At 68.1% G+C, this 55,995-nt stretch carries 50 protein-coding genes, 1 other RNA gene, 2 pseudogenes and 1 riboswitch (2 of these 54 running past the window's edge); of the genes and pseudogenes, 10 read left to right on the forward strand and 43 right to left on the reverse strand.

Features of this window, described 5'->3' with window-relative positions; genetic code table 11:
* On the reverse strand, positions 1 to 1,955 hold the 5' portion of the coding sequence (clpB, locus tag ACW7G2_RS05715; RefSeq protein ID WP_456973617.1) for an ATP-dependent chaperone ClpB. The gene continues 631 nt to the left of window position 1, outside the view; the window shows 1,955 of its 2,586 coding nt (coding positions 1-1,955); it begins with the start codon at positions 1,953 to 1,955; its stop codon lies off the left edge, out of view.
* A 537-nt stretch (positions 1,956 to 2,492) separates the two neighbouring features.
* The gene (gene gloA, locus ACW7G2_RS05720) at positions 2,493 to 3,026 is read right to left on the reverse strand and encodes a lactoylglutathione lyase (RefSeq protein ID WP_456973619.1); all 534 of its coding nucleotides are present in this window, start codon (positions 3,024 to 3,026) and stop codon (positions 2,493 to 2,495) included.
* Positions 3,027 to 3,131: 105 nt separating this feature from the next.
* On the opposite strand from gloA, the gene otsB reads away from it, so the two are divergent.
* From otsB to otsA, 3 genes and pseudogenes are all read left to right on the forward strand, one after another.
* On the forward strand, positions 3,132 to 3,878 hold the full coding sequence (gene otsB / locus ACW7G2_RS05725) for a trehalose-phosphatase (protein WP_456973621.1): 747 nt from the start codon (positions 3,132 to 3,134) through the stop codon (positions 3,876 to 3,878).
* Positions 3,875 to 5,657 (forward strand): annotated as a pseudogene (locus tag ACW7G2_RS05730) (glycoside hydrolase family 15 protein). Before otsB ends, ACW7G2_RS05730 begins: the two are co-directional and overlap by 4 nt.
* Positions 5,654 to 7,024 (forward strand): alpha,alpha-trehalose-phosphate synthase (UDP-forming), encoded by a 1,371-nt coding sequence (otsA, locus tag ACW7G2_RS05735; protein WP_456973623.1) that lies wholly within the window; start codon positions 5,654 to 5,656, stop codon positions 7,022 to 7,024. Before ACW7G2_RS05730 ends, otsA begins: the two are co-directional and overlap by 4 nt.
* 12 nt (positions 7,025 to 7,036) lie before the next feature.
* On the opposite strand, the gene pgeF is transcribed toward otsA, so the two are convergent.
* Positions 7,037 to 7,876, reverse strand: coding sequence for a peptidoglycan editing factor PgeF (gene pgeF, locus ACW7G2_RS05740; protein WP_456973625.1), 840 nt, complete (start codon positions 7,874 to 7,876; stop codon positions 7,037 to 7,039).
* Positions 7,860 to 8,810: a 23S rRNA pseudouridine(1911/1915/1917) synthase RluD gene (gene rluD, locus ACW7G2_RS05745; protein WP_456973749.1), complete on the reverse strand. Its 951-nt coding sequence runs from the start codon at positions 8,808 to 8,810 to the stop codon at positions 7,860 to 7,862. The genes pgeF and rluD overlap by 17 nt, the downstream gene beginning before the upstream one ends.
* A 153-nt stretch (positions 8,811 to 8,963) precedes the next feature.
* On the opposite strand from rluD, the gene ACW7G2_RS05750 reads away from it, so the two are divergent.
* Positions 8,964 to 9,812 (forward strand): outer membrane protein assembly factor BamD, encoded by an 849-nt coding sequence (locus ACW7G2_RS05750; RefSeq protein WP_456973627.1) that lies wholly within the window; start codon positions 8,964 to 8,966, stop codon positions 9,810 to 9,812.
* A 59-nt stretch (positions 9,813 to 9,871) separates the two neighbouring features.
* Here ACW7G2_RS05750 and ACW7G2_RS05755 read toward each other — a convergent pair whose 3' ends face one another.
* The 18 genes and pseudogenes from ACW7G2_RS05755 to rsmI all read right to left on the reverse strand — a co-directional run bounded on the left by ACW7G2_RS05755 (position 9,872) and on the right by rsmI (position 30,094).
* Positions 9,872 to 10,759, reverse strand: coding sequence for a vitamin K epoxide reductase family protein (locus ACW7G2_RS05755; RefSeq protein WP_456973630.1), 888 nt, complete (start codon positions 10,757 to 10,759; stop codon positions 9,872 to 9,874).
* Positions 10,760 to 10,842: 83 nt separating this feature from the next.
* Positions 10,843 to 12,477 (reverse strand): NAD+ synthase, encoded by a 1,635-nt coding sequence (locus tag ACW7G2_RS05760; protein ID WP_456973632.1) that lies wholly within the window; start codon positions 12,475 to 12,477, stop codon positions 10,843 to 10,845.
* A 279-nt stretch (positions 12,478 to 12,756) separates the two neighbouring features.
* Positions 12,757 to 13,665, reverse strand: a complete 909-nt coding sequence (lpxC, locus tag ACW7G2_RS05765; RefSeq protein ID WP_456973634.1) for a UDP-3-O-acyl-N-acetylglucosamine deacetylase — start codon at positions 13,663 to 13,665, stop codon at positions 12,757 to 12,759.
* Between the two features lie 258 nt (positions 13,666 to 13,923).
* Positions 13,924 to 15,168 (reverse strand): cell division protein FtsZ, encoded by a 1,245-nt coding sequence (gene ftsZ, locus ACW7G2_RS05770; protein WP_456973636.1) that lies wholly within the window; start codon positions 15,166 to 15,168, stop codon positions 13,924 to 13,926.
* A gap of 92 nt (positions 15,169 to 15,260) precedes the next feature.
* On the reverse strand, positions 15,261 to 16,496 hold the full coding sequence (gene ftsA / locus ACW7G2_RS05775) for a cell division protein FtsA (protein WP_456973638.1): 1,236 nt from the start codon (positions 16,494 to 16,496) through the stop codon (positions 15,261 to 15,263).
* Positions 16,493 to 17,299, reverse strand: a complete 807-nt coding sequence (locus tag ACW7G2_RS05780) for a cell division protein FtsQ/DivIB (RefSeq protein ID WP_456973640.1) — start codon at positions 17,297 to 17,299, stop codon at positions 16,493 to 16,495. The genes ftsA and ACW7G2_RS05780 overlap by 4 nt, the downstream gene beginning before the upstream one ends.
* The gene (locus ACW7G2_RS05785) at positions 17,296 to 18,234 is read right to left on the reverse strand and encodes a D-alanine--D-alanine ligase (RefSeq protein WP_456973642.1); all 939 of its coding nucleotides are present in this window, start codon (positions 18,232 to 18,234) and stop codon (positions 17,296 to 17,298) included. The genes ACW7G2_RS05780 and ACW7G2_RS05785 overlap by 4 nt, the downstream gene beginning before the upstream one ends.
* Positions 18,231 to 19,679 carry a UDP-N-acetylmuramate--L-alanine ligase gene (gene murC, locus ACW7G2_RS05790; RefSeq protein WP_456973644.1) on the reverse strand — a complete coding sequence of 483 codons (1,449 nt, stop codon included), beginning with the start codon at positions 19,677 to 19,679 and terminating at the stop codon, positions 18,231 to 18,233. Before murC ends, ACW7G2_RS05785 begins: the two co-directional genes overlap by 4 nt.
* A complete protein-coding gene (ftsW, locus tag ACW7G2_RS05795; protein WP_456973646.1) occupies positions 19,676 to 21,001 on the reverse strand; it encodes a putative lipid II flippase FtsW in 1,326 nt (441 codons plus the stop codon). Before ftsW ends, murC begins: the two co-directional genes overlap by 4 nt.
* Positions 21,001 to 22,086 carry a phospho-N-acetylmuramoyl-pentapeptide-transferase gene (mraY, locus tag ACW7G2_RS05800; protein WP_456973648.1) on the reverse strand — a complete coding sequence of 362 codons (1,086 nt, stop codon included), beginning with the start codon at positions 22,084 to 22,086 and terminating at the stop codon, positions 21,001 to 21,003. The genes ftsW and mraY overlap by 1 nt, the downstream gene beginning before the upstream one ends.
* A complete protein-coding gene (locus ACW7G2_RS05805) occupies positions 22,076 to 23,491 on the reverse strand; it encodes a UDP-N-acetylmuramoyl-tripeptide--D-alanyl-D-alanine ligase (RefSeq protein WP_456973650.1) in 1,416 nt (471 codons plus the stop codon). Before ACW7G2_RS05805 ends, mraY begins: the two co-directional genes overlap by 11 nt.
* Positions 23,488 to 24,972 (reverse strand): UDP-N-acetylmuramoyl-L-alanyl-D-glutamate--2,6-diaminopimelate ligase, encoded by a 1,485-nt coding sequence (locus ACW7G2_RS05810; RefSeq protein ID WP_456973653.1) that lies wholly within the window; start codon positions 24,970 to 24,972, stop codon positions 23,488 to 23,490. Before ACW7G2_RS05810 ends, ACW7G2_RS05805 begins: the two co-directional genes overlap by 4 nt.
* An 11-nt stretch (positions 24,973 to 24,983) precedes the next feature.
* Positions 24,984 to 26,714, reverse strand: a pseudogene (locus tag ACW7G2_RS05815) (peptidoglycan D,D-transpeptidase FtsI family protein); the annotation flags it as partial.
* Complete coding sequence (gene ftsL / locus ACW7G2_RS05820; protein ID WP_456973751.1) at positions 26,711 to 26,971, reverse strand: cell division protein FtsL; 261 nt, start codon at positions 26,969 to 26,971, stop codon at positions 26,711 to 26,713. The pseudogene ACW7G2_RS05815 and the gene ftsL, both read right to left, overlap by 4 nt.
* 8 nt (positions 26,972 to 26,979) lie before the next feature.
* Positions 26,980 to 27,942, reverse strand: coding sequence for a 16S rRNA (cytosine(1402)-N(4))-methyltransferase RsmH (rsmH, locus tag ACW7G2_RS05825; protein ID WP_456973655.1), 963 nt, complete (start codon positions 27,940 to 27,942; stop codon positions 26,980 to 26,982).
* Entirely contained in the window at positions 27,939 to 28,385 is a 447-nt protein-coding gene (gene mraZ / locus ACW7G2_RS05830; protein WP_456973753.1) for a division/cell wall cluster transcriptional repressor MraZ, read from the reverse strand. Before mraZ ends, rsmH begins: the two co-directional genes overlap by 4 nt.
* Positions 28,386 to 28,819: 434 nt before the next feature.
* An RNA gene (gene rnpB / locus ACW7G2_RS05835) (RNase P RNA component class A) lies at positions 28,820 to 29,172 on the reverse strand.
* Positions 29,173 to 29,233: 61 nt separating this feature from the next.
* Complete coding sequence (rsmI, locus tag ACW7G2_RS05840) at positions 29,234 to 30,094, reverse strand: 16S rRNA (cytidine(1402)-2'-O)-methyltransferase (protein WP_456973657.1); 861 nt, start codon at positions 30,092 to 30,094, stop codon at positions 29,234 to 29,236.
* A gap of 122 nt (positions 30,095 to 30,216) precedes the next feature.
* Between rsmI and ACW7G2_RS05845 the strand changes: the two genes are divergently transcribed.
* From ACW7G2_RS05845 to ACW7G2_RS05860, 4 genes are all read left to right on the forward strand, one after another.
* Entirely contained in the window at positions 30,217 to 31,581 is a 1,365-nt protein-coding gene (locus ACW7G2_RS05845) for a penicillin-binding protein activator (protein WP_456973659.1), read from the forward strand.
* On the forward strand, positions 31,578 to 31,961 hold the full coding sequence (locus tag ACW7G2_RS05850; protein ID WP_456973661.1) for a YraN family protein: 384 nt from the start codon (positions 31,578 to 31,580) through the stop codon (positions 31,959 to 31,961). The genes ACW7G2_RS05845 and ACW7G2_RS05850 overlap by 4 nt, the downstream gene beginning before the upstream one ends.
* 102 nt (positions 31,962 to 32,063) lie before the next feature.
* Positions 32,064 to 33,368, forward strand: coding sequence for an APC family permease (locus ACW7G2_RS05855; RefSeq protein WP_456973663.1), 1,305 nt, complete (start codon positions 32,064 to 32,066; stop codon positions 33,366 to 33,368).
* A 7-nt stretch (positions 33,369 to 33,375) separates the two neighbouring features.
* A complete protein-coding gene (locus tag ACW7G2_RS05860) occupies positions 33,376 to 34,530 on the forward strand; it encodes a MalY/PatB family protein (protein ID WP_456973665.1) in 1,155 nt (384 codons plus the stop codon).
* A gap of 27 nt (positions 34,531 to 34,557) precedes the next feature.
* Here ACW7G2_RS05860 and ACW7G2_RS05865 read toward each other — a convergent pair whose 3' ends face one another.
* The 13 genes from ACW7G2_RS05865 to glyA all read right to left on the reverse strand — a co-directional run bounded on the left by ACW7G2_RS05865 (position 34,558) and on the right by glyA (position 44,956).
* The gene (locus tag ACW7G2_RS05865; RefSeq protein WP_456973667.1) at positions 34,558 to 35,190 is read right to left on the reverse strand and encodes a hypothetical protein; all 633 of its coding nucleotides are present in this window, start codon (positions 35,188 to 35,190) and stop codon (positions 34,558 to 34,560) included.
* Complete coding sequence (locus tag ACW7G2_RS05870) at positions 35,187 to 35,849, reverse strand: hypothetical protein (protein ID WP_456973669.1); 663 nt, start codon at positions 35,847 to 35,849, stop codon at positions 35,187 to 35,189. The genes ACW7G2_RS05865 and ACW7G2_RS05870 overlap by 4 nt, the downstream gene beginning before the upstream one ends.
* A gap of 3 nt (positions 35,850 to 35,852) precedes the next feature.
* Entirely contained in the window at positions 35,853 to 36,608 is a 756-nt protein-coding gene (locus ACW7G2_RS05875; protein ID WP_456973671.1) for a phosphate/phosphite/phosphonate ABC transporter substrate-binding protein, read from the reverse strand.
* A complete protein-coding gene (locus tag ACW7G2_RS05880) occupies positions 36,605 to 37,114 on the reverse strand; it encodes a PAS domain-containing protein (RefSeq protein WP_456973673.1) in 510 nt (169 codons plus the stop codon). The genes ACW7G2_RS05875 and ACW7G2_RS05880 overlap by 4 nt, the downstream gene beginning before the upstream one ends.
* A gap of 3 nt (positions 37,115 to 37,117) precedes the next feature.
* Positions 37,118 to 37,480: a roadblock/LC7 domain-containing protein gene (locus tag ACW7G2_RS05885; protein WP_456973675.1), complete on the reverse strand. Its 363-nt coding sequence runs from the start codon at positions 37,478 to 37,480 to the stop codon at positions 37,118 to 37,120.
* A 124-nt stretch (positions 37,481 to 37,604) separates the two neighbouring features.
* On the reverse strand, positions 37,605 to 38,573 hold the full coding sequence (gene thiL / locus ACW7G2_RS05890; protein WP_456973677.1) for a thiamine-phosphate kinase: 969 nt from the start codon (positions 38,571 to 38,573) through the stop codon (positions 37,605 to 37,607).
* A 46-nt stretch (positions 38,574 to 38,619) separates the two neighbouring features.
* A complete protein-coding gene (nusB, locus tag ACW7G2_RS05895) occupies positions 38,620 to 39,081 on the reverse strand; it encodes a transcription antitermination factor NusB (protein ID WP_456973679.1) in 462 nt (153 codons plus the stop codon).
* Positions 39,078 to 39,545 (reverse strand): 6,7-dimethyl-8-ribityllumazine synthase, encoded by a 468-nt coding sequence (gene ribH / locus ACW7G2_RS05900; protein WP_456973681.1) that lies wholly within the window; start codon positions 39,543 to 39,545, stop codon positions 39,078 to 39,080. The genes nusB and ribH overlap by 4 nt, the downstream gene beginning before the upstream one ends.
* 75 nt (positions 39,546 to 39,620) lie before the next feature.
* The gene (gene ribB, locus ACW7G2_RS05905) at positions 39,621 to 40,724 is read right to left on the reverse strand and encodes a 3,4-dihydroxy-2-butanone-4-phosphate synthase (protein ID WP_456973683.1); all 1,104 of its coding nucleotides are present in this window, start codon (positions 40,722 to 40,724) and stop codon (positions 39,621 to 39,623) included.
* Between the two features lie 198 nt (positions 40,725 to 40,922).
* A complete protein-coding gene (locus ACW7G2_RS05910; protein ID WP_456973685.1) occupies positions 40,923 to 41,528 on the reverse strand; it encodes a riboflavin synthase in 606 nt (201 codons plus the stop codon).
* A gap of 133 nt (positions 41,529 to 41,661) precedes the next feature.
* Positions 41,662 to 41,861, reverse strand: a riboswitch (FMN riboswitch).
* Between the two features lie 107 nt (positions 41,862 to 41,968).
* Positions 41,969 to 43,075: a bifunctional diaminohydroxyphosphoribosylaminopyrimidine deaminase/5-amino-6-(5-phosphoribosylamino)uracil reductase RibD gene (ribD, locus tag ACW7G2_RS05915; protein WP_456973687.1), complete on the reverse strand. Its 1,107-nt coding sequence runs from the start codon at positions 43,073 to 43,075 to the stop codon at positions 41,969 to 41,971.
* Positions 43,076 to 43,129: 54 nt separating this feature from the next.
* The gene (nrdR, locus tag ACW7G2_RS05920) at positions 43,130 to 43,669 is read right to left on the reverse strand and encodes a transcriptional regulator NrdR (protein WP_456973689.1); all 540 of its coding nucleotides are present in this window, start codon (positions 43,667 to 43,669) and stop codon (positions 43,130 to 43,132) included.
* Positions 43,670 to 43,687: 18 nt separating this feature from the next.
* Positions 43,688 to 44,956 carry a serine hydroxymethyltransferase gene (gene glyA / locus ACW7G2_RS05925; protein WP_456973691.1) on the reverse strand — a complete coding sequence of 423 codons (1,269 nt, stop codon included), beginning with the start codon at positions 44,954 to 44,956 and terminating at the stop codon, positions 43,688 to 43,690.
* A gap of 191 nt (positions 44,957 to 45,147) precedes the next feature.
* Between glyA and ettA the strand changes: the two genes are divergently transcribed.
* Both ettA and pyrF read left to right on the forward strand, forming a co-directional pair.
* On the forward strand, positions 45,148 to 46,809 hold the full coding sequence (gene ettA / locus ACW7G2_RS05930) for an energy-dependent translational throttle protein EttA (protein ID WP_456973693.1): 1,662 nt from the start codon (positions 45,148 to 45,150) through the stop codon (positions 46,807 to 46,809).
* A gap of 121 nt (positions 46,810 to 46,930) precedes the next feature.
* Entirely contained in the window at positions 46,931 to 47,767 is an 837-nt protein-coding gene (gene pyrF / locus ACW7G2_RS05935) for an orotidine-5'-phosphate decarboxylase (RefSeq protein ID WP_456973695.1), read from the forward strand.
* Positions 47,768 to 47,892: 125 nt separating this feature from the next.
* Here the strand turns inward: pyrF and pncB are convergent, their stop codons facing one another.
* From pncB to ACW7G2_RS05975, 8 genes are all read right to left on the reverse strand, one after another.
* A complete protein-coding gene (gene pncB, locus ACW7G2_RS05940; RefSeq protein ID WP_456973697.1) occupies positions 47,893 to 49,068 on the reverse strand; it encodes a nicotinate phosphoribosyltransferase in 1,176 nt (391 codons plus the stop codon).
* A 64-nt stretch (positions 49,069 to 49,132) separates the two neighbouring features.
* Positions 49,133 to 50,056 carry a glycosyltransferase family 2 protein gene (locus ACW7G2_RS05945; RefSeq protein WP_456973699.1) on the reverse strand — a complete coding sequence of 308 codons (924 nt, stop codon included), beginning with the start codon at positions 50,054 to 50,056 and terminating at the stop codon, positions 49,133 to 49,135.
* Complete coding sequence (locus tag ACW7G2_RS05950; protein ID WP_456973755.1) at positions 50,053 to 50,928, reverse strand: glycosyltransferase family 2 protein; 876 nt, start codon at positions 50,926 to 50,928, stop codon at positions 50,053 to 50,055. Before ACW7G2_RS05950 ends, ACW7G2_RS05945 begins: the two co-directional genes overlap by 4 nt.
* A 6-nt stretch (positions 50,929 to 50,934) precedes the next feature.
* The gene (gene gspD, locus ACW7G2_RS05955) at positions 50,935 to 53,196 is read right to left on the reverse strand and encodes a type II secretion system secretin GspD (RefSeq protein WP_456973701.1); all 2,262 of its coding nucleotides are present in this window, start codon (positions 53,194 to 53,196) and stop codon (positions 50,935 to 50,937) included.
* 10 nt (positions 53,197 to 53,206) lie between these two features.
* Positions 53,207 to 53,971: a hypothetical protein gene (locus ACW7G2_RS05960; protein ID WP_456973703.1), complete on the reverse strand. Its 765-nt coding sequence runs from the start codon at positions 53,969 to 53,971 to the stop codon at positions 53,207 to 53,209.
* Positions 53,961 to 54,572, reverse strand: a complete 612-nt coding sequence (gene gspM / locus ACW7G2_RS05965; RefSeq protein WP_456973705.1) for a type II secretion system protein GspM — start codon at positions 54,570 to 54,572, stop codon at positions 53,961 to 53,963. Before gspM ends, ACW7G2_RS05960 begins: the two co-directional genes overlap by 11 nt.
* A complete protein-coding gene (locus ACW7G2_RS05970; RefSeq protein WP_456973707.1) occupies positions 54,553 to 55,764 on the reverse strand; it encodes a PilN domain-containing protein in 1,212 nt (403 codons plus the stop codon). The genes gspM and ACW7G2_RS05970 overlap by 20 nt, the downstream gene beginning before the upstream one ends.
* A protein-coding gene (locus ACW7G2_RS05975) for a general secretion pathway protein GspK (RefSeq protein WP_456973757.1) crosses the window boundary here: on the reverse strand, positions 55,757 to 55,995 show its end. It continues 586 nt past the right edge of the window; 239 of the gene's 825 nt are visible here — the last part of the coding sequence; the start codon falls outside the window, past its right edge; the stop codon is at positions 55,757 to 55,759. Before ACW7G2_RS05975 ends, ACW7G2_RS05970 begins: the two co-directional genes overlap by 8 nt.

Raw genomic sequence — 55,995 nt, forward strand, 5'->3', positions numbered from 1 at the left:
CCCGGGGGCGCGCCAACCAGGCGGCTGACGGCGTGCTTCTCCATGAACTCGCTCATGTCGATGCGCACCATGGCCTCCTCGCTGTCGAACAGGAAGCCGGCCAGGGCCTTGCACAGCTCGGTTTTGCCCACGCCGGTCGGACCCAGGAACAGGAACGAGCCCGAGGGACGATCTGGATCCGACAGTCCGGCCCGCGCGCGGCGCACGGAATCGGACACCGCGGTGATGGCCTCGTCCTGGCCCACCACGCGCTCGTGCAACACCTCTTCCATGCGCAGCAGCTTGTCGCGCTCGCCCTCAAGCATCTTGCTGACCGGAATCCCGGTCCAGCGCGCGACCACCTCGGCAATCTCTTCAGCGGTCACCTTCTCCTGCAGCAGGGTGAAGCCGGTGGTCTCGGCCTCCTGCGCGGCCTTGAGCTGCTTCTCCAGCTCCGGCAGGCGGCCGTACTGGATCTCGCTCATCCTGGCGTAGTCCTGGGCGCGCTGGGCGGTCTCCAGCTCCAGCCGAGCCTGCTCGATCTTCTCCTTGATCTTCGTCGCGCCCTGCACGGTGGCCTTCTCGGCCTTCCACACTTCTTCCAGGTCGTTGTATTCGCGCTCCAGCACTTCGATCTCGGCTTCAAGATCGGAAAGCCGCTGTTTGGACTCGGCGTCCTTTTCCTTCTTCAGCGCCTCGCGCTCGATCTTGAACTGGATCAGGCGGCGCTCGCGGCGGTCCAGCTCCTCGGGCTTGGAATCGATCTCCATGCGGATCCGGCTGGCCGCCTCGTCCATCAGGTCGATGGCCTTGTCGGGCAGCTTGCGGTCGGCGATGTAGCGGTGGCTGAGGGTGGCCGCGGCTACCACCGCCGGGTCGGTGATCTCCACCCCGTGGTGCACGGCGTAGCGTTCCTTCAGCCCGCGCAGGATGGCGATGGTGTCCTCCACCGTCGGCTCCCCGACGAACACCTTCTGGAAGCGGCGCTCGAGCGCGGCGTCCTTCTCGATGTACTTGCGGTATTCATCCAGCGTGGTCGCGCCGATGCAGTGCAGCTCGCCGCGCGCCAGCGCCGGCTTGAGCATGTTGCCGGCATCCATCGAACCTTCGGCCTTGCCGGCGCCGACCACGGTATGCAGCTCGTCGATGAACAGGATGATCCGGCCCTCGTTCTTGGCCAGGTCGTTGAGCACGCCCTTCAGGCGCTCCTCGAACTCGCCGCGGAACTTGGCCCCGGCAATCAGCGCGCCCATGTCGAGCGAGAGCACGCGCTTGCCGCGCAGGCCTTCGGGCACCTCGTTGTTGACGATGCGCTGGGCCAGTCCCTCCGCGATCGCGGTCTTGCCAACGCCCGGTTCGCCGATCAGCACCGGGTTGTTCTTGGTCCGGCGCTGCAGCACCTGGATGGTGCGGCGGATTTCCTCGTCACGGCCGATTACCGGATCCAGCTTGCCACTCTCGGCGCGGGCGGTGAGGTCGATCGTGTACTTCTCCAGCGCCTGGCGCGACTCCTCGGCGTTCTCGTCCTGCACGCTTTCGCCGCCGCGGACCTTGTCGATCGCGGCCTCCAGCGCCTGGCGGTTGCCGCCGGCATCCTTCAGCGCGCGGCCGCTGTCTCCACCGTCTTCCAGCGCGGCCAGCAGGAACAGCTCCGAGGCGATGTAGGCATCGCCGCGCTGCTGGGCCAGCTTGTCGGTGACGTTGAGCAGGCGGCCAAGGTCGTTGCCGACGGCCACGCTGCCGGCCTGGCCGGAAACGGTGGGCAGGCGGTCGAGGATTTCGCCCAGCCGCTCACGCAGCAGGGGCACGTTGACGCCGGCCTGCGACAGCAGCGGCCGGGTGCCGCCGCCCTGCTGGTCGATCAGGGCGGCCAGCAGGTGGGCGGGTTCGATCAGGTTGTGGTCGCGGCCCACGGCCAGCGACTGGGCGTCGGCCAGGGCCTGCTGGAAACGCGTGGTGAGCTTGTCCATCCGCATCGGACTGTCCTCTGAAAGTCAGGCCGGTATGTCCCGGCAATGATGTCCAGATGCGGGCTTCAGCGTTGTGAATCAAGGGTTCTACGGAGCCCTCGTCAGAAAATAAGCGGTTCTGATACCACGCCGGGGGTCGGGTGGGGGTGCCCTTCAGTCTCCATGTCCCCCGGCGTCGGCCTGCGGCCGCGACCTCCTCCTTTACTTACGACTGAAGGGCACCCCCACCCGCCGCTCCGGGATTCAGGCGGCTTCGCGCGCATGGCGCGCTCCTACAAAAACCCCGGTCCCGAGCGGCAAGCCGGGGCCCGGAAGACAACCTTCCCGGAGCCAAGCCCCGCCGTGGCCGGGAGGCCTTTGCGCGTAAGTAAAGGAGGAGGCCTTCGCCGCAGGCGGAGGCCGGGGGACATGGAGCGCAAAGGCCTCCCGGTCGCGGCGGGGCCCCTCAGGTCGGACCGTAGGTCCATGGAGCGCAAAAGACCCGGCACGGCGGGACCTCTCAGGTCAGGGCGATGCCCATCGAAGCAGCCCCGACCGCACCCATCACCCCAGCGGCGTCGGCTGGATGATCTCCACCCAGTAGCCGTCCGGATCCCTGAGGAAGGCCAGCTCGCGCATGCGGCCGTCGGTCAGGCGCTTCTGGAAATCCACGCCCAGCTGCTCGAACCGCTCACAGGCCGCCACTACGTCCGGCACCGTGATGCAGATGTGGCCGAAGCCACGCGGGTCGCTGTTGCCGTCGTGGTACACCGGGCCGTCCTGCTCCTCGGTGCCGTGGTTGTGGGTCAGCTCCAGCACGCCGCGCTGGCGCGCCACCCATTCCTTGCGGGCGGCATCGTCTTCAGGGATCACAGACGGGTCATCGACCAGCGCCAGGAAGTAGAGGCTGAACTTGGCTTCGGGAAAGTCGTTCTTGCGCACCAGGGTGAAGCCCAGCACGCGGGTATAGAAGTCCAGCGATGCGCGCGAATCCTTGATCCGCAGCATGGTGTGGTTGAAAAGGAAATCGCGGGTGGCGGGGTCGCGTTCGGCCACGCCGGGCACCTGGGCCAGTGCGGCAAGGGAGTCTGAGGACATCTGTCATCTCCGTTGGTGGGGGAACCTCCATTATCGGCCATCCGGATGAATCGGCCTGGCGGATGTGAACGTGGCCTTCCCAGGAGCTCCGGCACAATCGCCTGCATGGTTGCTGACCTTCCGCGGACACCGCCGCCATCGCTCGATTCACGCTGCGCGCTGTTTCTTGACGTCGATGGCACCCTGCTCGATTTCGCTCCCTGGCCCGACGCGGTCAGGGTTCCCGATGCCTTGCCCGAAGTGCTGCGCCAGCTGCACCGCCAGCTTGACGGCGCGCTGGCACTGATCAGCGGCCGGCCGCTGCGCTCGCTGGATACGCTGTTCCACCCGCTGCGGCTGCCTGCGGCCGGCATGCACGGGCTGGAACTGCGCAACGGCGCCTGTCTCCGGTCGCCGCCACCGGCTCCGGACGCGTTGGCTGATGTGCTGGATGACGCACATGCATTCGCCACCGACCATCCCGGCACGGTGGTGGAAGACAAGGGCACCAGCATCGGCCTGCACTGGCGCAACGCTCCCGGACACGCGGACGCAATGCGTGGTTTTGCCGAAGGCGCGCTGCGGCGCCTCTCCGGGTACTGCCTGCAGGCAGGCAACCACGTGGTCGAGCTGCGTCCCAAGGGAGCCGACAAGGGCGATGCCATCGACCTGCTGATGGAGCAGGATCCGTTCCGCGGACGCAGGCCGGTCTTCGTCGGCGACGACCTCACCGACGAGCATGGCTTTGCCGTGGTCAACGCCCGCGGCGGTTCCAGCGTGCTGGTGGGCAGGCGCTCGCCCAGCGCCGCCCGGCACTGCCTGGCCAACACCGCCGCAGTCCTGCAATGGCTGCAGGAAGGAGCCGCCACATGAGCCAGTCAAACCTCGACCTGGGCGTCATCGGCAACGGCAGTTTTGCCGCGCTCATCGACCGCAAGGCGCGGGTGGTGTGGAGCTGCCTGCCGGCGTTCGATGGCGACCCTGCCTTCTGCGCCCTGCTTGAGCCGCGTGATCATGACGCCGGCGACTTCAGCATTGAACTGGAAGACTTCCAGCACAGCGAGCAGGCCTATGTGACCAATACCGCCATCCTGCGCACGGTGCTGCATGACGACAGCGGCGGGGCGGTTGAAGTGCTCGATTTCACGCCCCGCTGGCGCAACCAGGGCAGGTTCTACCGCCCAGTATCGATCATGCGCCGGATCACGCCGCTGGCCGGCAACCCGCGAGTCCGGGTGCGGTTGCGTCCGCTCAAGCACTGGGGCGCCGAACGGGTGGACACCACCTGGGGCAGCAACCATGTCCGCTACCTGCTGCCGGAGGTCACGCTGCGCCTGACCACCGATGTGCCGGTGCGCTTCGTGCGCGATGAAATCCCTTTCGTGCTCGGCCGGCCCATGCACCTGCTGCTGGGCCCGGACGAATCACTGGCCCGATCGCTGAGCGGCTTCATGCAGGAAGCGCTCGAACGCACCACCAACTACTGGCGCGAATGGGTGCGCTACCTGTCGATCCCGCTGGACTGGCAGGACGCCGTAATCCGCTCGGCCATCACCCTCAAGCTGTGCCAGTACTGAGGACAGCGGCGCGATCATTGCCGCCATGACCACGTCCATCCCGGAGGCCGCGCACACGGCGCGCAACTGGGATTACCGCTACTGCTGGCTGCGCGATGCGGCCTTCGTGGTGCGCGCGCTCAACCGCTTGGGCGCGACTCGCACCATGGAAGAGTTCCTGCGCTACATCTTCAACATCGCCACCCATGACGGCAGCCTGCAGCCGCTGTACGGCATCGACTTCGCCGAGGAGCTGGAAGAGCACGAAGTGCCGACCCTGCGCGGATATCGCGGCATGGGTCCGGTGCGGCGCGGCAACCTCGCCTGGCTGCAGAAGCAGCACGATGTCTACGGCAGCGTGGTGCTGGCCTCCACCCAGCTGTTCTTCGACCAGCGCCTGGTTGAACCCGGCGATGCAGATACCTTCCGCCGCCTGGAGCCCCTGGGCGAGCGCGCGGTGGAGCTGTGCAACGTGCCCGACGCCGGCCTGTGGGAATTCCGCGGGCGGACGGCAGTGCACACCTATACGGCGGCCATGTGCTGGGCCGCATGCGACCGGCTGGCCCGCATCGCGGCGCACCTTGGCCTGGCGGACCGCGAGCGGCACTGGCGTGTGGAAGCCGGGAAGATCCGCGAGCAGGTGCTTAGTGAAGCCTGGAACGACGAGCTCGGCCATTTCACCGACACCTTTGGCGGTGAGCACCTGGACGCCTCGCTGCTGCTGCTGGAGGAAATCGGATTCATCCGCGCCGACGATCCCCGGTACATCGCTACGGTTGAGGCCATCGGCCGCGACCTGCGCCGCGGCGATGGACTGTTCCGCTACATCGCGCCGGACGACTTCGGCTCGCCCGAAACCAGCTTCACCATCTGCACGTTCTGGTACATCGACGCGCTGGCAGCCATTGGACGGATGGATGAGGCGCGCGAATTCTTCGAACGCATCCTGGCCCGGCGCAACCACCTGGGACTGCTGTCGGAAGACCTTGCGTTTGAGGATGGCGAAGCCTGGGGCAACTTCCCCCAGACCTATTCCCATGTCGGCCTGATCACCGCAGCCATGCGCCTGTCCAGGCCGTGGACGGAGGCCTCATGAGCAGGCTGGTGGTGGTCTCCAACCGGGTCGCCGTTCCCGGGAAGAACCAGGCCGGCGGCCTGGCGGTGGCCCTGCACGATGCGCTGAGCGAGCGCGGCGGGCTGTGGTTCGGCTGGAGCGGCCGGACCGTGCGCCGCGAAAGTGGCGAATTGCACGACCAGACCGAAGGCGGCATCCGCTACCTGACGATGGACCTCAGTCGCGCCGACAACGACAGCTACTACAACGGCTTTGCCAACCGCACCCTGTGGCCGCTGCTGCATTTCCGCCTGGACCTGGTGGACTACACCCGCGAGACTCGCGAGGGCTACCGCCGCGTCAATGCGCTGTTTGCCGAGCGGCTGGCGCCGCACCTGCGCGACAGCGATACGCTATGGATCCACGATTACCACCTGATCCCGCTGGCCGCTCTGCTGCGCGAGCGCGGCGTCGGCTGCCGGATGGGCTTTTTCCTGCACGTGCCCATGCCCTCCTCCGACCTGGTCGCCGCCATGCCGGACCATACGCGGCTGTTTTCCACGCTGTACGCCTACGACCTGGTGGGCTTCCAGACGTTGCGCGACGTGGAGCGGTTCCAGGACTACGTGCGCCTGTTCGGCGGCGGCAAGGTGCTCAGTGACGGGGTCATCGAGTCGCCCGGGGGCAGGCGGCTGCGGGCGGCGGCGTTCCCGATCAGCATCGATACCACGCGCATCGCCGAGCAGGCGACGGCAGCCACTTCCAAAGCCATGGTGCGCCGCCTGCAGGGCAGCCTTGGGCAGCGCCGGTTGATGATCGGCGTCGATCGGCTGGACTACTCCAAGGGATTGCCGGAGCGGTTTCGCGGTTTTGAACGCTATCTGGAGCGCAAGGGCCCGGACGATGACGGCCTGACCTATCTGCAGATCGCCCCGGTCTCACGCGGCAATGTGGAGGAATACCAGGAGCTGCGCGCCGAGCTGGAACAGATTGCCGGACACATCAACGGCACCCGCTCCAGCGCCGACTGGACCCCGCTGCGCTACGTCAACCGCAACTTCGCCCACGCTACCCTGACCGGCTTCTACCGGATGGCTTCCGTCGGCCTGGTCACTCCGCTGCGCGACGGCATGAACCTGGTGGCCAAGGAGTATGTCGGCTCGCAGGATCCGGACAATCCGGGCGTGCTGGTGCTCTCGCACTTCGCCGGTGCCGCGCACGAGCTGCGCGAGGCATTGCTGGTCAACCCGCATGACCTGGACGGGGTGGCCAACGCGATCGCCTACGCCGCGTCGATGCCGCTGGCCGAGCGCCGCGAACGCTGGAACGCGATGATCGAACACCTGCGCACGCACGACATCAATGCGTGGCGCCGCCGCTACCTCGAAGCGCTTGTCGCCGGCACCTGAGCTGGCCGTGCTTCAGGACCTCGCCAGGCCCGAATGCCAGATCACCGTCGCCAAGCGGCCGGTGCGCGCATCACGACGGTGCGAGTAGAAGCGCCCTGGATCTGAAATGGTGCACAGGCTCCCACCACTGATGCTGTCTGCGGCCATGCCAGTCGCCTGCAACCGCTGGCGGGCCAACGCGTAGAGATCCACATGCCAGTGACCGGGTCGGGTGCCGGTGAACGCCCGGGCCGCGTTGGCATCCGCCTCGCCAAACGCCTCATAAACCTCAGCGCCCACCTCATAGGCCTGCGGGCCAGCTGCCGGCCCGAGCCAGGCCAGCAGATCCGCAGGCCGGGTGTGCATGGCGGCGACGGTGCGCTCCAGCACGCCGGCTGCCAGTCCCCGCCAGCCGGCGTGGGCTGCGCCAACCTCACTGCCGTCGCGAGCCGCGAACACCACTGGCAGGCAATCGGCGGTCAGGATCGCCAGCACCACACCGGGCATCCCGGTGACGGCGGCATCCGCCTCGGGCTCCGAGCCCATACGCAGGCGCTCCCCAGCTGCGTCCGCCACCGGTAGCGACTGATCGAACCGGACCACGCCGGTGCCGTGCACCTGGCGCAGCCAATGCGGCGCGGAAGGCAAGCCGGCCAACTCGACCAGCGCGGCACGATTGGCAGCCACCGCTGCCGGATCATCACCCTCGGCGGCCCGGCTGTTGCCGAGATTGAATGCATCGAAAGGCGGCCGTGACACTCCCGCGCCTTCACGCAGCGTCGCGAAAGCCGTTACACCGGGCGGGGCCGCCCAGTCCGCCGGCAGGACCGGCAGCGCCGGGCCCACCCCGCTCACCTCAGCGCCACTCCGCATCGGGGTTGGCGGCCGTGTCCTCGCGCAGCAGCTTGATCAGCGCCAGCAGGTCGTCGGGCACCGGCGCAGTGGCGCGTACCGGCTCACCGCTGACTGGATGGGTGAACTCCAGGGTCTCGGCATGCAGCGCCTGGCGACGGAAGCTGCGCAGGCCGGTGATCACCTCGTCGGAAGCGCCCTTGGGCAGCTTCACCGGACCACCGTAAAGCTGGTCACCGACGATCGGATGCCGCTGATGCTGCATGTGCACGCGGATCTGGTGGGTGCGGCCGGTTTCAAGCCGGCATTCCAGCACGGTGTGAGCGCGGAAACGCTCGCGCAGACGGTAATGGGTGATGGCTTCGCGCCCATCCTCGCGCACCGCCATGCGCAGGCGGTCGCGCGGGTGGCGATCGATCGGCGCGTCGGCGGTGCCACCGCTGATCAGGGACCCCACCACGACTGCCAGGTACTGCCGGTGCACCGAGCGCGAGGACAGCTGTTCAACCAGGCCGGCGTGCGCCTGCACCGTGCGCGCAACCACCATGACCCCGGAGGTGTCCTTGTCCAGGCGATGCACGATCCCGGCACGCGGCAATGTTGCCAGCGTCGGATCCCGGAACAGCAGGCCGTTGACCAGGGTCCCAGTGCGATTTCCCGCGCCCGGATGCACCACCATGCCGGCCGGCTTGTCGATCACCAGCACGTGTTCGTCTTCGTAAAGCACCTGCAGCGGGATGTCTTCCGGCTCATCGTGGGTCTGTTCTTCCAGCACCACATCCAGGGTGACCAGCTCTCCCCCTGCTACAGGATCGCGCGGGCGCATGGTCCTGCCATCCAGCAGCGCGTCTCCGGAACGGATCCAGCCCGCCAGCCGGGAACGGGAGAATTCGGGGAACAGTTCGGCCAGCACCACGTCAAGGCGGCGGCCGGCCTGGGATTCCGGAATCCGCATCTGGCGGCCTCCGGCGTCGTCGGCGTTTTCATCCTGGAGGGGAAGGTCGTCAGGCGAGGCAGTCATGGGCAGGGGTCGGTTCAGGCGCTTGCGCCGGTGCGGCGATGCGGGCTGCTATTATCCGCCTTTCGTGCCGCTTACGCCCAAGACCTCATGACCCGACCCGGCTTTCTGTTGCGCAACGCGCTCCTCCTGGCGCTGCTGGCCATTTTCCTTGCCTCCGGCTGCAGCCGCTCCCGCGGCGACCGCGACACCGTTGAGGGGGTCCCCGTCGAGGAACTCTACGAGACGGCCCACCAGTCAATGCGCACTGGCAACTGGAACCGCGCCGCCACCGTCTTCCGCCGCCTGGTGGCCCAGTACCCGTACGGACCGTACACCGAGCAGGCACTGATCGAGACCGCCTACGCGCAGTACAAGATGGGCAGCCACGAGGAGGCGATTTCCAGCATCGACCGCTTCCTGCGCACCTACCCCACCCACCGCCACTCGGCCTACATGTACTACCTGCGCGGGCTGGTGAATGCCTCGCGCGACACGGTGTTCATGCAGCGGGTGTGGTCACTGGACGCGAGCAGCCGCGACCTGGCCACGCCGCAGCAGGCGTACGCGGACTTCGCCGTGGTCGCCGAGCGCTTCGCCAACACCCCTTACGCCGAGGATGCCCGCGAGCGGATGCTCGTGCTGCGTGACATGTTCGCCCGCCACGACCTGGACGCGGCGCTCTACTACCTGCGCCGCGACGCCAATGTGGCTGCCACCAGCCGCGCCACCTACCTGCTGGAAACCTATCCGCAGTCGAGCCACCAGAACGACGCGGTAGCGGTGCTTGCCGAGGCCTACACCCGGCTGGGCAACGAAACCCTCGCCGCCGATGCGCGCCGGGTGCTGGAACTGAACGACCCGGACCACCAGTGGCTGGACGGCAACTGGCCCCGCTACCCCTGGTCCATCCGCAAGATCAACCCGTTCGCCGGGGAGCGCTCGCCGATCGACATGTAACGGCTTGCGCGCTGGTACACGCGCGCTCCCGCGTGTGCCGCTCCGGGCGGCACGCAGGCTCAGTCCCGCTCCTGCTCCCATGGGAAGCCGGACAGCTGGGCCAGTTGTTCCGGCGTCTGGATGCCGGAGTGCATCAGCCCGTTGATTTGCCAGCTCGGATACGAGGACACGCCCGCGGTAGTGCACTCGCGAGCCACCGGGCCGCCGCGTCCCTGGGGACTGCATTCCACGTACGGAAGGCGCCCTGCCGAGGCCCCGAACATCCGGGTCTGGCGCGCGCAGCTGCCGCACCACGATGCGCCGTAATAGCGCGCCCCGGTGGACTCCAGATGGTCCACCAGCGCCGCGACCCGGGGATTCTCCGGGCGCCGGTCCAACACGCCGCCCAGCGCCAGCTGCAGGGCCACCACAACGCCCAGGGCGAGGAAAGCGTTGCCCAGCCACCAGCTGCCCCAGCTCTGCGTACCGGATGGCGCGCCGGGACGCCGCAGGTGCACCAGGGCGAACAGCGCCACCATGATCGCCAGCGACGCCAGGCACCAGCCACAGGTGGCCTCAAGGGCGAAGATGCCGGCCAGGGTCAGATAGATGCTGATCGCCAGCCCCAGCGCGGTCAGGCGCGAAAGCCGCCGCCAACGCGCCGCGGGCGTTGTGCCGGTCGCCGCCGCCAATGCAATCAGCGCATACAGGCCGAAGCCCCACAGCGCCAATGGCACCCCGAACAGACGGGACCATCTGCTGCCCTGGATCACATCGCAGCCGCCGCCCTCGGCGCAGAACGCCGGCGCCCCGCCGGTAAGGGTCAGATATGCAGTCAACAACAGGCCGAGAACGGCCAACGACAGGATCCACGGATCGGGCTTCAGCCGCGGCTGCGGACGCTGCTGGCCGGACACGCCGGCTGCTGGGGGTTTCCGGTCGGAAGGCCGACGCTTCTTTCTTGCCATTGCCAAATCCTCCGAACGGTTTCCCGCATTCTACCGGCGCCGCGGGGAGAAGACGGGCGGGCCTCTATCCCCAGCTCGCGTGGTCAGGCGCGGTAGGCGTTACTGATCGGATAGCGACGCTCGCGGCCGAAGGCACACCGGGTCACCTTCGGGCCGATGGCAGCCTGATGCCGCTTCCATTCACCAATCCGCACCAGCCGCAGCACGCGCTCGACCACGACCGCCTCATGGCCCGCCGCGATGATTTCAGCCTGCGACTGGGCGCCTTCGATATGCCGCTCCAGGATGTCGTCGAGCACTTCGTAAGGCGGCAGTGAATCGTCATCACGCTGATCTTCGCGCAGCTCCGCGGAGGGCGGGCGCGAGATCACCTCCGGCGGAATCACCGGCTCGGCGGCGATCGAATTGCGCCAGCGTGCCAGCGCGAACACCCGGGTCTTGTACAGGTCCTTCAGCGGCGCGTAGCCGCCGTTCATGTCGCCATAGATGGTGGCGTAGCCCACCGCGTACTCGCTCTTGTTGCCAGTGGTCAGCAGCAGGCCGCCAAACTTGTTGCCCAGCGCCATCATCAGCGCCCCGCGGGTACGCGACTGCAGGTTTTCCTCGGTCACATCCGGGTCGCGCCCGTCGAAGGTTTCCGCCAGCGCATCCATGAAACCCCGAAACGGCGCCTCGATCGGCACCGTCAGCATGCGCACGCCCAACTCCCGGCACTGTTCTGCAGCCAGGTCATTGCTCAGCCCCGCCGTATAGCGTGACGGCAGCCGCACGGCGGTCACCGCATCCGCGCCCAGCGCATCTACCGCCACGGCCAGCACCACCGCCGAATCGAGCCCGCCAGACAGCCCCAACCAGACCTTGGAAAAGCCGTTCCTGCCGCAGTAGTCGCGCAGCCCGCGTACCACCGCACGCCAAACCATGGAGTGTTCGCTGGAGTCCTGCTCCAGCGGCCATTCCACCGGTAAAAAGCCGCCCGTCCCCGGATCAAAATCCGCCACCAGCCAGTGCTCTTCAAACGCGGCTGCGGCGCCGTGCACCCGGCCATCCGCATCGGCCAGTACCGATCCACCATCAAATACCAGCGAATCCTGTCCGCCCACCGCATTGAGATAGGCCAACGCCACCCCGCTCCCTCCCGCCCGCTCGGCCAGCAGCGAATCGCGGAACGCCTGCTTGCCCAGTTCGAACGGAGACGCGTTGGACACCAGCACCAGGCGCGCACCCGCCGCCTTGGCTTCAGCCAGCGGCGCAGGCAGCCAGAGATCCTCACAGATCAGCATGCACAGCGGCACGCCCTTCACCCCGAACACCAGCGGCCCATCGCCGCCGGACCGGAAGTAGCGACGCTCATCGAAGACACCGTAGTTCGGCAGCTCGCGCTTCCTGTAAGTGACTTCGATGCGCCCGTCACGCAGCACGCTCGCCGCGTTGTACAGCCCATCGTCCGCCTGCTCGGGCCAACCCACCACCGCCACAATCCCGCGCACATGCCCCGCGATGTCCTGCAGCGCCTGCTCGCAGTCGCGCAGAAACTCCCCCCGCAGCAACAGGTCTTCCGGCGGATACCCACACACCGCCAGCTCCGGGAACAGCACCAGGTCCGCACGGTGCGCGTCCCGGGCCTCCTCGATCATTGCCGTGATCCGCCGGGCATTCTCCGCCACGGCTCCGACCGGGAAGTCAAACTGGGCCAGGGCGATTCGCAGCTTCTCGGACATGAGGCAGACCTTTCGGGAACCAGGCCACATTGTAGGGCGGGTCTGGACCCGCCACTCTGTCAATACATCAGCCGATATATCGGCACCGGATAAGCGGCGTGGCGTGAAGGTCATCCCGTTCTTGGCGTCACGCGGCTTCGCGCGCATGGCGCGCTCCTACAGCTGGTGATGGCCCTTGGCAGGGAGCAAGCCGAGCCCCGTCGTGGCCGGCAGGCCCATCAGGTCACCGGAAATTCAAACGAAGCAGCACCCGGTCGTTCACGACCCCGGACAGTAGCCTCAGGCCGGAACCGGCTCGCCGTAAACCAGGGGCGCAGGAACATTTTCGGGGAAAGTGACAATTTCCCACGCCGACTCCTCGGCCATCAGCGCCCGCACCAGCTTGTTGTTCAGCGCGTGCCCCGACTTGAACCCCTCGAACGCCCCAAGGATCGGATTCCCGGCCAGGTACAGATCGCCGATCGCATCCAGGATCTTGTGGCGCACGAACTCGTTCGCGTAGCGCAGGCCGTCGTCGTTCAGCACCCGGAACTCGTCCAGCACGATCGCATTGTCCATCGACCCGCCCAGCCCCAGATTGCGATCGCGCATGAACTCCAGATCGCGCATGAACCCGAACGTACGTGCCCGGCTCACCTCACGGATATAGGCCTCGGTGGAAAACTCCACCTCCGCCCGTGACTCCGCCACTGGAATCGCCGGATGATCGAACTCGATCGTGAACCCCAATCGGAAACCGTCATACGGCTCGAAACGCGCGATCTTGTCGCCATCGCGCACTTCCACCGGCCGCTTGATGCGGATGAAACGCTTGGGCGCATCCTGGGCCACGATCCCGGCAGACTGCAGCAGGAACACGAATGGACCCGAAGACCCGTCCATGATCGGCACCTCCGCCGCGGACAGGTCCACAAAAAGATTGTCGACACCCAGTCCGGCCAGCGCCGACATCAGGTGTTCGACCGTCATCACCTTGCCCTCGCCCCGGGTCAGGCCGGTACACAGCATGGTCTCGGTGACCAGGTCGCCACGGGCAGGGATTTCAACTACCGGATCAAGATCAACGCGGCGGAACACGATGCCGGCATCCACAGGCGCCGGGCGCAGGGTCAGATAGACCTTCTCGCCGCTGTGCAGACCCACGCCGGTGGCGCGGATAATGTTCTTGAGGGTGCGCTGCTTGGGCATCGTCTATTCGGTTCGTGGGATTGCGGCTCGCTCTCCGGAACGAACGCACAAAATATTAACACGCGACCGGCTGAACCTGAACGGAAGCAGCGGCCACATGAAGCACCGTCCACCAGCCTGCGTCAGCCAGCGTGAGGGAGAGGAAAACGCCCGCCCCCGGAGCCCCGGGGGCGAGTAAAAATCCACCGGGCCGGCGGGGCCCGATGGCAAGAGGACGCGGACATGGATCAGGAGCGCAATGGCTGCGCTCCCGACCGCTCAGTCCGCCTGGCGACGCAGGAAAGCCGGGATATCCAGGTAGCTTGTATCGGGGCCGAAATCGGCGGTTTCAGGCTTGGAGGCCGGCTCCGCACTGTGGCCACGCAGGCTGGCCGCGATGCTCGGGGCCTGGGTTTCCGTGCTCACCATCGTGCTCACCATATCGTCGATCGGCAGGCCGGTGGTGCCATCGCGCTTGACCTGGGTATGGATCAGCTGGACGTGCGAACGGCGCGGCTGCTCCTGGGCGAACTCGCCGCCGCGGGCGGTCTGGCGTGCGGCACCGCGGTGCAGCCCGGTGGCCACCACGGTCACGCGAACCTCGTCCTGCATGTCCTGATCAAGCACGGTTCCGATCACGATCGTCGCGTCTTCGCTGGCGAAGTTCTCCACCGTGCGGCCCACTTCGTCGAACTCGGCCATGGTGAAGTCCGGACCGGCGGTGATGTTGACCAGGATGCCGTTGGCACCGGCCAGGTTGACGTCATCGAGCAGCGGGTTCTGGATGGCGGATTCGGCTGCAGCCTGGGCGCGGTCGTCGCCGCGTGCCTGGCCGGTGCCCATCATCGCCAGGCCCATTTCGCTCATCACGGTGCGCACGTCGGCGAAGTCGACGTTGATCAGGCCCGGGCGCACAATCAGGTCGGCAATGCCCTGCACCGCGCCCAGCAGCACGTCGTTGGCGGCGCGGAACGCCTGCACCATGGTGGCGTTGCGGCCCAGCACCGAGATCAGCTTCTCGTTGGGGATGGTGATCAGCGAGTCCACGTGCTGGCTCAGGTCCTCGATGCCCTTGAGCGCCACCTGCATGCGGCGACGGCCCTCGAACGGGAACGGCTTGGTCACCACGGCCACGGTCAGGATGCCCATCTCCTTGGCCAGCTGTGCCACCACCGGCGCGGCGCCGGTACCGGTGCCACCGCCCATGCCCGCAGTGATGAACACCATGTCCGCGCCCTGCAGGGATTCAATGATCACCTCGCGGTCTTCCAGCGCAGCCTGGCGGCCGACCTCGGGGTTGGCACCTGCGCCCAGCCCCTTGGTGACGCTGTCACCCAGCTGCAGCTGCAGCTTGGCGCCGCAGTTGCGGATTGCCTGTGAATCGGTGTTGGCGGTGATGAACTCCACCCCTTCCACGCTGCTCGCCACCATGTGCGCGACCGCGTTGCCACCGCCGCCGCCCACGCCAAACACCTTGATGTTGGCGTTGGGAGCCATCTTCTCTACCAGTTCGAAATGCGCCATGTCATGAGTCCTCGTTGCTGAATTTCTGGTTATGTTTTTTGCTTGAAACGTGTTGCCAACGTCCTGCCACCTGCCGCTCCTGCTCCGCGCCGTCAGAACGCGCCGCGGTACCACTCCTTCAATTTCCTGAGAAAGTTCATCGCCGGGCCGGTGGAACTCACCGGACGGCGCGGATTCTCGATCTGGCTGCCCATCAGCAGCAGGCCCACGCCGGTGGCGTGGACCGGGTTGCCCACCACTTCGCCCAGGCCGGTCACGTGCTGGGGAATGCCCACCCGCACCGGCATCTGCAGCATTTCCTCGGCCAGCTCCACCACGCCTTCCATCTTTGCGGCGCCTCCGGTCAGGACCATGCCCGCGCGCACGTGCTGCTCGAAGCCCGAGCGGCGCAGTTCGGCCTGCACCATCTCGAAGATCTCCTCGTAGCGCGCCTGCACCGCCTGGGCCAGCGACTGGCGCGGCAGGCGACGTGGTGGGCGATCGCCCACGCTCGGCACCTGGATCGATTCCTCGCTGGTGGCCAGCTGGGCCAGCGCGCAGGCGTAGCGCACCTTGATCTGCTCCGCCTCCGGGGTCGGCGTGCGCAGCATGTGGGCGATGTCTTCGGTCACCTTGTCGCCGGCGATCGGCAGGCTCGAGGTGTGGCAGATCGCGCCCTGCACGAACACCGCCAGGTCGGTGGTACCGGCGCCGATGTCGACCAGCACCACGCCCAGCTCGCGCTCGTCGCCGGTCAGCACCGCGGTGCTGGAAGCCAGCGACGACAGCACCAGGTCGTCGATCTGCAGGCCGCAGCGCTGCACGCACTTGCTGACGTTTGCGGCGGCCGACTGCGCGCACACCACCAGGTGCGCATGCACCTCCAGGCGCACGCCGGTCATGCCCACGGGGTTGCGGATGCCTTCCTGCGAGTCATCCAGCACGTACTCGCGGGGAATGGCGTGCAGGATCCGCTGGTCGGCCGGGATCGCCACCGCCTTGGCGGCTTCCAGCACGCGGTCCAGGTCGGCCCAGGTCACTTCGCCATCGCGGATCGGCACGATTCCGGGCGAGTTCTTGCACTGCACGTGGTTGCCCGAGATCGAGGCATAGACCGAGCGGATCTCGCAGCCGGCCATCAGTTCGGCCTCCTCGATCGCTCGCTGGATCGACTGCACGGTGGATTCGATGTCCACCACCACGCCGCGCTTGAGACCGCGCGATTCGTGGCTGCCGATGCCGATCACCTCGATCGGATTGCCGGGGGAATACTCGCCCACCAGCGCCACCACCTTGGAGGTGCCGATGTCGAGTCCGACGATGAGGGCTTTGTCGCCTTTGCGATTCATGTGCGGGTGCCGTAATTCATGGGGGGTGAAGACCAGCCGGAGGCGGTCGGGGGACGCTGCCGATCCGTGGCAGCGGCGAGGCCGCCCTCTGCGGTCGCGGCGTCTTCGTCTTCGCCCCAGACCAGGGCGAAGCCGTTGGTGTAACGAAGGTCGGCACGCGTAAGCCGATCGGTGCGTGCCTGCAGCAGCTGCGGCAGCAGGCGCGCGAAACGCTCCAGGCGTGGCTTGGCCTGCTGGCTGCCGATGGTGATCCGGGTGCCGTTGGTGAGCACCAGCGACCAACTGCCGCGGGTGTCCAGGACCAGCTCGCGCACGTCATAGCCAAGCGGGGTGAACAGCACCCGCGACTCGTTGTAGAGCGCCACCACCTCGGCCGCGCGGCTGTCGGGAGCATGGAACTGCGGCAGGCGCGGCGGCGGCTCGATCCCGGTGGCGGGGAACAGCGTGCCCTGCTCGGACAGCAGCCGGTCCTCGCCCCAGCGCGCGAACGGACGGTGCTCGGTCACCTGCACCTCGACCACATCGGGCCAGCGCTTGCGCACTTCCGCGCTCTCCACCCACGGCAGCGCGGCCACCGCGGCCTGGGCATCGGCCAGGCGCATGGCGAAGAAGCCGTCCCGGGCATAGGGCAGCACCGCTTCACGCAGGCGGGCGTCTTCCACGTGCACCAGCTCGCCGGCTACCCGCAGCGTGCGCAGTGGCCAGCGGTCGGCGCCGATCCAGCCCTGCAGCACCGCCACCACCGGCAGCGCGACCAGCGCAAGGGCGATTGCCCACACCAGCGTGCGCAGCAGCGCGGTCACAGCGTCGCCTCCAGGACCCGCCAGCACAGCTCGGCGTAGTCGATGCCCAGCTGTGCGGCCGCCTTGGGCACCAGCGAGTGGCTGGTCATGCCCGGCGCGGTGTTGATCTCCATCAGGGCGAAGCGGCCATCGGCGTGGCGCATCACGTCCACCCGGCCCCAGCCGCTGCAGTCCGCGGCGCGGAATGCTTCCAGGGCCAGCTGGCGGAGCACGGTCTCGTCATCACCTTCCAGCCCCGGGCACAGGTACTGGGTGTCGTCGGCCACGTACTTGGCGTGGTAGTCGTACCAGCCGCGGGCCGGCACGATCCGGATCGAAGGCAGGGCCAGCTCGCCGAGGATGGCCACGGTGTATTCGCCGCCGGCGACAAGCTGCTCGGCCAGCAGTTCTTCGGGATAGTCGCGGGCGAAGGCGACCGCTTCGGCCAGCCCGGCCTCGTCGACCACGCTGAACACCCCAACGCTGGAGCCTTCCGCCGACGGCTTGATGAACACCGGCAGCCCCAGCTCGCGCACCGCGGCCTCCACGTCCGAGCCTGGAGGCAGGCGCACGAAGCGCGCCGTCGGCAGCCCTTCGGCTTCCCACACCTGCTTGGTGCGGATCTTGTCCATGGTCAGCGCCGAACCCAGCACGCCGGGGCCGGTATACGGCACGCCCAGCGCCGACAGCAGCCCCTGCAGCACGCCGTTCTCGCCGTCGCCGCCGTGAAGGATGTTGAACACCCGGTCGACCCGGCCCGCGCGGATCTCTTCCAGCAGCGACGAAATGCCGTCCACCGGATGTGCATCAACGCCGCGCGAGAGCAGGGCTTCAAGTACCCCGCGACCGGAATCCAGCGACACCTCGCGCTCACTCGTCGTACCACCGAGCGCCACCGCAACCCGACCGAAGACGGCCGGATCAGTCACCTTCAGCGCTGGCACCTGCAGGCTCATGCGGGCACCTCCGGGAAACCCTCGTCCGCCAGCCGCTGCACGGCCTGGCCGATGTCGCCGGCGCCCATCATCAGCAGCAGGTCGCCGTCTTCAAGCACGTCGGGCAGCACCCGCACCAGCTCGGCCACGTCGTCCACCACCACCGGGTCGATGCGCCCACGCGCCCGGATCGCGCGCGCCAAGGCGCGGGAATCGGCACCGGGAATCGGCTCCTCGCCGGCCGGATACACCTCGGTCAGCACCACCGCATCCACTTCCGACAGCACGCCGGCAAAGTCGTCCAGCAGGTCGCGGGTGCGGCTGTAGCGGTGCGGCTGGAAAGCCACCACCACGCGCCGGTCCGGCCAGCCGCCGCGTGCGGCTTCAAACACCGCTGCCAACTCGTTCGGATGGTGGCCATAGTCATCCACCAGCTGCACCGTGGCGCCGCGCGCGGTGCGCAGCTCGGCCTTCAGGTTGAAACGCCGGCCGATCCCCTCGAACTGCTCCAGCGCTTCGGCAATGGCTTCCGGGCTTACCCCGAGCTGCCAGCCGACCGAAGCTGCCGCCAGCGCGTTCTGCACGTTGTGCCGGCCCGGCAGGGCCAGGGTCACCTCGGTGCGCGGGCCATCCGGCAGCACCAGCTCGAAGCGCATCCGCGCGCCGTCCTGGCGTACGTTCTCGGCGCGCACGTCGGCGCGCTCGTCAAAGCCGTAGGTGGTCACGTGGCGCGAGGTGTTGCCCGCCAGCGTTGCCACTTCAGGATCGTCGATGCCCAGCACGGCAAGGCCGTAGAACGGCAGCCGGTGCAGGAACTCGGAAAACGCAGCGCGCACTCGACCAAAATCGTTGTCGTAGTGCTCCATGTGGTCGGCATCGATGGTGGTGATCACCGCCACCAGCGGGTTCAGCCGGAGGAAGCTGCCGTCACTTTCATCGGCCTCGGCGACCAGCCAGTCGCTGCTGCCGAGCCGCGCATTGGCGCCGGCAGCCAGAAGCTGGCCACCGATCACGAAGGTCGGATCCAGGCCCCCGCGCGCGAGCACGCTGGCCAGCAGCGAGGTGGTGGTGGTCTTGCCGTGGGTCCCGGCCACCGCGATGCCGCGGCGGAAGCGCATCAGCTCGGCCAGCATCTCCGCGCGCGGCACGATCGGAATCCTGCGTTCGCGCGCCTCCACCAGCTCGGGATTTTCCGCGCTGATTGCACTGGAAACCACCACGCAGTCGGTGCCATGCACGTTGTCCGCGGCGTGACCCAGGTGCACGTTGGCCCCCAGCTTGCGCAGGCGGCGGACCGCGGCGTTTTCCGCAATGTCGGAGCCGGACACCCGGTAACCCAGGGTGCACAAAACCTCGGCGATGCCGCTCATGCCGGCGCCGCCGATGCCCACGAAATGCACGCGCGAGAACGCCCTGCCCACCTCGGCGGTGGACAACGCACGGGTGTCGAGCAGGCGGCGGGTCATGGTGTTCCTCCAAAAATTGGTTCGATCCGGCCGTCGGGACGGCCCGGGCGGCGCAGCGCGGATGCCAGCGGGCTGCTGGTCACCGGTTCGGCAGGCTCGGCCGGGATCCCGTCAACGGACGGCGCGGTCGTGGCGGTCTCGCCACCACGCAGGCGGGCGACCTGGCGCTCCGCGCGGTCAAGCTCGTAGGACACCCTCAGCAGCAGGCCGATGGCCACGCAGGTCATCAGCACGCTGGATCCGCCGGCCGAAATCAGCGGCAGGGTCAGGCCCTTGGTGGGCAGCAGGCCCAGGTTAACGCCGATCGACACCAGGCTCTGCAGGCCGATCATCAGTGCCACACCGAAGGCGCAGTAGCCGGCAAAGTGGCGACGCATTTCCACGCATTTCAGCCCGATCCAGAACGCCCGGCCCACCAGCAACGCGTACAGCCCGATCACCAGGCACACGCCCACGAAGCCCAGCTCCTCGGCGATCACCGCCAGGATGAAGTCGGTATGCGCTTCGGGCAGGTAGTTGAGCTTCTGGATGGATGCACCCAGGCCCACGCCCCAGAACTCGCCGCGCCCCACCGCCATCAGCGCGTTGGCCAGCTGGTAGCCGCTGTTGAAGGGATCGGCGAACGGATCCATGAACGAGGTCAGCCGGCGCATCCGGTAGGGCTCGGCGATGGCCACGACCGCCAGCAGCGGCAGCAGCACCAGCACCGGCGCGGCCATGCGCGGCAGGTGCACGCCGCCCAGCACCAGCATGCCGGCGGCGGTGGCCAGCAGCAGTGCCAGCGAGCCGAAATCAGGCTGCAGGGCCAGCAGGGCCATCAGTGCCAGGGTGACCCCGATCGGCTTGAGCATCGCCGCCCAGGTGGCATTGACCTCGTCGCGGAAGCGCACCAGATAGCTCGCCAGCCAGACGATGAACATCAGCTTGGCCGCCTCGACCGTCTGGAAGTTCGACACCCCCAGGTTGATCCAGCGCCGGGCACCGTTGACCGTGTGCCCCAGCCCCGGCATGAACACCACCAGCAGCATCGCGAAGCTGCCCAGCAGCAGCAGCCGGTCATAGCGCTCGATGGTCTTGAGCTCGGTACGGGCCACGATGATGCACAGCACCGCACCCGCCAGCAGGAACACCACGTGGCGGATGAGGAAATGGAACGGGCCCACGTTGAGCTCCTCGCCGATGGCGATCGAGCTGGAGCCAACCATCACCACGCCCAGGGCCACCAGGCCCAGCGCGGCGCCGATCAGCCACGGGTCGTAGCGCCCGTGGATATCGTCGATCCGGGTGGCCTGGCGCGCGTAGGGGGCGTCGTATCGATCCATCAACGCACCTTCAACGTGGCCAGGCCGACCAGCACCAGGATCACCGAGATGATCCAGAAGCGCACGATCACGCGCGGCTCCGGCCAGCCCTTGAGTTCGAAGTGGTGGTGGATCGGCGCCATGCGGAACACGCGCTTGCCGGTGAGCTTGAACGACGCCACCTGGATCATCACCGACAGCGTCTCGATGACGAAGATCCCGCCCATGATCACCAGCACCAGCTCCTGGCGCACGATCACCGCGATCGTGCCGAGCACCGCGCCCAGCGCCAGCGCGCCGATGTCGCCCATGAACACCATGGCCGGATAGGTGTTGAACCACAGGAAGCCCAGCCCCGCGCCGGCAATCGCCGCGCAGATGATGGTCAGCTCGCCGGCCCCGGGGATCTGCGGGATCTGCAGGTAGTCGGCGAACACCGCATGGCCGGAGGCATAGGCGAACACGCCCAGCCCGCAAGCCACCAGCACCGTGGGCATGATCGCCAGCCCGTCCAGGCCGTCGGTCAGGTTGACCGCGTTGGAGAAGCCGACGATCCAGAAGTAGGCGATCGCCACGAAGGTGATCGCCGCCATCGGCAGCGCCACCGCCTTGAACAGCGGGAAGTAGAAGGTGGTGGCGGCCGCCACGTCGGCCGTCTGGTAGAGGTAGATTCCCGCCGCCAGGCCGAACACCGACTGCAGCAGGTACTTCCACCGCGACTTCATGCCGTTGGGATCGCGCTTGACGATCTTCAGCCAGTCGTCGTACCAGCCGATCGCGCCAAAGGCGGCCATCACCGCCAGCACCAGCCACACGTACTTGTTGCGCAGGTCGCCCCACAGCAGCACCGAGGCCAGCACCACGATCAGGATCAGCGCACCGCCCATGGTCGGCGTGCCGGCCTTGGATAAATGGGTCTTCGGACCATCGTCGCGGATCGGCTGGCCGCCCTTGTACTGGGCCAGGCGCCGGATCACCGCGGGCCCCCACCACAGCGACAGCATCAACGCCGTCAGCGCGGCCAGGATGCCGCGGAAGGTGAGGTAGTTGAACAGGCCGAAGAAGCTCTCCAGACCCTGCAGCCAGCGCGCCAGTTCAAGCAGCATCGGTGGAGCTCCCTTTGTTTTGCTGTGGCGTGGCGCCGTCTTCCAGCAGAGCTGCGACCACCCGTTCCATCGCGCTGCTGCGCGATCCCTTCACCAGCACCCGCGCCTGTGGATGCAGTTCGCCGCGCAGCGCGTCAATCAACGCTGCGTGGCTGTCGAAATTGCGGCCGCCCTCGCCGAATGCTTCCACCGCGGCCTGGCCAAGCTTGCCCATGGCGTACAGGCGGGCAATGCCGGCCTGTCTGGCGCGGTGGCCGACGCCGGCGTGCAGCGCCTGTGCATCGGCGCCCAGTTCGCCCATCTCGCCCAGCACCAGCCAGCCTTCACCCTGGATCCCGGCCAGCGTCTCGATGGCTGCCACCAGGGATCCGGGGTTGGCGTTGTAGCTGTCGTCGATGAGCAGGGCGCCCGACGGCAGACGGTGGCGCACCAGCCTTCCCTGCACCGGGCGTGCGGCCGCCAGGCCGGTGGCAATCGCCTGCGGCGAGGCATCGGCCATGCCGATCGCCAGCGCCGCCGCGGCCAGCGCGTTGGCCACGTTGTGGCGGCCGGACAGGGGCAGCTCCACTTCGGCCTCGCCCTGCGGCGTGACCAGCGTGAAGCGCGAACCGTCCTCGCCCACATGCACGTCGCGCGCGGTCACATCGGCGCTGGCCTCCAGCCCGAAGCGGATCACCCGGCGCCCGTGCGAACGGCCGGCAAAGAACTGTGCGAACGCATCGTCGGCGTTGATCACCGCCACCCCATCGGCCGGCAGCGCGTCGTAGATCGCACCCTTGGTCTCGGCCACGCCGAGCAGGCTGCGCATGCGCTCCAAATGCGCAGGCGCCACGTTGTTCACCAGCGCCACGTCCGGGCGCACCACGCCGGTCAGCCAGGCGATGTCGCCGGGCTTGCCCGCGCCCATCTCGTAGATTGCGTAGCGGGCGTCTTCCGGCGCATCAATCACCGACAGCGGCAGGCCGATCTCGTTGTTGCGATTGCCCGGGTTGGCGCAGGTCGAGCCCAGCGGCGACAGGATCGAAAGCAGGATCTGTTTCACGCCGGTCTTGCCATTGCTGCCGGTGATCGCCGCCACCCGGGTGGGACGGCCTTGCTGCATGCCGGCGGCAATGGCCGCCAGTGCATGCACTGTGTCCTTGACCACCACCTGCGGGATCCGCGCCGCCGACGGCCGCGACACCAGCGCTGCCCGGGCACCCAGCTCGGCAGCGGCTTGCACATGATCGTTGCCATCGAAGCGCTCGCCGACAATCGCCACGTACAGCGAGGCGCGCCCGTCGGCCGCGTCGAAGCTGCGGGTGTCAGTGCACATCGCGTCGATCAGCACGTCGGAGCCGTCGGTCACGCCGTGCAGGCGGCCGTTGGTCCACTGGGCGATGCGTGAGAGTGGCAGCGGATTCATGCCCTGCCCTCCAGCACTGCCTGCGCCACTCTGGCGTCATCAAAGGGATGGCGCACGCCGTCAATCTCCTGATACGGCTCGTGGCCCTTGCCGGCTACCAGCACGATGTCACCGGGGCCGGCAATGCCCACCGCACGTTCGATGGCGGTACGGCGGTTACGCTCGACGGTCACGGCGCTGCGATCGGCAAAGCCTTCCAGGATGTCGGCGACGATGGCATCGCCATCTTCCCGGCGCGGGTTGTCGTCGGTGACCACCACGGCGTCGGCCAGGCGTCCGGCGATCTCGGCCATCTGCGGGCGCTTGCCGCGATCGCGTTCGCCACCACAGCCGAACACGCACACGATCCGGCCACGCGCGTGGTCACGCAGGCTGGCGAGCGCCTGTTCCAGCGCATCCGGCGTGTGGGCGTAATCCACCACCACCAGCGGCTGACCGTCTCCATCCAAGTGGTTCCCGCCCAGACGATTCATGCGCCCGGCCACCGGCTGCAGCTGGCCAAGCACGTGGGCAATGTCAGAGGCGGATTCGCCCAGCGCGTCCAGCACCCCGGCCACCGCCAGCAGGTTGTCCACGTTGAAGCGGCCCAGCAGCGGCGTGCGCAAAGCGTGCACCTGCTTGCCGATATGCAGTTCAAAGCCGATGCCCGCCGCATCAAGGGTGATGCGTTCGGCCCGCACCCGCGCTTCCGCTGCCCCGCGGGCACTGGTGCCCACCCGGCGCAGCGCCTGCGGCAGCCCGACATGCAATGCACGCCCGTGGACGTCATCGAGGTTGATCACCGCCGCCTGCAGGCCCGGCGCGGCGAACAGGCGCGCCTTGGCAGCGCCATAGGCCTGCATGTCGCCGTGGTAATCCAGATGGTCGCGGGTGAGGTTGGTGAACACGCCCACCGCGAAGCGGACCGCATCCGCGCGGCCCTGGTCAAGGGCGTGGGAGCTGACCTCCATCGCCACGGCAGCGGCGCCGGCATCGCGCAGCTGCGCCAGGAGCGCGTGCGTTTGCGACACCTGCGGCGTGGTGAAACCGGTCGGCTGCACGTGGCCGTGCAGGCCAGCACCCAGGGTACCGACGCTGCCCGCGGCGCGGCCCAGCAGGGTCCAGGCCTGGGCCAGCATCTGCACGATCGAGGTCTTGCCGTTGGTTCCGGTCACACCGACCACGGTCATCGCCGCGGACGGATTGCCGTGGAAGCGGTCGGCCATTTCACCAATCCGCGCGGTGAGGCCTGGCACGGCGATCGCATCGACAGGCGCGTCCACACCCTCGGGCGCCGGCGGCTCGAACAGGATCGCCGCGGCCTTCGCCACTCGCGCCTGCTCCACGAAACGCAGCCCGTGGGTGCCAAAGCCGGGAATGGCCAGGAATGCATCGCCCGGCTGCAGCGCGCGGCTGTCCTGCGACAGTCCGCTCACGTGCAGGTCGGCAGGGACAGTTGTGATGTCAGGCAGCAGCGCTGCAAGAGGCATCGTGGCGCTCATTGCCTGTCCTCCTGCGCCGCCAACCAGGTCTCGATATCGTCCGGCGGCACGTCCATCAGCCGCAGCGCGCCTTCCATGACCTCCTTGAACACCGGCGCGGCCACCAGCCCGCCGTAGTAGCCCTTGGCGGGATCGGGGTCATCGATCACGATCGCCATCGAGAAGCGCGGATTGTCCACCGGCACCAGGCCGGCAAAGAACGACACGTAGCGGCGCGAGTAACCGCCGCCGCTGGCCTTGCGCGAGGTGCCGGTCTTGCCTGCCACGTTGTAGCCCAGGATCCGCGCCTGGCGGGCGGTGCCGCCCGGGCCGGTCACGGTATGCATCATCTTCAGCACGGCATCGGCCACGTCCGGCTCGATCGCCTGGCGCGTGTCACCGTGCTGGCCCTTGATGAAGGTGGGCTGGGTCCAGAGGCCACCGTTGCCGATCGCCGCATAGGCTGCCGCCACCTGCAGCGGGGTGGCAGACAGGCTGTAGCCGTAGGACATGGTCTGCTTGTCGGTCCCGCTCCACTGGCTCGGGTCGGCGAACAGGCCGGCCGCCTCGCCCGGAAAGCCGCTGCGGGTGCTGGCGCCAAAGCCGAATGCACGCAGGACGTCGTGGAACTGCCGGTCGGTCAGCATGGCCGCCAGCTTGCTGACGCCCACGTTGGAACTCTTGGTGATCACGCCGGTGACATCGAGCATGCCGTAGTTGCGCACGTCGGAGGTGCGGAAGCGGCCGTTGGCTATCCACCCGGGACTGGTATCGACCGGCGTGGTCGGGGTCACCACCCCGGCCTGCAAGGCCGCGGCCACGGTGATCGGCTTGATGGTGGAACCCGGTTCGATCAGGTCGGTGACCGCGCGGTTGCGGCGCGCGTCGCGATCGTCGGCGCTGACCACGTGCGGGTTGTAGGCCGGCAGGTTGGCCATGGCCAGCACTTCACCGGTGGCCACGTCCAGCACCACCGCCGAACCGGCGCTGGCGCCGGTGCGTACCAGGGTGTTGCGCAGTTCGCGATGGGCCAGGTACTGGATGCGCCGGTCGATGCTCAGCACCAGGTCCTTGCCCGGCTCGGCCGCACGCACCAGGTCCACATTTTCGACGATCCGGCCGCGACGGTCGCGGATCACCCGCTGCGCGCCGGGACGGCCACGCAGCCAGTCGTCGAACGCCAGCTCGACCCCTTCCTGCCCGCGGTCATCAATGTTGGTGAAGCCCAGCACGTGCGCCATCGCCTCGCCCTGCGGGTAGAAGCGGCGATACTCGCGCTGGCTGAAGACTCCGGGCACGGCCAGGTCGAGCACCTTCTGCGCATTGGCCGGATGGATCCGGCGCTGGCCCGGCAGGTACATGAATTCCTTGTCGGCGCGCTGGGCCACCCGGCGTGTCAGCTCCTCGCCATCCACGTTGATGGCCGCGGCCAGCTCGATGATCCGGTCCGGATGCTTGACCAGCTCCTGCGGGTTGGCCCACAGCGAGGCCACCGGGGTGGAAATCGCCAGCGGCTCGCCGTTGCGGTCGGTGATCATGCCGCGCGAGGTCGGGATCGGCAGTTCGCGCAGGAAGCGTGAATCCGCCTTCTGCTGGTAGAACGCATTGTCGATCAGCTGCAGGTCCACGGCGCGTCCGACCAGCACCACGCTGCACAGGCCCATGGCACCAGCCACCAGAGCCAGGCGGCCGCGCAGGTTGAAACGCGCGCGGCCCGGGCGCTGTGCCGGGCGGGTCTTGCTGCGGAAGCGCTTGCCGATCATGGCCGCACCACCACGATGTCGACGGCTTCGGGGAACTTCATCCCCAGCCGCTCGCGTGCCACCTGGTCAATGCGGTTGCTTTCCGCCCAGGTGGCCTGCTCCAGCTGCAGGCGGCCGAAGTCGATGTCGAGCTCGTCGCGGTCGTACTCCAGCCGGGTCAGCTCGACAAAGAGCTGGCGATGCTGGTGGCGCGCATGGACCACGCCGATGGCGGTGATCACGCTGGCTACCAGCAGCACCGCAACGATCAGGCGCATGGTCAGGATCACTGGCGCGCCTCCAGCTTTTCAGCCACGCGCAGCACCGCGCTGCGGGCACGCGGATTGCCCGCCAGCTCATCGGCATCGGCCTTGATGGCACCGCCGAGCGCGCGCAGGGTCGGCACGAAGGCGGTGGTCTCGGGCAGGCGACGGTTGGCCGGCGGCGGCTTGGCGCGGCCGGCAATGAAGCGCTTGACGATCCGGTCCTCAAGCGAGTGGAAGCTGATCACGGTCAGGCGGCCGCCCGGCTTGAGCGCATCATGGGCGGCTTCGAGCCCCGCTTCCAGATCGGCCAGCTCGCGGTTGATGTGGATGCGGATGCCCTGGAACGAGCGCGTGGCCGGATGGATGTCCGGCTTGCCCGGCGCACGCCTCTGGCGCGGCACCGAGGCGGCAATCAACTCGGCCAGCTCGCCAGTGCGGGTCAACGGCGCTTCGACGCGGCGGGCCACGATGGCACGGGCGATGCGCCGGCTCATGCGTTCCTCGCCGTAGGTCCACAGCACGTCGGCGATGTCGGCCTCGTCGGCACGCGCAAGCCAATCGGCGGCGCTTTCTCCCGAGTCCGGATCCATGCGCATGTCCAACGGGCCGTCCTTGCCGAAGCTGAAGCCCCGGCCGGCCACGTCCAGCTGCGGCGAGGACACACCAAGGTCGAACAGCACCCCGTCCAGCCCGTCGGCCGTGGCTTCCCACTGCGCCAGTGCGGCGAAGCTGCCGCGACGGATGGTCACGCGCGGATCGGCGCCGAACTCCCGCTCGGCCACCGCGATCGCTTCGGGATCCTTGTCCATGAGCAGCAGCCGGCCTCCGGCTTCAAGGCGTGCCAGCACGCCGCGCGCATGCCCGCCGCGCCCGAACGTGCCATCCAGATAGGTTCCATCCCCGACCACCTGCAGCCCCTCCAAGGCCTGCCCGAACATCACCGGTAGGTGGCCGGACCGGACGTCCGCGCCACCGGCCGTCACAGCTGCAGACCCTCCAGGTCCTCACCAGCCATATCGTCATCGCCAAGCACCTGGCGGATCTGATCCTGGTGGGCCTGTTCGCTCCACAGCTCGAATTTGTCGCCCATGCCCACCAGCACGGCTTTGCGCTCGATGCCCACGGTGTTGCGCTGGCTGGCTGGAATGGAAATGCGTGCGCTGCCGTCCGGCTCCACCACGGCGGCCGCGCCAACCAGCTTCAGCTGCAGGGTGCGGTTGGTGGAGCGGGTGCGCGGAAGCGCGTTGACCTTCTCGCGGATGCCGGACCAGACGTCATGCGGGTACAGATAGAGGCCACCGGCGTCGAACGGGTTGTACGTGATCACCAGACGATTGCCGGCGCGGGACACGTCCTCGCGCAAGCCGGTCGGGATCACCATCCGGCCCTTGTCGTCAATTGTGATGGCGTACTCGCCCTGGAACACGTTGGTCCTGCCCGTATGCCCGTCTGCGGCGGGCTTCAATTGGCGAGGGATCCCACAAAATTCCCGGTAATCCCACGCAACGCCACCTTATGACCCGAGCTGGGGGTTGTCAACAAGCGACGACGGGAAAATTCATCAGGCAGGTCAATGACTTGCGAAACTGTTCACAGACTTGTTCAAGGTTTATCCACAAGCTGCTGTTTAGTCTCAAATTTTGAGACTTGCGCCACTCTCAGCAGCAGTTGCGATAGAGACGCAATGCCCCCGACCGTGACCATCGTCACGGTCAATTCGCGCAAATTACGCGCCCGCAGCCCCCTGAGTCAGGGGCGACTCGCGCCAACGGCGCGAGTGGGGGTCTGGAAGTACAAGCGGGGCCCAAAGTTTGCTTTTGCAAACTTAGGGTTTTTCATGGGCGTAGCCCATGAAAAAGCTGGCGGAGCCGGCCTGTAAGCCGGGTTCTGTCGTGGGCAACCATTCCTCTAGGCGCATCGTCACCGATACGCTCAAGCAACCTACCCGGACCCGACGCGGGCAACGCCATGAGGTCCCTATTCGGTCTTGCTCCCGGTGGGGTTTGCCGTGCCGGCCTGTTACCAGGCTCGCGGTGCGCTCTTACCGCACCATTTCACCCTTGCCACGCATCCCGGAGGACCGTTCGGCGGTATCTTTCTGTTGCACTTTCCGTCGGCTCGCGCCGCCCAGGCGTTACCTGGCACCGTGCCCTGTGGAGCCCGGACTTTCCTCGGCACCCCCTAAGGGATGACGCGATTGCCCGGCCGACTCCGCCAGCGGCCATTATCCCACGTTGCGACCCTGCGCAGTTCAACGCGGCCCTTTTCGAGCCGTCACTCCTGCGAGGTAGATTGCATGCCCCCATACAGCGCCTTTCGCGGGGCGCCGGTGATTTCCGCGGCGACCCGGGCCGCGGATGAAGGCGGCATGTGGTCGGCGAGCAGGGCGTAGACACGGCGGCCTTCGGCCAGGGCGGCGTCGGCATCGTCGCCGGCACCTTCCACGACCAGCACGAATTCGCCCTTGCGCTGGTCCGCGTCCGCGACGACCCGCTGGTGCAGTTCCTCCAGGCTGCCGTCGAGGACGGTTTCAAACAGTTTGGTCAGTTCGCGCGCCAGCACCGCGCGGCGCCCGGGAAAGGCCGCGGCCATGTCTTCCAGTGTCTCGGCGATACGGTGCGAGGATTCGTAGAACAGCAGGGTGCGGGGTTCGCCGGCCAGCTTCTGCAGGCGTTCGCGGCGGGCGCCGGGCTTGGCCGGCAGGAAGCCCTCGAAAGCGAAACGGTCGCTGGGCAGGCCGGCCACGCTCAGCGCGGCGATCAGGGCGCTGGGGCCGGGCACCGGACTGACCTTGATCCCCGCCGTACGGGCGGCGGCCACCAGGCGGAAGCCGGGATCGCTGACCAGCGGCGTGCCGGCATCGCTGACCAGGGCCAGTGATTCTCCTGCCTCCAATCGCTGCACCAATCGCGCGGCCAGCGCCTGCTCGTTGTGTTCGTGCAGCGCCACCAGCTCTGCTTCGATGCCGAAATGCGACAGCAGGCGGCGGGTATGGCGGGTGTCTTCGGCACAGACCGCGGCCACACCGGCCAGGGTCCGCTGCGCGCGAGGTGAGAGATCCTCGAGGTTGCCGATCGGCGTGGCAACGATGAACAGGGTGCCCCGGGAAGGGTCGCTGGCTGATTGGGCAGGCATGATGGCGACATCATAGTGCGACGGCGCCGCATCGCCTTCATGGGCCGGGCGGCGCCAGACCGGTAGAATCGCGGGCGATATCCCCAATGGACATGGAAACCATGCGCGTACAGGCGATTCGGATGGCCCTCCTCCTGGCAGCCCTGCTGCTGGCCGGCTGTACCTCGGTCCAGGTCAGCGGCCCTGCCGTGCCGGCCCAGCCCGCACATCCCGAACTGGCGGTCGCCACCGAGCTGGCCCGTACCCACCAGTCGCTCAGCGGCGAGGCGCGTGCCGCCAATGCCGGCGATATCGAACGCCTGCTGGCCCAGCTGGACGACGACACCCTGGCCCGCGGCGCCGCGGCGCTGGCGGAAGGCGATCCGCTGTACAGCTTCGTCGGCAGGGCCCTGATGGCCCGCGGCCTGCCGCTTCCGCGCCCGTTCGATCTGTCCCTGCTTTGGAACGTACAGGCGGGCAACCGTCCGCCCGCCGATCACGACGGTTACCGGCCGCCGTTGCGGTTGGCGGTCCTGCTGCCGCTGTCAGGCAGCCCTGCCGCCGCCGCTTCGCCGGTGCGGGACGGTCTGCTGGCCGGCTATTACGGCGAGCGCCGCGCGCGGCCGGAAGTGGTGTTCTACGACACCATGGGCACGCCTTCCGGCGCCGTGGGTGCCTATGCACGGGCAGTGGCGGAAGGCTCCGATTACGTGCTCGGCCCGCTGACCCGTGGCGGGGTGGCCGCGGTGCTGGCCGACCCGGCGCGGCTGTCGGTCCCGGTGCTGGCACTCAACCGCGCCGGTGACGAAACTCCCACCGGCAGCTTCAGCTTCGCCATGGCACCGGAGGACGACGGCATTGCCGCCGCCAACCACCTGCTGGGGCAAAACGTGCAACGGGTACTGGTGCTCAGCGGTGGCGATGACAGCGCCCGTCGCAGCGTGGAGGCGTTCCGCCGCCAGCTTGAAGCAGGTGGCGGCCAGGTGAGCGATCTGCTGGTGGTGATCGGTGAAACCCCGCCCGACATGGTCGAAGCCCTGCGCAACGCGATGCTGAAGGAGGAAGGCGCCCAGGCGGTGTTCCTGGCCCTGCGCGGCAGTGAGGCCCGGGCCATCGCGCCCCAGCTTGTGGAAGCCGGCTACGCGACCCGCCCGCGCGTCGGCACCTCGCAGCTGTTCGCCAGCGGCAACACCCAGAGTGACGCGGCGCTGGACGGCATCGCCTTCCCCACCGAGCGCTGGGCTTCCAGCGGGGTGGCCGGCCTGCCGATGGCATCGACCGTGGCGTCCACCCTGCCCACGGCCCGCGGGCCAGCGCAGCGGTTGTTCTCGTTCGGCTACGACGCCTGGCTGTTGACCGCCTTCATGGAGCGCCTGGTCACCGGCACCGACGCCGAGCTGCGCGGCGCCACCGGCACGCTGCGCATAGACGGCTTCGGCAACATCCAGCGCACCCCGGCCTGGGCCACTTTCAGCGGCGGCCACGTAGTGCCGCTGGGCGGCGGTTGAGCAGCACCCGTGCACGCGGCGCGGTCGTGGAAGCGGCCGCCCGCGAGCACATGATCACTGCCGGGCTGCGCCCGGTGGCCGCCAACGCCAACTACCGGCTGGGCGAGCTGGACCTGGTGATGCTGGACCGCGAGCGTTCCGGCACTTCAATCCTTGTCTTCGTGGAGGTCCGCTACCGGCGTTCCTCCGGCTACGGCGGCGGCGCCGACTCCGTGGACTGGCGCAAGCAGCGCCGGATCATCCGCGCTGCCCAGCTGTTCCTGCTCGCGCACCGGCAGTACGCGGACGTGCCCTGCCGCTTTGACGTGATTGATGCCTGCGGCGATCCGGATGCGCCCACGCTGGACTGGATCCGCGACGCGTTCCGCGTGGACGGCTGAGCCCCAGGGGCTGCCTTCCTTCTTCACAACTGTGCCTACAATGTCGCCGATCCGAATACAGGCCAGGCGCATGATCCTTTCCGTACCGGTTACCGGCATCGCATGAGCAGCACCCAGGGGGAGAACAGGCCGCAGCCGGCACTGCTGCGCGCAGTCGGTCGCTGGCAGGTGGTGGGCCTGTCGATCAACGATGTGGTGGGCAGCGGCATCTACCTGCTGCCGGCGGCGGCATTCGCCATGCTGGGTTCTTTCAGCATCTGGGCGGTGTTGTTGGCAGGCATCACGGTGGGGCTGCTGGTGCTGTGCTACGCCAAGGCCTCCAGTTACTTCGACCAGCCCGGCGGCAGCTACCTGTACGCGCGGGAGGCGTTCGGGCCGTTCGTCGGCTTCCAGATCGGCTGGACCATCTGGCTGACCCGGGTGGTGGTGGCTGCATCGCTGAGCAACGGCCTGGCCGATGCCATCGCCCGCTTCTGGGAGCCCGCGGCCACGGCCGGGCCAGGCCGCACCGCAGTGATCGCCGGCTCGCTGCTGATGCTGACCACCATCAACATCATCGGCGTGAGCTGGGCCGCACGCGCGGCGGTGGTGCTGGTGGTGTGCAAGCTGGTGCCGCTGCTGCTGTTTATTTTCATCGGCCTGTTCCATATGGACTGGGGCCTGGCCTTCGGCGGGCCGGGGCCGCAGGACTATGGCCAACTGGGCGAGGCCGCGCTGCTGCTGCTGTTCGCCTACGCCGGCTTCGAGAACGTGCCGGCGGCGGCGGGCGAGTACCACAGCCCCAAGCGCAACGTGCCCTTCGCACTGCTGACCATGATCGTGGTGGTGACCCTGGTCTATGCCGCGGTGCAGATGGTGGCCCAGGGCCTGCTGCCGGACCTGGCCTCCTCCGCATCGCCGCTGGCGGACGCCGCGGCAATGTTCGGTGGCGAGGGCATGGCCTTCGTGCTCACCGTGGGCGCGGCGCTGTCGATCCTGGGCACCAACAACAACACGATGCTGCTCGGGCCACGCTTCCTGCACACGCTGGCGGCGGACGGCTACGGACCGCGTTACCTCGCCTCCATCCATCCGCGGTTCCGCACCCCGGCGGCGGCCATTGCCACCCAGTTCGTGCTGGCGCTGGCACTGGCACTTACCGGTTCGTTCGTGGCCCTGGCAGTGCTGTCGATGGTCACCCGCCTGCTGGGATACATCGCCACCGCGGCGAGCGTGCTGGTACTGCGGCGCCGTTACGGCGATCCGGCAGACGGGTTCCATCTTCCCGGTGGACCGGTGATCCCGGTGCTGGCCCTGGTCTTGTCGGTGATCCTGCTGTTCAGTGCCAGCACGACCAACCTGCTGGCAGCCGTCGGTGCGATCGGCATCGGCACCCTGTTCTACCTTTCCCGCCGCCGCATCCGCTGACAATGCCATGAGCCACGAGGCCTACGACGCCCTGACTGTGGAACAGCTGCGCGACAGCGGCGCGCTGAAGTGGAATGCGTTTCCGGACTGCATCGGCGCCTTCGTGGCGGAGATGGACTTCGGCACGGCGCCGGTGGTGATGGCTGCGGTGCGCGAAGCGCTTGATCGCGGCCAGATCGGCTATCTCGGCGACAGCCTGGTCACCGGACTGGCCGACGCCTGCAGCAACTGGCACCGCGACCGCTACGGATGGGCGCCCGATCCCGCGTGGATCCAGCCCCTGCCCGACGTGCTCACCGGCCTGGAACTGGCCCTGCGCCACCTGCTGCCCCAGGGGGTCAAAGTTGTACTGCCCACGCCCAACTACATGCCGTTCCTGCCGCTGCTGCGCATGCTGGGGCACGAGGTGGTGCAGGTGCCGATGCGGCAGACTGCCGACAGCTGGGAGTTTGATTTCGATGCGCTCGAGGCCGCCTTCTCCGCCGGCGGCGGGCTGCTGATCCTGTGCAATCCGCACAACCCGCTCGGCCGCGTATTCACCCGCAAGGAATTGAAGCAGCTGAGCGATATCGCTGGCCGCCATGGCGTACGGGTCTTCAGTGACGAGATCCACGCTCCGCTGACCTTCGCCCCGCATCGGCACATCCCCTACGCCTCGATCAGCGAGGCCGCCGCGCAGCAGGCCATCACCGCTACTTCGGCATCCAAGGGGTGGAACCTGGCCGGCCTCAAGTGTGCGCAGCTGATCCTCAGCAACCCGGAAGACCTCGCCGCCTGGCGGCACATGCATCCGCTGGCCGGGCACGCCACCGCAACTCTGGGGGTGATTGCCAACACCGCGGCCTATCGGCATGGCGGGGCCTGGCTGGATTCGGTGATCGATTACCTGGAAGGCAACCGCCAGCTTTTGTCCGCCACGTTGGCGGCGGACATGCCGGGGATCGGGTACACCGCGCCAGAGGGCACCTACCTCGCATGGCTGGACTGCCGGCCGCTGAAGCTGGAAGGCCCGGCCCGGCGTCTGTTCCACCGCGCCGGCGTGGCACTGACCGACGGCGCCGACTGCGGCGAGGCCGGCACCGGCTTCGTCCGTTTCAACTTCGCCCTGCCCCGCCCCATCCTGGGCGAGGCGCTGGCGTGCATGGTCCGGGCCATCGCCTGAGCCGTTGCCGCTCTGCCCGACGCGACCTTACTGCGGCGGCTGGAACCGGTTCGCAGCCAGGCGGATGCTCCACACCAGCTCCACCATTGCCAGATTGTTGAGCAGCGGTTCGCCGGCAACGATCAGCCAGTAGCCGCTTCCATCCACCCAGAACGGCACGAACGACCAGTCGGGAAGCAGCAGGTGGCTGTCGGAGAAGAACGAAACATGGCGCTCGGCACCGCGCCAGCCGCGCGCGCTCTGGCGCCGGGCAAATGCTGAAAAGTCCGCTGCCGCCACGCTCAGCGCGTCGGCCTCATCCTGATCCACTCCACTTTGCCCCAGGCAGAAGCCACCGTCGGAGGCCAGTACCGCGCGACGCTCGCCCGACAGCGGCGCAATCACATGGCGGGCAAAGTCGTCCAGGCGCACGTCGGGGCCGGGCACCTGGCGGCGCAAGACATTCAACCAGCCTTCGGCGCGGGCACGTTCGAACAGTGCCTCAACCTCCCCGACGCCTGCGCGCGCAGCACCGGCAGCCCACTCGGCGGCCGCGAGCGCGTGGTTGCCCGCAACCAGGGTCTGCAGCGCGGACTGCTCCGCATCGGGTTCACTGTTGGCAAAGGCGTGCAGCACCCCCGTGGGGGTGAGCATGAGCCAGGTATCTGCTTGCAGGGTCATGGCGTTGCTGTCTCCATTCCTTCGATGGCGGCGGCCTGGCCGAAACTCCTCTGCTGGTCACCGAACGCGTCGCGCGCCCCGAGCCAGGCGGCCACCCTCCCCCAGCGTCCGTCCACTTCAATCCCGGCCTTGCGCACCCCGCGCATGGCCAGCATGAAGGCCAGCTTGTCCTGGCAGGAGATGCAGTGGCCGAGGAATTCGGCCTCGATGCGGGCGGCTTCCACCAGTTCACCGTCGTACAGCGCCTGCACCACTTCCTCCGCCAACCTGCGCGAATCGTCCCGACCACCGCGGCGCACGCGGGCCGGCACATCGGCACTGGGCTGCACCAGCACGCTCCAGCGGGTGGCCAGCGGAGTGATGGATGGCAGCGGCGCATGGCCCCCCGCGTGGCGGGTAAAGGCATCGACCGAGTACGGATCCAGTCGTTCCACCGCCAGCTGCAAGGCGGCCTTGCGCAGCGTCGCGCTGTTGTCCACGCGCACGGAAAAGAAATCGGCGAGCACGCCCTGCACCGGCTCCGACCCCGGGAGCTGCAGCGCGACCTGCAGCCGGGCCAGGTGCATGGGGACATCGTGAGGGGCTTGCAGCACTGCGCGCCCGTGGGCCCGCAGCGCGCGCCGCGCATCCAGTCCTGCAGCGAGGGAGGCGTCGTCCATGGATCAGTCCCGCAGGGTATCCATGAGGTCGATCATGAATTCCACGTCCTCGGCCTCCATCGCCTCGAAGCCCTGCCGGAAGCCAAGCGCCTCGAGCACTTCGGCGGCACCAACGTCATCCTCCCCGCGGATCCCCAGCAGGGCCTCGCGCAGCACCGGCAGGTCCTTGTCGATCCGCGGGTGCGACAGCAGCACATGGGTGATGTCGCGCAGCTGGCTTTCAACCAGCACCTTCATGCGGGACAGTGTGAGGCGGGAGAAGCTGTGGAAGGCGTCGGCAAGGAAGAAGCCTGCATCCACCTGGCCGGAGAGCACCTGACGCGCCACCGCCTGGTAGCTGTCGGCCACGTGCCACTGGACATCGGCTTCGGTCATATCGGCCGGTTCCAGCAGGCGCAGGCCGATCAGCTTGACGTCGACGTTTCCGGTCAGCGCGATCGAGGCACCGGGCTTGAGGTCTTCCACGCTGGACAGGGGTGAATCGGCCGCAGTGGCAATCACCATTTCGTCCGGGCACCCGACCGGCCGTGCGAATGCCCGGTAGCCCTGCCCCCGCACCAGCGCCGCCGCGTCGAACGGGTTGGCATACACCAGATCGACTTCCTTTTCGGCCAGCATCGCCTCCTGTTCGGCGCGGTCCGCCGGCATCAGCAGATGGATGCCAATGCTTGAGCGCCGCTGCAGCAGGGTGTTGAACATGTACCAGCCGGAGAACCGGTCAGGCGGGAAGTCCGGGGCCACCAGGAAATTGAAGGTCATGCCGCGGCCTCCTCTGCCAGCCACTGCCGGTAGAGCGGCAGCACCTCTTCGATCTTCCTGCGCGAGGGCTTGCGCCGCACCGAGGTGTAGCCCACCACCTTGCCGTCGCGCACGTTGGCAATCACCGTGGCGTAGACCCAGTAGTACGAGCCGTCCTTGCGCAGGTTCTTGACGTAACCGTTCCACTTGTTGCCCGCGCTGACCGTCTCCCACAGGTCCTTGAAGGCCGCCTTGGGCATCTCCGGATGGCGCAGCACGCAGTGCGGCACGCCGATCAGTTCTTCGCGCGTGTAGCCGCTCATCTCGACGAAGGCGGCATTGGCATGGGTGATCGCCCCTGCCAGATTGGTGCGCGAGACGATCAGCTTGCCGCTGGGGAATGGTTCCTCGCGGTCGTTCCAGTAGACCTCACGCTGGCTGCCATCGTGATAAACAGACGTGGCCGTGGTCTGGGCATCGCCCTCGGCCGGCGGTGACATTTGCGGGATCGGAAGAATGCTGGTCATGGATCAGATGATCTTGCTCAGCGCCTGCGCGGCACGCTTGATGTCAAGAAAGATCAGGCCGAGCTTGGCGTTCGGCCGGGCCAGCACGGTCAGCACGGCTTCCTCGCCGGCCGAGGTCATGATCACGTAGCCCTCTTCGCCCTGGACCAGGACGCGATCGAGCTTGCCGCGGGCCAGCTCGCGCGCGGTGCGCTCACCCATGGACAGCAGCGCGGCGGACATCGCGCCCACGCGGTCTTCGTCCATGCCCTGCGGCATCGCCGAGGACATCATCAATCCGTCGACGGAGATCAGCGCGGAGGCTTCGATATCGGAAGTGGATCCATTCAGATCCACCAGCATTTTCTGGAACTGGTCGGTACGCATGGCGTGGGGGCCTGTGGGAGCTGCCGTAATCCGGCGAGGCGGTCATGCTAGAAGCCGCCCGATGCGAACGCATTGATCACAATCAGGGAAAATCCGGCCTGGTTGTGCAAGCCTTGCTTCGTACTCAGCTGGAAAAATGGACGTAGCCGGAGCGCGGCGGCGTCCATTCCACGCCGTCCGCGTCCCAGGCCTGCAGCCCCGTGCTGGCATGGATGGATCCGATCCGGGTCACTGCCACGTCTGCGGCGGCGGCGGCCGCAGCCACTGCTTCCCGGCGCGCGGGCGGAGCGGTGAAGCACAGTTCGTAATCATCCCCGCCACTTGCCTGCAGGGCCCGGCGCAGGCCGGCGCCCAGGCCCAGCGCATCCAGCGCCGCGGAAGATGGCAGCGCATCCACGTTGATGCGGGCGGCAACGTTGCTGGCAGCACACACGTGGCCCAGGTCAGCCAGCAGGCCATCTGACACATCGATGCACGCGTTGGCTACCCCCGCCAGCGCCTGGCCCAGGGCCACGCGGGGTTCGGGGCGATCGAGCCGTGCGCGCAGCGCGGCTGCCACGGCAGCAGGCGGTGCGTTCGTTCCATCTGCGGAGATCAGGGCAAGCGCCGCTGCGGCATCACCCAGCTGGCCGCTGACCCAGACGTCGTCACCATCGCGCGCATCATTGCGCCGCAGCGCAGATCCCGGCGCGACCAGGCCGTGCGCGGTGACGCCGATCGACAGCGGCCCGCGGGTGGTATCGCCGCCCACCAGCGCCACGTTATGCATCGCCGCAAGGCCCAGGAACCCATCCAGAAAGGCGTCCACCCAGCTCTCGTCTGACGTGGGCAGCGACAGCGACAGCAGGCACCAGACGGGCACGGCCCCCATGGCGGCAAGATCGGACAGGTTGACCGCCAGTGCCTTCCAGCCAATGTCGCCGGGGACACTGTCCTGCGGAAAATGCACGCCGGCGTTGAGGGTGTCCGCGGTAACCGCCAGCTGCATGCCAGCGGGCGGCTGCAACAGGGCGCAATCGTCGCCGATGCCCAGCACCACATCGGCGCGGGCCGCGGCACGGGCGCGAATACGAGCGATCAGATCGAATTCCACCGCCTGCCCTCCCTCCAACTGCCGCCAGCGGCGGCAGGCACTGACCTCAGCGGCGTGGCGCCTGCGCCTCGGCCGCGCGCCACTGGGCCGAAGCCTGGTCCAGCACGCCGTTGACGTAGGTATAGCCGTGCTCGGAACCGAAGCGCTTGACCGTGCGCAGCGCCTCGTCGATCACCACCCGGTACGGAACATCCAGGCGATGCTGCAGCTCGTAGGCGGCAATGCGCAGCATGGCCCGCTCGATCTGGTCCACCTCTTCCACCTTCCGGTCCAGGAACGGCTGCAGCGAGGCATCCAGCTCGGCCTGGTGGGTCAACACGCCGCGCACCAGATCCTCGAAGTACTCCAGATCGGCGACTTCGTGGGCCTGCTCATGGGCGAACTGGGCGATCACCTCTTGGCTGCGTCCGCCCGCCACCTGCCAGGTGTAGATGGCCTGCAGCGCGCGCCGGCGGGCGCGGGTGCGCTGGGCGGGATCCACCCCATCGGGACGACGTGGCCGGTTCATGCCAGCTTCTCCATCAGTTCCGCCATCTCGATCACCACCAGTGCAGCCTCCTCGCCCTTGTTGCCGTGGGAGCCGCCAGCGCGGCGCTCCGCATCTTCCGCGTCTTCCACCGCCAGCACGCCGTTGGCCACGGTGACCCCGGTATCCAGCGCGACCCGCATCAGCCCTTCGCTGCAGCCGTCGGCCACCTGCTCGTAGTGGCGGGTGTCGCCGCGGATCACGCAGCCAAGTGCCACCACGCCCGCATAGCCGCCGGAAGCGGCCAGCCGCTTGGCGGCCATCGGGATTTCCCAGGCTCCAGGCACCCGGACCACGTCCACCGCTTCTTCGTCCACGCCGTTGGCGGCGAATGCCCGACGCGCCCCGGCGACCAGGGTATCGGTGATGCGGGGGTTCCAGCGACTGGCGATGATCACAAAGCGTGCGCCGGGAGGGGCGCGCAGGTCGCCTTCGTAGTGGGTCATGCTGATACGGCTCCGGAAGGGGGGATCAAGTCTAGTGCATGGGCCGGCCGGGGCCGGCGGCGGCATGGGTTCCGGTTATGCCGGATCCACGTATTCAACCACCTCCAGACCGAAGCCCGGCAGCCCCACCTGCTTGCGTGCGGTGCCCATTGCGCGCAGGCGTCCAAAGCCCAGGTCCGACAGGATCTGGCTGCCGGCACCGTTGCGGCGCCACTCGGTCAGGTCGCTGCCACGCGTTGTGCCCGATGGCTCCGGGGTCTGGCGGATGCGCGCCAGCAGCGCATCGGCATCGGCGCGCTCTTCCAGCAGTACCAGCGCGCCGCTCGGCTCGGCGGCCAGCAACTCGAGCACCCCGCCCACGCTGGGGCCGAAATCGGCCCGCTGCCAGTGCAGCGCGTCAGCCAGCTGGTTCAGCGGCTGCACCCGCACCAGCGCGACATGTTCCGGATCGGGGGTGCCACGCACCAGGGCAAAGTGCAGCCCGTGGCTGAGCTGGTCGCGGTAGGTCACCAGCCGGAATGGACCATGAGGAGTCTGGATCTCACGATCGTCCATCCGCTGCACGGTGTGCTCGGTGGCCAGGCGGTAGCGGATCAGCTCTTCGATCGAGCCCATCTTGAGGCCGTGTTCGCGGGCGAACACTTCCAGCTCCGGGCGCCGGGCCATGGTGCCGTCGGGGTTGAGGATTTCGACCAGCACGCCAGCCGGCTCAAGGCCCGCCAGCATGGCCAGGTCTACGGCAGCCTCGGTGTGGCCAGCGCGGTTCAGCACTCCGCCCGGCTGCGCAGCCAGCGGGAAGATGTGGCCCGGCTGGGCAAGGTCGGCCGGCACAGCGTTGGGCTTGACCGCGGTGCGCACGGTGTGGGCGCGATCGTAGGCGGAAATGCCGGTGGTCACGCCCTCGGCCGCCTCGATGCTGACGGTGAAGTTGGTGTGGTGCGAGGAAGTGTTGTCACGCACCATCGGCGGCAGGCCCAGCTGGGCGCAGCGCTCGCGGGTCAGCGACAGGCACACCAGGCCGCGGGCGTGGGTGACCATGAAGTTGATATCGGAAGGCCGCACCAGTTCGGCGGCCATGATCAGGTCACCCTCGTTCTCGCGGTCTTCGTCGTCGACGATGACGACCATGCGGCCGGCGCGGAGTTCTTCTAGCAGTTCAGGGATCGGGGAGAAGGGCATATCAGGTCTCGAGTCGGGTCGTTAAGGGGGATCGTGGGCCCGGGGGCTGGGGCACGCTGGCGGATCATTCGTAGGAGCGCGCCATGCGCGCGAAGTCGCGTGAATCCGGGCGGCATGCCGAGGCGTCGAAACCTGCGCGGTGGCCGACGGCACGCTTCAATGCCAGGCGTCACGCGGTTTCGCGCGCATGGCGCGCTCCTACGGGGGAGGCTGCGGGGCGGACATCAGGCGCTCGACGTAGCGGGCGATCAGGTCCACCTCCAGATTGACCGGATCGCCGATGCCGGTGCTGGAAAAACGGGTGTGCTCCACGGTGTGCGGAACCAGTGCCACTTCAAAGCCGGAATCGTCCACGCCGTTGACGGTCAGGCTGACGCCGTCCACGCAGATCGAGCCCTTCATGGCCACATAGCGGAGCACGGCGGGCGGTGCGGTGAAGCGCCAGCGCTGGGCGCGGGCGTCCGGTTCAATCCGGTCCACGTGCCCCACGCCGTCCACATGACCGCTGACCAGGTGCCCGCCCAGGCGGTCATCCGGCCGCATGGCGCGCTCAAGGTTCAGCGCGGCACCCTGCGACAGTCCGCCCAGGGTGGTCAGCGCCAGGGTTTCGTTGGACACATCGGCCTGGAACGAGGCCGCGTCGAACGCCACCACGGTCAGGCAGACACCGTTGACGGCGATGCTCTCGCCCAGCTGCACCGCTTCGAACGGAAGGGTGCCGGCCTCCACCACCAGGCGCACATCGCCGCCGCGCGGTTCCCGGGCAGCCAGGCGGCCGACTCCCTCGATGATTCCGGTGAACATCAGGCGCACCCCTGCCCGCCCGGACGGGGCGCAATGAAAACACTGGAGAAGATGGAACAGGACATGGCGTTTCCCGCATTGGTGGCGAAAAACGTCCCGGGCGCAGGACACGCGCGCGGCTCACGGCCGCACGAATGGTCTTCTTTCATCCGGACTGTGGGGAACCGGTGCCGGGCATTGCCCACCGCCGCTTCCCGGACCGTCGGCTCCGGCATTGGACCGGATCTGCTGACCCTGCGGTTTGCACCACAGGCGCTCGCGGGCTTGCGGGACGCCGTTCCGGCCGCCGCGCCTACCGCCGGTGGGGACTTCCACCCCGCCCTGAAGACGTTTCTGGTTGGTTTGAGTGCCGGCGAACCGGCAGCGGAATTCTACCATCCGAGCCCGACGCCCGGCCCGGAACGCCGCGTTCCGCCCGCAGCCCCCCCGGGCGTAGGAGCTCAGGGCCCGCCTTGCGGCACGGGCCGCAGGCGGATGCGCAGGTCGTCGCCGAGCTTGCGGGTCTCGGCGGCGCGCAGGCAGTAGCGGTGGGCCATGTCTTCCACCTTCAGCCCGGCAAACAGCGGCCGTGCACTGTCGCCCAACAGCACCGGGGCCACATAGAGCAGCAGCTCATCCACCAGCCCCGCCGACAGCAGCGCCCCGGCCAGGGTGGCGCCGGCTTCCACGTGCACCTCGTTGACCCCGCGCTCCACCAGCAGCTGCAGCACGGCGTTCAGGTCCAGCATGCCGTTGTTCATCGGCACCGCCGCCCGGGGCGCAGACATGTCGCGCGGCGGCTTTACGTCGGGGGCGTGCAGGTACAGGGTGGGCGCATCGCCCTCGCGCACCCGGCCGCGGGCCACCGTGGCCAGGCCCGGATCCAGCACCACGCGGATGGGCGCCACGAACGGCGTGTCATCACCCAGGCGCACGGTCAGCTGCGGATCGTCGGCCAGGATGGTGCCGGCGCCGGTAAGGATGGCGCCGGCACGGGCGCGCCAGCGATGGCCGTCCACCCGCGCGGCCTCGCCGGTGATCCACTTGGATTCGCCGCTGGCCAGCGCGGTGCGCCCGTCCAGGCTCATCGCCAGCTTCACCCGCACCCAGGGACGACCCCGCTCAATGCGGGAAACAAAGCCGATGTTGAGCTCGCGCGCCTGCGCTTCCATCAGTCCTGAGACGGTTTCGATCCCGGCGGCCTGGAGACGCCCGAAACCCTTGCCGTCCACCTGCGGGAAAGGATCGCGCATGGCCGCCACCACCCGCACCACGCCCGCGGCCACCAGCGCATCAGCGCACGGGCCGGTATGTCCGGTATGGGCGCAGGGTTCAAGGGTCACGTAGGCGGTGGCGCCCCGGGCGCGCTCGCCGGCGGCCTCCAGGGCCAGCGCCTCGGCGTGCGCCTCGCCCTGGCGCTGGTGCCAGCCTTCCCCCACCACTTCACCGTCGCGGACCAGCACGCAGCCCACCATCGGATTGGGCTTGGTGGTGTACAGGCCGCGCTCGGCCAGGCGCAGCGCGCGCGCCATCATCTCGTGGTCGATCGCACTGAATTGATTGGTCATGGAAACAGCCTTTTGCCCCGGATCAGAAAGGTCATTGCGGTGCGGCGCGTGCCCTCAGCGCTTGCGCCCCTTGGCGGCACCGGGGTCGGCAGGTAGAACTTCGCCCCCTACTCCCGGCAGCGGCAGCTGGCCTTCGTCAGGCAGCTCGCGCTCCAGCCGGTCCAGCTCGTGGCGGAAATCGGCCACGTCCTGGAACGAGCGGTACACCGAGGCGAAGCGCACGAAGCCGATATGGTCGAGCTTGCGCAGCTCAGCGATCACGAACTCGCCGATCCGCCGCGACGGCACCTCGCGTTCAGTGGTCATGCGCAGCTGATGCACCACTGCCCGCACCGACGCTTCCACCTGCTCTTCCGGCACCGGGCGCTTGTGTAGCGCCCGGTCGAAACTCTGCCGCAACTTGCGCGTTTCAAACGCCTCCCTGCGGCCATCGCTCTTGATCACCGCAGGCAATTTGAGCTCGATGGTCTCCAGGGTGGAGAAGCGCTCGCCACAGGCCTCGCACTCACGCCTGCGGCGGATGGTGGCCCCATCCTCCGAGGCGCGCGAGTCGATCACCCGGGTATCAACGTGCTGGCAGAAGAGGCAGTGCATCAGGCCCGCCGGGCGGGATCAGCCGTACACCGGATATTTGCGGCACTGCGCGGTGACCTGGTCACGCACCCGGGCGATGACTTCCTCATCCGCCGGCGCGTCCAGCACATCGCACATCCAGTTGGCAAGATCCACGCAGTCCTGCTCGTTGTAGCCGCGGGTTGTCACTGCCGGCGTGCCGATACGCAGGCCCGAAGTGACGAACGGCTTCTCCGGATCGTTCGGCACCGCGTTCTTGTTGACCGTGATGTGGGCCCGGCCCAGCGCCTCCTCGGCGGCCTTGCCGGTGATGCCCTTGCCGATCATGTCCACCAGCATCAGGTGGTTCTCGGTGCCGCCGGACACGATCCGGTAGCCGCGCTCGATGATCGTCTTCGCCATGGCCTGGGCGTTGTTCACCACCTGCTGCTGGTAGGTCTTGAACTCCGGCTCCAGCGCCTCCTTGAAGGCCACCGCCTTGGCCGCGATCACGTGCATCAGCGGCCCACCCTGCAGGCCCGGGAACACGATCGACTGCAGCTTCTTGCACATGTCGTCGTACATCTCGCCCGCGCCTTCGCGGCTGGCGACGATGATGCCGCCGCGCGGTCCGCGCAGGGTCTTGTGGGTGGTGGAGGTGACCACGTGCGCGTGCGGCACCGGGTTGGGATACACGCCGGCGGCGATCAGCCCGGCCACGTGGGCCATGTCGACGAAGAAGATCGCGCCAACCTTGTCGGCGATAGCGCGCATGCGCGCCCAGTCGATCACCTGCGAGTAGGCGGAAAACCCGGCGATCAGCATTTTCGGCTTGTGCTCGACCGCCTGCTTCTCGACCTCGTCGTAGTCGATCAGCCCGGCGTCGTCCACGCCGTACTGCACGGCGTTGAACAGCTTGCCGCTGATATTGGGCTTGGCGCCGTGGGTCAGATGGCCGCCGTGCGCCAGCGACATGCCCAGGATGGTGTCGCCCGGCGAGAGCATCGACAGGTACACCGCCTGGTTGGCCTGCGAACCCGAGTGCGGCTGCACGTTGCCATAGTCGGCGCCAAACAGCTCCTTGATGCGGTCGATCGCCAGCTGCTCGGCTACGTCCACGTACTCGCAGCCACCGTAGTAGCGCCGGCCCGGATAGCCTTCCGCGTACTTGTTGGTCAGCTTCGACCCCTGCGCTTCCATCACCCGCGGGCTGGCGTAGTTTTCCGAAGCGATCAGCTCGACATGGTCCTCCTGCCGCCGACCCTCATCCGCGATGGCCGCGGCCAGCTCCGGGTCGTAACCTTCGATGCGCGCGTCTTTGGGAAACATTCAACTTCTCCTGGTCGGGGCGGGGGGAATGGACTGATTGTAGCTTTTCGGCCGCTGCGGGCGGCGCCCGCCCGGCCGCGATCGGCCCGGTTGTGATACCTGCGGCCCGACCCCAGTTATAATGTCCAGATCCTGACACCATTTCCCGGTCCGTCTTAACACGGGCCGGTTTTCGCTTGCGGAGCCCCCCAATGTCGCAATACATCTACACCATGAACAAGGTGTCCAAGGTGGTGCCGCCCAAGCGGCAGATCATCAAGGACATTTCGCTCAGCTTCTTCCCCGGCGCCAAGATCGGCCTGCTGGGCCTGAACGGCTCCGGCAAGTCCACGGTGCTGCGGATCATGGCCGGCGTGGATACCGATTTCGAAGGCGAGGCGCGCCCGCAGGCCGGGATCAAGGTCGGCTACCTGGCCCAGGAGCCACAGCTGGATCCGGAGCACACCGTGCGCCAGGCGGTCGAGGCGGGCCTGGGCGAAGTGTTCCAGGCGCAGGCTGCGCTGGACGCGGTGTATGCCGCTTACGCCGAGGAAGGCGCAGACTTCGACGCCCTGGCCAAGGAGCAGGAGCGGCTGGAGGCAATCCTGGCCAGCGGCGACGCCAACACCCTGGAACAGCAGCTGGAAGTGGCCGCCGACGCGCTGCGCCTGCCGCCCTGGGACGCGGTGATCGGCAAGCTGTCCGGCGGCGAGAAGCGCCGCGTGGCGCTGTGCCAGCTGCTGCTGCAGAAGCCAGACATGTTGCTGCTGGACGAGCCCACCAACCACCTGGACGCCGAATCGGTGGAATGGCTGGAGCAGTTCCTGGCCCGCTACACCGGCACCGTGGTGGCAGTCACCCATGACCGCTACTTCCTCGACAACGCCGCCGAATGGATCCTGGAGCTGGATCGCGGCCGCGGCATTCCGTGGAAGGGCAACTACACCCAGTGGCTGGAGCAGAAGGAAGACCGGCTCAAGCGCGAGGAGTCTTCGGAAAAGGCGCGCCAGAAAGCGATCCAGAAAGAGCTGGAGTGGGCACGCAGCAACGCCAAGGGCGGCCGTTCCAAAGGCAAGGCCCGCCTGTCCCGGATCGAGGAACTGCAGTCGGTCGACTACCAGAAGCGCCAGGAAACCAACGAGATCTTCATCCCGCCGGGCGAGCGCCTGGGCACCAAGGTGATGGAGTTCAAGAACGTCTCCAAAAGCTTTGGCGACCGCCTGCTGATCGACGACCTGAGCTTCATCGTCCCGCCCGGGGCGATCATCGGCATCATCGGCCCCAACGGCGCCGGCAAGTCGACCCTGTTCAAGATGATCACCGGCCAGGAGAAGCCTGACTCGGGCACGATCGAAATGGGCCCGACGGTCGACATCGCCTACGTGGACCAGAGCCGCGACAAGCTGGAGGGCAACCACAACGTCTTCCAGGAAGTCTCCGGCGGCGCCGACATCCTCAATATCAACGGCATCGAGATCCAGTCGCGCGCCTACCTGGGCCGCTTCAACTTCAAGGGCCAGGACCAGCAGAAGATGGTGGGCACGCTGTCGGGCGGTGAGCGCGGCCGGCTGCACATGGCCAAGACCCTGCTGCAGGGCGGCAACGTGCTGCTGCTGGACGAACCGTCCAACGACCTCGACGTGGAAACCCTGCGCGCCCTGGAAGACGCGCTGCTGGAGTTCCCCGGCAACACCTTCGTGATCAGCCATGACCGCTGGTTCCTTGACCGCGTCGCCACCCATATCCTGGCGTTCGAAGGCGACTCGCACGTGGAGTTCTTCCAGGGCAACTACCGCGAGTACGAGGAAGACAAGAAGCGTCGCCTCGGTGACGACGCGGGCCCGAAGCGGCTGCGGTTCAAGGCGCTGAAGTGACGCATCTGCCGTGGCCCCCGACGGCCACGGCTTCGCGGGATCGTCGACCCCCGGAATTCCGGGGTCCATGGGCTCACGCGAACGCGGAGTAACGGCGATCGGCAACCACGGGGAACCAGACATGTCCTTCATCAACAAGTTGCGCAATCGCTGGCACACCGCCAACACCCTGGTGTGCATTGGCCTGGACCCGGAGCCGGCGAAGTTCCCTGTCCGGTTCACCGGTGACCCGGACGCGGTGTTCAACTTCTGCCGCGACATCGCCGATGCGACTGCGGAGTTCGCCTGCGCGTTCAAGCCGCAGATCGCGCACTTCGCCGCGCTCGGCGCCGAAGACGCGCTGCAGCGGCTGATCACGCACCTGCACCAGGCGCATCCGGCCGTGCCGGTGATCCTGGACGCCAAGCGCGGCGACATCGGCTCGACCGCACAGCACTACGCCGCCGAGGCCTTCGACCGCTACGGCGCAGACGCGGTCACCGCCAACCCGTACCTCGGCCGGGATTCGCTGCAGCCCTTCCTCGACCGCGCCGACCGCGGCGTGGTGATCCTGTGCCACACCTCCAACCCTGGCGCCGCCGACCTGCAGGACCTGCCGGTCCGCGGCGCGGATGGCGGGGAGCGCCCGCTGTACCAGCACGTCGCTGAAACCATCGCCCGCGACTGGAACGGCAATGGCAACTGCGCCCTGGTGGTGGGTGCCACCTGGCCCGAGCAGCTGCGCGAAGTGCGCGCAATTGTCGGTTCCGACATGCCGCTGCTGGTGCCCGGCGTGGGCGCGCAGGGCGGCGATGTGGAGGCGGTGGTGCGCAATGCCCGCAGCGACGATGGCACCGGGCTGGTGATCAGCTCGTCGCGCGCCATCCTCTATGCCTCCGCCGGTGACGATTACGCCGAAGCCGCCGCCGCGGCCGCCCGCGACCTGCGCGACGCCATCAACCGCTTCCGCTCCGCCTGACCCGCTTGGTCTGCCTGGACCGTCTGGACTGCCCGCTCCTACACGGGCGATACCGTACAGCCCGTGGGCATAGCCGGCGGTACCATATGACCCCGGCGCCGGCCGCTTCCGTATCCGTATCCGCGTCAGGCCACCTGGAACACCTGGCGCAGGTAGGTCAGGTAGCCGGAATCATCACACATGGTCTTTCCCGGCGAGTCGCTGAGCTTGGCCACCGGCTGGCCGTTGCAGCGGACCATCTTCATCACGATGCTCAGCGGCGTCTCGCCCAGGTCGTTGGTGAGGTTGGTGCCGATGCCGAACGACATCTTCGTCCTCCCGCGAAAACGCGCGTACAGGCGCATCACCTGATCCATGTCCAGGCCGTCGCTGAACACCAGCACCTTGGTGTTCGGATCAAGCCGGTAACCCTGCAGGTGGGCGATCATGCGCTCGCCCCATTCGAACGGGTCGCCGGAGTCATGGCGCATGCCGTCGAACAGCTTGCAGAAATACAGGTCGAAATCACGCAGGAAGGCATCCAATCCGATCACGTCGGTCAGCGCGATGCCGAGGTCACCCCGGTATTCGCGCGCCCAATTGTCGAAGGCTGCGCTCTGCGAATCGCGCAGCCGCGGGCCCAGCGCCTGGAACGCCTGCAGCCACTCGTGGGCCATGGTGCCCTGCGGATTGATGTCCAGCCGGCGCGCCAGGTCCAGGTTGCTGGTACCGGCGAATTTCGGCCCCAGCTCTTCGGCCAGAATCTCCACCACTTCGCCGTGCCATGCGCGCGAGTAGCGCCGGCGGGTGCCGAAATCGGTGATGCGGCAGTCCTCAAAGCCGACCGCTTCGCGCAGCTGGGCGGCCTTGTCGCGCAAGCGGCGCAGTCCCTCCACCCGCACTTCCGGCCCGGCACCGTGGGCCATGTGCAGCTCGCTGATGATGGCCAGCAAGGGCACCTCGAACATGATCGTGTGCAGCCACGGCCCGGTGACTTCCAGCTCGATCCCGCCCTGCTCCGAATCCGAGCGGCGCAGTGAGACGTACTTGCGATCCAATCGGAACAGGCCGAGGAAATCGATGAAATCGGGCTTCATGAAGCGCAGCCCGGCCAGGTAGTCCAATTCCGCCGGGGTGAAGCGGAGATTGCACAGCGCATCGATCTCTGCCGAAATCGCGTCCATGTGACGGGTCAGATCAACGTCCGGTGTACGGCAGCGAAAGCGGTACACCGCATGCGCACCGGGATGCTGGTGCAGCACCGCCTGCATCATGGTGAGCTTGTAGAGATCGGTATCGAGCAGCGATTCAATGACCGGCATGGCGTCCTCGGATGGGCCCCGCGGCGGCCTTGTCAGCGGCTGCGCCGTCGGACTCGCCGGTGCTTCAGGCTCCGCCCTGCGAGCGGCTGACGGCCCGCAATACGGCAATGGGGAAACGGGCCCAGATGATCGCATACACCGCCAGGCGCACCGGCAGCGAGCGCTTCGGCGCTTCAAATCGCCTGAAGTAGCGGCCCAGGCCGCGATGCTTGTTCCACTCCACGAACACCGGCCGCGAACGGCTCGACACCCCGCGCACGTGTATCACCCGCGCAGGATTGGCCACGGCAATAAACGCCCCGGCCTCACGCGCGCGCCGGCACAGATCGAGATCCTCGGCGTGCAGGCGGTAGCCTTCGTCAAACCCGCCCAGCTCCTCATACAGCGCGCGCGGCATCAGCATCAGCGCACCCGATATCGCCTGCACCGGCTGCAGCGGCTGGCTGTCATCCGGGGTGATGGCCATTGTGGTGGCGGTACTGCCGCCGCCCAGCACGCCGCGGAGCATGGCGACAAAGTCCGGCTCACGCCGCCGCGCCGCAGGATCCCGCGCGCCATCCTCTCCGACCAGATCCGCCCCCAGCAGCACCCGTGGCAGCCCGTTCCCGCCCGCCTGTCCGCCATGTCGCCACGCCAGGGCAGTCATCCGCGCAAACGTATCCGGCTCCACCATCAAATCGGGATTGACCATGGCCACCCAGCTGCCGCCCTCCTCACCCGCTGCCGCCACGCCCTGGTTGCAGGCCACGGCGAACCCCGGGTTGTCCGGATTGGCGATGAAACGCACCCGCTGGTCGGCGGCAGCGTGCCGCTGCACGATTGCCATGGTTCCGTCATTGGAACCGTTGTCGACCACCCGCACGGCGACCACGGACTCCGCCGCCCGCAGTTGCTGCAGGCATTCGTCGATCGTTGAAGCGCTCTGGTAAGTGACCACCACGGCGGCGACCGCATCGGCGCATTCACGCCCGTCGTTTTGCAAGCTCATTCTTCCCCGTTCCCACCCTCGACGGCTGCTTCAAGTCCGGCAAACAGTTCACGCTGCGGCGGCAGCGCCGCCAGCTCGGCGAGCGCCGCCTGCAGCCGTGCGCGGGTCTGCTGCAGCGGATCACGCATGATGAAACCGGCCAGCCGCGGATGCCAGTCCGGCCAGCGCGAGGCCAGTGCCTGCATATCTCCATCGCCCAGCCCGCCCTCTCCACCGCGGGCCACGAAAGCCCTCTCACACAGCACGTTGCGCCAGCCCAGACCCGACAGCCGCAGCGACAGGTCGATCAGCGCTGCATACCAGGAGCGGTAGCTGGACCCATCCAGCCCGCCGGCCCGCTGGCGGGCGCTGCCGCGCAGCAACACCGCGTGGCCGACGGCCGAGGGCAGCTCCGGATACAGCGGCGGCAGCTGAGCGCAGGCTTCGCCGAGGCGGTCCAGGTCGGGCGGAATCGGATCGATCTTTCCGATGCGGGGCCAGGCCGCCGCCTCTCCGGCATTGCACCAGGGCGTGGCCGTGGCCACCGCGGCATCGCGCTGGAAGCAGGCTGCCAGCTCCTCCAGCCAGCCCGGCGCCGGGACCGCGTCGGGGGCCAGCACCGCCACATCGGCATCACCGCAGGCCTTCAGCGCTTCACCCAGGTGCCCTGCTTCACCAATGCCGCGCTGGCGGCGACTGTAGTCCGCACGCAGGCGGGTGCCGGCCAGCCACCGTTCCACGATCGCCAATCCCCGCGGCCCCGCGCACGCGTCATCTGCCAGCCACACCCGCGTCCCTGCGGGCGTACCCGCATCCAGCGCGGCCAGGCAGGCATCCAGCGCATCGTCATCAGTCCCCAGCGGCAGCAGGACAACCGGCAGTCCGGACACCAGCCCGACTCAGTCGTCGCTGGGCGGCGTCGCGGCGCGCGCGGCCTCGGCTGCCTCAGCGGCCTCGCGCTCGTACATCGGCTCCATGGCACGGAAGCGACGACCGTACTCATCGGTCAGCCGGCGCGCCTCCAGCGGATTGCGCACGATCGTCGGGGTCAGCAGGATGATCACCTCGCTGCGCTCGTTGCGGATCCGCTGCTGGCCGAACAGGCTGCCGAATATCGGGATCCGGCTCAGCCCCGGCACGCCGGTGGACCCACGCACCGAGCCCTCGCTCATCAGCCCGGCCAACATCACCGTATCGCCCGATTGCACCGCGGCTTCGGTCTTGAGGTAGCGGGTATCGATGCGTACGTTGCCGCGCTCGTCCACCTCGCCCAGCGGCGAGCTGACTTCCTGGGCGATATCCAGGAACACCATGCCGTCCTGGGTCACCCGCGGACGCACCTTGAGGATGATGCCGGTATCCAGGTACTGCACCTGGGACAAGGCAGTGTCGCTGCCCATGCCCGGGTTGATGGAGACCGAGTTGACCGGGATGCGGCTGCCCACGTTGAGCTCGGCCTCGGCGTTGTTGCGCACGAATACCGAAGGGGTTTGCAGCAGGCGCAGGTCGGTTACCTCGTCCAGCGCCGAGATGATCGCGGCCGCATTGCGGCCGAGGAAGGTCCAGCCCAGCCCCGCCGCCCCGGCGCCGGTCGTCGTGCCGGTCACGTTGCCGGCCAGCGTGCTCCAGGTAGTACGGTTGACCGCGTTCGGCAGCCCGACATCGGTCACCGCACGCTCGAAGAACCAGTTCACGCCGTATTCCAGCACGCCGTCCAGCGCCACCTCGACCACCTGCGCCTCGATGTGCACCTGCATGGGCATCACGTCCATGCGTTCGACCACTTCGCGGATCGATTTCCACGCCTGCGAGGTGGCCCGCACCAGCAGGGTATTGGTCTCTTCCAGCGCGGATACGCCGACCTGGTCGCCGTCGACCTCCAGGGTCACGCTGCCCGATCCCGGGCCCGCTTCATCCAGCTGCAGCTGGCCGCCGTTGGCCATACCGCCCCGCCGACCCTGAGAGTCCACGCCACCGCGGCGCCGGGAGTCGTCGCCAAACTCGCCGCCACCCACCGGCAGGCTGCTACCGCGTCCGCCCACGCCGCTGCTGCGCAGGCTGCTTGATTGCAGGCCCGGCATCAGCGAGGCGCTGCCATCGTCCATCCGCCCGCCACCGGCACCGAACACCTCGGCCAGGCGGTCGGCCAGGTCCATGGCCTTGATGTATTTGAGTTCGTAGGAATACAGCCGCGCATCGCGCCCGGCGCTGTCGATCCGCTCCAGCCAGCGCTGCACCTCGCCCAGATAGGCCGGCTGCGGGGTGATCACCATGATCGCGTTGGCGCCATCGAGCGGCATGAAGCGGAACATGCCCGCCACCGGGGAGCCGCTGTCCTCGCCGAACACGGTCTCCAGGTCGCTGACCACCTCCGAGGCGCGCCCGGACTCGAGCGGGAACACGCCCACCGACATGCCCGCCAACCAGTCCACGTCGAAGATTTCGATGGTGCGCAGGTAGTTCTCCAGCTCCGCGCGACTGCCTGACACGGTGATCACGTTGCGTGCGTTGTCTGCGCTGACGATGGCGTCCGGCCGCGCGTAGGGCTCGAGCACCTTTTCCATCTCGGTGGCCGAGATGTAGCGCAGCGGCACGGTGCGCACCTCGAAGCCGCGCGCATCCACCGCGGCACCGGTGCGCGGGGCCACGGTACCGGTGGCCATCGCGCCTTCGGCCGGCACGATGTTGTAGCGGCCATCGCTGTAGATCATGCGGGCGTTGTTCCAGCCCAGCACCATCTCAAGCATGCTCAAGGCGCCCGAAGCGCTCACCGGGCGCGGCGTCGCCAGGGTCACCGTGCCCTGTACTTCGGGAGCAATCACGTAGTTCTGTCCCAGCATGTCGCCCAGAATCGCCTTGACCACCGCGTGCACGGGCGCGCCTTCGAAATTGAACGTGGACTCGCCGCTGGTCGCGGCCAGGCCGGGTCGGGGGGCGCTGGCGGCGGACTGGTTGATGGTGTGTCCGCTGCCATAGCGCAGCTGCGCCTGGGGCGGGCCGGATTCCTCCAGCGGCTCGGACTCGATGCTGCTGCGGATCACCGGCTCGGGCATGCCCGCGGTGCCACCGCGTTGCATATGCGGCACCGGCGTGGCGCAGGCGGCCAGCAGGGTGGTGAGCAGGGCGGCCAGTGCTGCTTTGGACAGGACGGATGGCTTCATGGGATGCACTCTAAGGATTCTGCTGCTGCGGCGTGGGCGACGACGATGGTTGCTGCTCGCGCAGGCGCGCGCGCCTCGCCTCGATGCGGCGCCGAATGGCTTCCGCCTGTTCGTTGCGGTCGCTGGCCTCGTTGCCCGCGCCGGTTTCGGCGATCACGCCGGTGGCCGGAGCACCGCGGCGAACCGGCTCGCGCTCCGGAGTGGTGGCCTCGGCCGACGCTTCTTCCGGTGGTTCCCCACCGTCCATCGGGGTGGGTGGCTCCCCGCCGATGCCGTCGAACACCCGCAGCTCGAGCCTGAGCTCGCCGTCCGGGCCGTTGAAGACGGCGCTGCGCGGGCTGAGCGAAGTCAGCGTCCAGTCCGGTGCCAGCGGTGAAGACTCGCCCAGGCGGAAGCTGAGCGCCTCGCCCTCACCCTCGCGCGGCTGCACGATCGCCATTTCCAGGCGCGGTGTGATCAACACGCTGGTCAGGACCACATCGAAGCCGTTGTCCTGGACATCACCGTCCGCCGCGCCTTCCAGCACGAAGGGACGGTACGTGCGGTCCTCTTCGAACAGCGCGCGATCGCGGATGGCCGAATACTGGGGCAGCGGGCCCAGGCCGTCGTCGATGGGGCTGCCAGCCTGCGGCAGCGGCTGCAGCAGGGCTGGATCTTCCGGCAGCGGTTCCACCCGTCCGCCGAGGCCGAATGCGGCCAGCGCCCAGGTACAGACCGCCCACAGTGCGACGGCTCCGAGCAGCCAGGTCCTGGCGCCGGCCTCTTCAATCCGCATGGCCAGCTCCGGGCAGCGGCCGCAGGTAGCCGATCAGGTCGAAGGTGACATCCAGCCCCGCGCCCCGCCCCTCTTCCAGCCGCACCCCGCCCAGCTGGTGGGTCAGCAGGTTCAAATTCTCCACGAACAGCCGCGGCGTGCCGCTTTCCAGTCCGTGCAGGATCGTGGCCAGCTCCGCTCCGCCGCAGTGCAGGCGCACCTGCACCACCGCCCGCGGGAAGCGCTGCTGGCGGACATCGGTCATTGGCGAGCGGTTGATGATGGCGCAGCTGCGGTTGCCGGGGCTGGCCTCGGCAACCACGGTTTCCAGCTGCTGCACCAGCGCCGCGGTGGCGCGCTCCGGGCTTGTCTCGGTCATGAAACCGGGCCGGCGCAGGGCCTGTTCCCGCTGCGCCTGCAGCAGCTCCAGCACCTGCGGCTGCTGCGAAAGGGCCATGCGCGCGCGCAGGTCGCGCTGCTGCAGCGAATCGATCCGCGCGCCCACTTCCTGCATCGGTCGCGTCCACCACGGGTGCACCAGCAGCAGGTATCCCAGCCCCAGCAGCAGGACCAGGATGCCCAGCGCCAGCCAGCGCTCGCGCTCAGGGATCGGGCTGCGCATTGGCGCCTCCTGATGTATCGGCAGCGGCCGGGGCAACGGGGCCTGGAGTGGATGCGACTTCAGCGGTGAGGGTGAAGCGGTCGCGGCGGCTGCGTGGATCCGGCTGCAGCGCGCCGGCCAGGGCGGGCGAGTGCCACAGCTCCGAGTCTCCGAGCTGCTGCACCAGGGCCGAGGCCTCGGTGCTCTGGCCAATCAGAAGCAGGCGGCCGTTCTCGACCGCCAGCTTTTCCAGGTAGGTGCTGTCCGGCAACAGGCGGCTCAGCTCGTCGAGGATCTCGACCATGGACGGCTGCGCGGCACGCAGCTCGTCCAGGTATTGCATGCCTTCGATGTGGTCGGCGACCTGGCGGCGCTGATCCGACGCCTGGCGGGCCTGGGCGATCAGCTGCTGCGATGCCTGCTCGAACTCATCCGCCGCCTGGCGGCGATTGTCCAGGACCATCCACATGGCGCTGGCCACTGCCAGCACCGCCAGTGTGGCCAAGGCAAGGTTCCAGCGCCGCCAGGGATCGGCGCGGTGTTCGCGCGCGGCTTCCGGCAACAGGTTGATGCCCAGCGGCGAATCGTCGTCATCGTCCAGGTCCACTCCCGCCAGGCCGGTACCGGCACCGCCCAGCGCGGCGATGGCGGCATCGAAGGCCGCGCGCGGCACCACCACCAGCTCGACATCCAGCTGGCCATCGCTGCGGCGGCGGATCAAGCGCGCATCGAAACACACCTCATTGGACGCGAACGGCGTCTGCCGGTCGATCTCGAAACCCAGCACCTCACGCAGCCGGTCGGCAGCGGCGATGGGCACCGTCATCGGGCGTCGCAGGGCGGTGCCGGCCGGAAGCACCAGCCAGCGCGGCAGCGCCGACAGCTGGGCTGGAAGCAACGTATTCAGGATGGCGGCGCCGCCATCGGCGTCGGCAGCAACCCACGGCAGGCGGGCCAGCTCCGGCTCCCCTTCGCTGTGTTCGAGCACCAGCGAAAGTTCATCACTTGCATGCCGCAGCAGCAGCCGGCGGCCATCCAGGCCCAGCAGCGCGCGCAGCCGGGCCGGCACCCAGGTCGCCAGCGCGCGGCCCCACCACAACCAGAACCCCAGCCACGGTCCCAGGCGGCTTCCCCCTTCGCGCCACAGCCGCTGGATCAACGACGGGGGCGACGGGGGCGTCGGGGGCGAAGCGATGTGGTCGGCATCAGTCATCGGGTGCCGAAGCGCCCTCCTTCCAGCGCAGGGAAACATAGGCCGCACCGGGCAGGGCGGTCCCCCCCGCCCGCACCACTGCCTGCAATCGCGCCCGGCGCCCGTCAGGCAGGCGCGCGAGGCTGTCGATACTATACGTTCCGCTGCCGCCTGCGACGAAGCCCTGGTCAGGCGCAAGCATGGGGTCGGGCTCGCGCATTGCCTCTACGATTTCCGGGTCCAAACCCATGG

The organism is Luteimonas sp. A277, from assembly GCF_054052045.1.

Excerpts from the sequence above, each read along its gene's own strand:
- gloA (WP_456973619.1), bottom strand. The coding sequence starts at position 3,026 with ATGTCCTCAGACTCCCTTGCCGCACTGGCCCAGGTGCCCGGCGTGGCC.
- otsB (WP_456973621.1), top strand. The coding sequence starts at position 3,132 with ATGGTTGCTGACCTTCCGCGGACACCGCCGCCATCGCTCGATTCACGC.
- otsA (WP_456973623.1), top strand. The coding sequence starts at position 5,654 with ATGAGCAGGCTGGTGGTGGTCTCCAACCGGGTCGCCGTTCCCGGGAAG.
- pgeF (WP_456973625.1), bottom strand. The coding sequence starts at position 7,876 with ATGCGGAGTGGCGCTGAGGTGAGCGGGGTGGGCCCGGCGCTGCCGGTC.
- rluD (WP_456973749.1), bottom strand. The coding sequence starts at position 8,810 with ATGCGGATTCCGGAATCCCAGGCCGGCCGCCGCCTTGACGTGGTGCTG.
- ACW7G2_RS05750 (WP_456973627.1), top strand. The coding sequence starts at position 8,964 with ATGACCCGACCCGGCTTTCTGTTGCGCAACGCGCTCCTCCTGGCGCTG.
- ACW7G2_RS05755 (WP_456973630.1), bottom strand. The coding sequence starts at position 10,759 with ATGGCAAGAAAGAAGCGTCGGCCTTCCGACCGGAAACCCCCAGCAGCC.
- ACW7G2_RS05760 (WP_456973632.1), bottom strand. The coding sequence starts at position 12,477 with ATGTCCGAGAAGCTGCGAATCGCCCTGGCCCAGTTTGACTTCCCGGTC.
- lpxC (WP_456973634.1), bottom strand. The coding sequence starts at position 13,665 with ATGCCCAAGCAGCGCACCCTCAAGAACATTATCCGCGCCACCGGCGTG.
- ftsZ (WP_456973636.1), bottom strand. The coding sequence starts at position 15,168 with ATGGCGCATTTCGAACTGGTAGAGAAGATGGCTCCCAACGCCAACATC.
- ftsA (WP_456973638.1), bottom strand. The coding sequence starts at position 16,496 with ATGAATCGCAAAGGCGACAAAGCCCTCATCGTCGGACTCGACATCGGC.
- ACW7G2_RS05785 (WP_456973642.1), bottom strand. The coding sequence starts at position 18,234 with ATGAGCCTGCAGGTGCCAGCGCTGAAGGTGACTGATCCGGCCGTCTTC.
- murC (WP_456973644.1), bottom strand. The coding sequence starts at position 19,679 with ATGACCCGCCGCCTGCTCGACACCCGTGCGTTGTCCACCGCCGAGGTG.
- ftsW (WP_456973646.1), bottom strand. The coding sequence starts at position 21,001 with ATGGATCGATACGACGCCCCCTACGCGCGCCAGGCCACCCGGATCGAC.
- mraY (WP_456973648.1), bottom strand. The coding sequence starts at position 22,086 with ATGCTGCTTGAACTGGCGCGCTGGCTGCAGGGTCTGGAGAGCTTCTTC.
- ACW7G2_RS05805 (WP_456973650.1), bottom strand. The coding sequence starts at position 23,491 with ATGAATCCGCTGCCACTCTCACGCATCGCCCAGTGGACCAACGGCCGC.
- ACW7G2_RS05810 (WP_456973653.1), bottom strand. The coding sequence starts at position 24,972 with ATGAGCGCCACGATGCCTCTTGCAGCGCTGCTGCCTGACATCACAACT.
- ftsL (WP_456973751.1), bottom strand. The coding sequence starts at position 26,971 with ATGCGCCTGATCGTTGCGGTGCTGCTGGTAGCCAGCGTGATCACCGCC.
- rsmI (WP_456973657.1), bottom strand. The coding sequence starts at position 30,094 with ATGCCTGCCCAATCAGCCAGCGACCCTTCCCGGGGCACCCTGTTCATC.
- ACW7G2_RS05845 (WP_456973659.1), top strand. The coding sequence starts at position 30,217 with ATGGCCCTCCTCCTGGCAGCCCTGCTGCTGGCCGGCTGTACCTCGGTC.
- ACW7G2_RS05855 (WP_456973663.1), top strand. The coding sequence starts at position 32,064 with ATGAGCAGCACCCAGGGGGAGAACAGGCCGCAGCCGGCACTGCTGCGC.
- ACW7G2_RS05860 (WP_456973665.1), top strand. The coding sequence starts at position 33,376 with ATGAGCCACGAGGCCTACGACGCCCTGACTGTGGAACAGCTGCGCGAC.
- ACW7G2_RS05865 (WP_456973667.1), bottom strand. The coding sequence starts at position 35,190 with ATGACCCTGCAAGCAGATACCTGGCTCATGCTCACCCCCACGGGGGTG.
- ACW7G2_RS05870 (WP_456973669.1), bottom strand. The coding sequence starts at position 35,849 with ATGGACGACGCCTCCCTCGCTGCAGGACTGGATGCGCGGCGCGCGCTG.
- ACW7G2_RS05875 (WP_456973671.1), bottom strand. The coding sequence starts at position 36,608 with ATGACCTTCAATTTCCTGGTGGCCCCGGACTTCCCGCCTGACCGGTTC.
- ACW7G2_RS05880 (WP_456973673.1), bottom strand. The coding sequence starts at position 37,114 with ATGACCAGCATTCTTCCGATCCCGCAAATGTCACCGCCGGCCGAGGGC.
- ACW7G2_RS05885 (WP_456973675.1), bottom strand. The coding sequence starts at position 37,480 with ATGCGTACCGACCAGTTCCAGAAAATGCTGGTGGATCTGAATGGATCC.
- nusB (WP_456973679.1), bottom strand. The coding sequence starts at position 39,081 with ATGAACCGGCCACGTCGTCCCGATGGGGTGGATCCCGCCCAGCGCACC.
- ribH (WP_456973681.1), bottom strand. The coding sequence starts at position 39,545 with ATGACCCACTACGAAGGCGACCTGCGCGCCCCTCCCGGCGCACGCTTT.
- ribB (WP_456973683.1), bottom strand. The coding sequence starts at position 40,724 with ATGCCCTTCTCCCCGATCCCTGAACTGCTAGAAGAACTCCGCGCCGGC.
- ACW7G2_RS05910 (WP_456973685.1), bottom strand. The coding sequence starts at position 41,528 with ATGTTCACCGGAATCATCGAGGGAGTCGGCCGCCTGGCTGCCCGGGAA.
- ribD (WP_456973687.1), bottom strand. The coding sequence starts at position 43,075 with ATGACCAATCAATTCAGTGCGATCGACCACGAGATGATGGCGCGCGCG.
- nrdR (WP_456973689.1), bottom strand. The coding sequence starts at position 43,669 with ATGCACTGCCTCTTCTGCCAGCACGTTGATACCCGGGTGATCGACTCG.
- glyA (WP_456973691.1), bottom strand. The coding sequence starts at position 44,956 with ATGTTTCCCAAAGACGCGCGCATCGAAGGTTACGACCCGGAGCTGGCC.
- ettA (WP_456973693.1), top strand. The coding sequence starts at position 45,148 with ATGTCGCAATACATCTACACCATGAACAAGGTGTCCAAGGTGGTGCCG.
- pyrF (WP_456973695.1), top strand. The coding sequence starts at position 46,931 with ATGTCCTTCATCAACAAGTTGCGCAATCGCTGGCACACCGCCAACACC.
- pncB (WP_456973697.1), bottom strand. The coding sequence starts at position 49,068 with ATGCCGGTCATTGAATCGCTGCTCGATACCGATCTCTACAAGCTCACC.
- ACW7G2_RS05945 (WP_456973699.1), bottom strand. The coding sequence starts at position 50,056 with ATGAGCTTGCAAAACGACGGGCGTGAATGCGCCGATGCGGTCGCCGCC.
- gspD (WP_456973701.1), bottom strand. The coding sequence starts at position 53,196 with ATGAAGCCATCCGTCCTGTCCAAAGCAGCACTGGCCGCCCTGCTCACC.
- ACW7G2_RS05960 (WP_456973703.1), bottom strand. The coding sequence starts at position 53,971 with ATGCGGATTGAAGAGGCCGGCGCCAGGACCTGGCTGCTCGGAGCCGTC.
- gspM (WP_456973705.1), bottom strand. The coding sequence starts at position 54,572 with ATGCGCAGCCCGATCCCTGAGCGCGAGCGCTGGCTGGCGCTGGGCATC.
- ACW7G2_RS05970 (WP_456973707.1), bottom strand. The coding sequence starts at position 55,764 with ATGACTGATGCCGACCACATCGCTTCGCCCCCGACGCCCCCGTCGCCC.